At 44.0% G+C, this 48,715-nt stretch carries 44 protein-coding genes (1 of these 44 cut by a window edge); 17 read left to right on the forward strand and 27 right to left on the reverse strand.

Translation table 11 applies throughout. From position 1 onward, the window contains the following. Positions 1–239, forward strand: the 3' portion of a protein-coding gene (locus B7P33_RS18525; RefSeq protein ID WP_097443728.1) for a hypothetical protein. It extends 31 nt beyond the left edge of the window; 239 of the gene's 270 nt are visible here — the last part of the coding sequence; its start codon lies off the left edge, out of view; the stop codon is at positions 237–239. 11 nt (positions 240–250) lie between these two features. On the opposite strand, the gene B7P33_RS18530 is transcribed toward B7P33_RS18525, so the two are convergent. Next, positions 251–742 (reverse strand): hypothetical protein, encoded by a 492-nt coding sequence (locus B7P33_RS18530; RefSeq protein ID WP_097443729.1) that lies wholly within the window; start codon positions 740–742, stop codon positions 251–253. Positions 743–746: 4 nt separating this feature from the next. Continuing rightward, complete coding sequence (locus B7P33_RS18535; RefSeq protein WP_097443730.1) at positions 747–1,325, reverse strand: PhnA domain-containing protein; 579 nt, start codon at positions 1,323–1,325, stop codon at positions 747–749. A gap of 150 nt (positions 1,326–1,475) precedes the next feature. Here B7P33_RS18535 and B7P33_RS18540 point away from each other — a divergent pair, with 150 nt between their 5' ends. Next, complete coding sequence (locus tag B7P33_RS18540) at positions 1,476–1,817, forward strand: pyruvate kinase (RefSeq protein WP_097443731.1); 342 nt, start codon at positions 1,476–1,478, stop codon at positions 1,815–1,817. 116 nt (positions 1,818–1,933) lie between these two features. Here B7P33_RS18540 and B7P33_RS18545 read toward each other — a convergent pair whose 3' ends face one another. From B7P33_RS18545 to B7P33_RS18565, 5 genes are all read right to left on the reverse strand, one after another. Continuing rightward, positions 1,934–2,659, reverse strand: coding sequence for a LytR/AlgR family response regulator transcription factor (locus tag B7P33_RS18545; protein WP_097443732.1), 726 nt, complete (start codon positions 2,657–2,659; stop codon positions 1,934–1,936). Beyond that, positions 2,640–3,686, reverse strand: a complete 1,047-nt coding sequence (locus tag B7P33_RS18550; RefSeq protein ID WP_097443733.1) for a sensor histidine kinase — start codon at positions 3,684–3,686, stop codon at positions 2,640–2,642. The genes B7P33_RS18545 and B7P33_RS18550 overlap by 20 nt, the downstream gene beginning before the upstream one ends. A gap of 76 nt (positions 3,687–3,762) precedes the next feature. Continuing rightward, on the reverse strand, positions 3,763–4,113 hold the full coding sequence (locus tag B7P33_RS18555; protein ID WP_097443734.1) for a DUF4907 domain-containing protein: 351 nt from the start codon (positions 4,111–4,113) through the stop codon (positions 3,763–3,765). Next, positions 4,097–5,083: a Kelch repeat-containing protein gene (locus B7P33_RS18560; protein WP_097443735.1), complete on the reverse strand. Its 987-nt coding sequence runs from the start codon at positions 5,081–5,083 to the stop codon at positions 4,097–4,099. Before B7P33_RS18560 ends, B7P33_RS18555 begins: the two co-directional genes overlap by 17 nt. Next, positions 5,080–5,979, reverse strand: coding sequence for a hypothetical protein (locus tag B7P33_RS18565; protein WP_141402515.1), 900 nt, complete (start codon positions 5,977–5,979; stop codon positions 5,080–5,082). Before B7P33_RS18565 ends, B7P33_RS18560 begins: the two co-directional genes overlap by 4 nt. Positions 5,980–6,181: 202 nt before the next feature. Here B7P33_RS18565 and B7P33_RS18570 point away from each other — a divergent pair, with 202 nt between their 5' ends. Together B7P33_RS18570 and B7P33_RS18575 are read left to right on the forward strand one after the other, a co-directional pair. Continuing rightward, entirely contained in the window at positions 6,182–7,477 is a 1,296-nt protein-coding gene (locus B7P33_RS18570; protein ID WP_097443737.1) for a DUF4270 family protein, read from the forward strand. After that, a complete protein-coding gene (locus tag B7P33_RS18575) occupies positions 7,467–8,702 on the forward strand; it encodes a hypothetical protein (protein WP_141402516.1) in 1,236 nt (411 codons plus the stop codon). The genes B7P33_RS18570 and B7P33_RS18575 overlap by 11 nt, the downstream gene beginning before the upstream one ends. A gap of 15 nt (positions 8,703–8,717) precedes the next feature. Here the strand turns inward: B7P33_RS18575 and B7P33_RS18580 are convergent, their stop codons facing one another. The 4 genes from B7P33_RS18580 to B7P33_RS18595 all read right to left on the reverse strand — a co-directional run bounded on the left by B7P33_RS18580 (position 8,718) and on the right by B7P33_RS18595 (position 14,195). Next, positions 8,718–9,833 (reverse strand): DUF481 domain-containing protein, encoded by a 1,116-nt coding sequence (locus B7P33_RS18580; RefSeq protein ID WP_097443739.1) that lies wholly within the window; start codon positions 9,831–9,833, stop codon positions 8,718–8,720. Between the two features lie 216 nt (positions 9,834–10,049). Continuing rightward, on the reverse strand, positions 10,050–12,779 hold the full coding sequence (gene ppdK, locus B7P33_RS18585) for a pyruvate, phosphate dikinase (protein ID WP_097443740.1): 2,730 nt from the start codon (positions 12,777–12,779) through the stop codon (positions 10,050–10,052). A 113-nt stretch (positions 12,780–12,892) separates the two neighbouring features. Further along, positions 12,893–13,249: a hypothetical protein gene (locus B7P33_RS18590; RefSeq protein ID WP_097443741.1), complete on the reverse strand. Its 357-nt coding sequence runs from the start codon at positions 13,247–13,249 to the stop codon at positions 12,893–12,895. A gap of 4 nt (positions 13,250–13,253) precedes the next feature. Further along, positions 13,254–14,195, reverse strand: coding sequence for a M28 family metallopeptidase (locus tag B7P33_RS18595; protein ID WP_097443742.1), 942 nt, complete (start codon positions 14,193–14,195; stop codon positions 13,254–13,256). A 292-nt stretch (positions 14,196–14,487) separates the two neighbouring features. Here B7P33_RS18595 and B7P33_RS18600 point away from each other — a divergent pair, with 292 nt between their 5' ends. The 3 genes from B7P33_RS18600 to B7P33_RS18610 all read left to right on the forward strand — a co-directional run bounded on the left by B7P33_RS18600 (position 14,488) and on the right by B7P33_RS18610 (position 17,385). Then, positions 14,488–15,750, forward strand: coding sequence for a DUF4249 domain-containing protein (locus tag B7P33_RS18600; protein WP_097443743.1), 1,263 nt, complete (start codon positions 14,488–14,490; stop codon positions 15,748–15,750). A 40-nt stretch (positions 15,751–15,790) separates the two neighbouring features. Next, positions 15,791–16,801 (forward strand): metal-dependent hydrolase, encoded by a 1,011-nt coding sequence (locus B7P33_RS18605; protein ID WP_097443771.1) that lies wholly within the window; start codon positions 15,791–15,793, stop codon positions 16,799–16,801. A gap of 125 nt (positions 16,802–16,926) precedes the next feature. Continuing rightward, positions 16,927–17,385: a COG2426 family protein gene (locus tag B7P33_RS18610; protein WP_097443744.1), complete on the forward strand. Its 459-nt coding sequence runs from the start codon at positions 16,927–16,929 to the stop codon at positions 17,383–17,385. A 9-nt stretch (positions 17,386–17,394) separates the two neighbouring features. Here B7P33_RS18610 and B7P33_RS18615 read toward each other — a convergent pair whose 3' ends face one another. Together B7P33_RS18615 and B7P33_RS18620 are read right to left on the reverse strand one after the other, a co-directional pair. Then, entirely contained in the window at positions 17,395–18,093 is a 699-nt protein-coding gene (locus tag B7P33_RS18615) for an RluA family pseudouridine synthase (protein ID WP_097443745.1), read from the reverse strand. Between the two features lie 15 nt (positions 18,094–18,108). Then, positions 18,109–20,061, reverse strand: coding sequence for a YgiQ family radical SAM protein (locus B7P33_RS18620; protein WP_097443746.1), 1,953 nt, complete (start codon positions 20,059–20,061; stop codon positions 18,109–18,111). A 154-nt stretch (positions 20,062–20,215) separates the two neighbouring features. Here B7P33_RS18620 and B7P33_RS18625 point away from each other — a divergent pair, with 154 nt between their 5' ends. Then, entirely contained in the window at positions 20,216–21,409 is a 1,194-nt protein-coding gene (locus B7P33_RS18625) for a C40 family peptidase (RefSeq protein WP_097443747.1), read from the forward strand. A 26-nt stretch (positions 21,410–21,435) separates the two neighbouring features. Here the strand turns inward: B7P33_RS18625 and B7P33_RS18630 are convergent, their stop codons facing one another. The 4 genes from B7P33_RS18630 to mnmE form a co-directional block, all read right to left on the reverse strand. Beyond that, complete coding sequence (locus tag B7P33_RS18630; protein ID WP_097443748.1) at positions 21,436–21,879, reverse strand: four helix bundle protein; 444 nt, start codon at positions 21,877–21,879, stop codon at positions 21,436–21,438. A 217-nt stretch (positions 21,880–22,096) separates the two neighbouring features. Then, positions 22,097–22,693, reverse strand: coding sequence for a mobile mystery protein B (locus B7P33_RS18635; RefSeq protein ID WP_097443749.1), 597 nt, complete (start codon positions 22,691–22,693; stop codon positions 22,097–22,099). Next, on the reverse strand, positions 22,684–23,142 hold the full coding sequence (locus B7P33_RS18640) for a mobile mystery protein A (RefSeq protein WP_097443750.1): 459 nt from the start codon (positions 23,140–23,142) through the stop codon (positions 22,684–22,686). The genes B7P33_RS18635 and B7P33_RS18640 overlap by 10 nt, the downstream gene beginning before the upstream one ends. Before the next feature lie 196 nt (positions 23,143–23,338). Continuing rightward, positions 23,339–24,733, reverse strand: a complete 1,395-nt coding sequence (gene mnmE, locus B7P33_RS18645; protein ID WP_097443751.1) for a tRNA uridine-5-carboxymethylaminomethyl(34) synthesis GTPase MnmE — start codon at positions 24,731–24,733, stop codon at positions 23,339–23,341. Between the two features lie 257 nt (positions 24,734–24,990). Here mnmE and B7P33_RS18650 point away from each other — a divergent pair, with 257 nt between their 5' ends. Beyond that, positions 24,991–25,353, forward strand: coding sequence for a DUF4870 domain-containing protein (locus B7P33_RS18650; protein WP_097443772.1), 363 nt, complete (start codon positions 24,991–24,993; stop codon positions 25,351–25,353). A 229-nt stretch (positions 25,354–25,582) separates the two neighbouring features. On the opposite strand, the gene dnaN is transcribed toward B7P33_RS18650, so the two are convergent. The 5 genes from dnaN to B7P33_RS18675 form a co-directional block, all read right to left on the reverse strand. Then, a complete protein-coding gene (gene dnaN, locus B7P33_RS18655) occupies positions 25,583–26,701 on the reverse strand; it encodes a DNA polymerase III subunit beta (protein ID WP_097443752.1) in 1,119 nt (372 codons plus the stop codon). Positions 26,702–26,828: 127 nt separating this feature from the next. Further along, positions 26,829–28,496 (reverse strand): gliding motility-associated ABC transporter substrate-binding protein GldG, encoded by a 1,668-nt coding sequence (gene gldG, locus B7P33_RS18660; protein WP_097443753.1) that lies wholly within the window; start codon positions 28,494–28,496, stop codon positions 26,829–26,831. After that, positions 28,493–29,224: a gliding motility-associated ABC transporter permease subunit GldF gene (gene gldF, locus B7P33_RS18665; protein ID WP_097443754.1), complete on the reverse strand. Its 732-nt coding sequence runs from the start codon at positions 29,222–29,224 to the stop codon at positions 28,493–28,495. Before gldF ends, gldG begins: the two co-directional genes overlap by 4 nt. 159 nt (positions 29,225–29,383) lie before the next feature. Beyond that, positions 29,384–29,695 carry a putative quinol monooxygenase gene (locus B7P33_RS18670; protein ID WP_097443755.1) on the reverse strand — a complete coding sequence of 104 codons (312 nt, stop codon included), beginning with the start codon at positions 29,693–29,695 and terminating at the stop codon, positions 29,384–29,386. Continuing rightward, positions 29,695–30,525, reverse strand: coding sequence for an SAM hydrolase/SAM-dependent halogenase family protein (locus B7P33_RS18675; protein WP_097443756.1), 831 nt, complete (start codon positions 30,523–30,525; stop codon positions 29,695–29,697). Before B7P33_RS18675 ends, B7P33_RS18670 begins: the two co-directional genes overlap by 1 nt. A gap of 117 nt (positions 30,526–30,642) precedes the next feature. Here B7P33_RS18675 and B7P33_RS18680 point away from each other — a divergent pair, with 117 nt between their 5' ends. The 3 genes from B7P33_RS18680 to B7P33_RS18690 all read left to right on the forward strand — a co-directional run bounded on the left by B7P33_RS18680 (position 30,643) and on the right by B7P33_RS18690 (position 34,853). Beyond that, positions 30,643–31,599 (forward strand): PhoH family protein, encoded by a 957-nt coding sequence (locus B7P33_RS18680; RefSeq protein WP_097443757.1) that lies wholly within the window; start codon positions 30,643–30,645, stop codon positions 31,597–31,599. Between the two features lie 3 nt (positions 31,600–31,602). After that, positions 31,603–32,553 carry a phosphoribosylaminoimidazolesuccinocarboxamide synthase gene (locus B7P33_RS18685; RefSeq protein ID WP_097443758.1) on the forward strand — a complete coding sequence of 317 codons (951 nt, stop codon included), beginning with the start codon at positions 31,603–31,605 and terminating at the stop codon, positions 32,551–32,553. 353 nt (positions 32,554–32,906) lie between these two features. Continuing rightward, positions 32,907–34,853, forward strand: a complete 1,947-nt coding sequence (locus B7P33_RS18690) for an OmpA family protein (protein ID WP_097443759.1) — start codon at positions 32,907–32,909, stop codon at positions 34,851–34,853. 148 nt (positions 34,854–35,001) lie between these two features. On the opposite strand, the gene B7P33_RS18695 is transcribed toward B7P33_RS18690, so the two are convergent. Continuing rightward, complete coding sequence (locus B7P33_RS18695) at positions 35,002–36,096, reverse strand: glycoside hydrolase family 172 protein (protein ID WP_216359401.1); 1,095 nt, start codon at positions 36,094–36,096, stop codon at positions 35,002–35,004. 4 nt (positions 36,097–36,100) lie between these two features. Further along, positions 36,101–36,979, reverse strand: a complete 879-nt coding sequence (locus B7P33_RS18700) for an alpha/beta hydrolase (RefSeq protein ID WP_172436005.1) — start codon at positions 36,977–36,979, stop codon at positions 36,101–36,103. A gap of 354 nt (positions 36,980–37,333) precedes the next feature. Between B7P33_RS18700 and B7P33_RS18705 the strand changes: the two genes are divergently transcribed. Beyond that, positions 37,334–39,256, forward strand: a complete 1,923-nt coding sequence (locus B7P33_RS18705) for a carboxypeptidase regulatory-like domain-containing protein (RefSeq protein WP_097443761.1) — start codon at positions 37,334–37,336, stop codon at positions 39,254–39,256. Between the two features lie 247 nt (positions 39,257–39,503). Beyond that, positions 39,504–40,616 (forward strand): DUF1214 domain-containing protein, encoded by a 1,113-nt coding sequence (locus tag B7P33_RS18710; RefSeq protein WP_097443762.1) that lies wholly within the window; start codon positions 39,504–39,506, stop codon positions 40,614–40,616. A gap of 70 nt (positions 40,617–40,686) precedes the next feature. On the opposite strand, the gene B7P33_RS18715 is transcribed toward B7P33_RS18710, so the two are convergent. Together B7P33_RS18715 and B7P33_RS18720 are read right to left on the reverse strand one after the other, a co-directional pair. After that, on the reverse strand, positions 40,687–43,854 hold the full coding sequence (locus B7P33_RS18715; RefSeq protein ID WP_141402517.1) for a PVC-type heme-binding CxxCH protein: 3,168 nt from the start codon (positions 43,852–43,854) through the stop codon (positions 40,687–40,689). Positions 43,855–43,936: 82 nt separating this feature from the next. Then, complete coding sequence (locus B7P33_RS18720; protein WP_097443764.1) at positions 43,937–45,061, reverse strand: Gfo/Idh/MocA family oxidoreductase; 1,125 nt, start codon at positions 45,059–45,061, stop codon at positions 43,937–43,939. Between the two features lie 283 nt (positions 45,062–45,344). Here B7P33_RS18720 and B7P33_RS18725 point away from each other — a divergent pair, with 283 nt between their 5' ends. Further along, entirely contained in the window at positions 45,345–46,517 is a 1,173-nt protein-coding gene (locus B7P33_RS18725) for an AraC family transcriptional regulator (protein ID WP_216359402.1), read from the forward strand. Between the two features lie 265 nt (positions 46,518–46,782). Beyond that, positions 46,783–47,991, forward strand: coding sequence for a site-specific integrase (locus tag B7P33_RS18730; protein ID WP_097443765.1), 1,209 nt, complete (start codon positions 46,783–46,785; stop codon positions 47,989–47,991). 18 nt (positions 47,992–48,009) lie between these two features. On the opposite strand, the gene B7P33_RS18735 is transcribed toward B7P33_RS18730, so the two are convergent. After that, the gene (locus B7P33_RS18735; RefSeq protein WP_245871842.1) at positions 48,010–48,255 is read right to left on the reverse strand and encodes a helix-turn-helix domain-containing protein; all 246 of its coding nucleotides are present in this window, start codon (positions 48,253–48,255) and stop codon (positions 48,010–48,012) included. Between the two features lie 63 nt (positions 48,256–48,318). Here B7P33_RS18735 and B7P33_RS18740 point away from each other — a divergent pair. Continuing rightward, on the forward strand, positions 48,319–48,715 hold a 397-nt coding region (locus B7P33_RS18740), incomplete at its 3' end, for a hypothetical protein (protein ID WP_141402518.1).

Here is a 48,715-nt window from a genome sequence, read left to right on the forward strand (position 1 = left end):
AAGCCAATGGCGAAGCCGTACAGGCTATCGTAAAGAAAGTAAAAGCAGGCGACGACCCCTTTCAATTAGACAAAGCGGCACTATTGGCCGAATATAAAAACTCGGGCCATATGAGTGCCGAGGAGTTTAGTTTTAACCATGCTTTTGCTTGGCATGCACTTCACCATAAACTCGACGATACAGAAAGTAAACAAGCCTTGTTTCTTTTGGTGTTGGAATGTGTTCTAGAGAACGGGTAATATGCAGTAGGTCAAGGATTTTCTTTTTGTAATCTCTTAAGGATCTTTAAGGGTCGGTCGTTGGGGTCGGTCAGGTCAATATTAAACCTACGCACCATAAGCTGCAGTACCTTGGTAGGGTTTTTATGCTCGTATTGATAAGAGCGGTAAGACATTTGCATGCGTTCGAAGAGGCTTAAAGGTTTGGCATACGGATTTTTGTACAATGTGGCTTCCATACGCTGGACCATTTCCTTGTTTTTTAACGCGCTTACCTTTAGTTTTTTTTCTACCCGGTGTAGACTGCCTTCTTTTTCTTTTTTTACGATGACCTGGGCCACTAAATCGGCAGCTTTGCCATAAATAATTTGCCAATCGGAATCGGAAATGGAGTCATGTTTTTGAGGGTCGTACTGATCTATGGTGAGTAAAAAAGCGTCGTTATAACTATACCCTTCATAGACCAATCGGGCCATTTTCTTAACCCAGTCTTGATGGCGGTATGTGGCCTCTTTTTTAGACACCCTCTTATAGCTTTTTAACGTACTTGGTCAGGATTACGATCTGTTGTCCGTCTACCTTACCTTCAATATATTCAGCATTCTCATGGTCTAGTGAGATACGCCTAACCGCCGTACCTCGTTTGGCCACCATACTAGAGCCTTTTACCGGAAGGTCTTTTATCAAAACCACACTGTCCCCGGCTGCTAATGTTACCCCATTACTGTCTTTATGAATTACTTTATCGTCCGGATCATCGCCTTCGCCGGTGGCTTGGGCCCATTGCAATTCTTCTTCCTCCAAATAGATCATATCCAATAGATCTTGGGGCCATCCTTCATGTCTTAAACGCGTGAGCATGCGCCATGCCACTACTTTTACAGCGCTGTGTTCGCTCCACATACTGTCGTTTAAGCAGCGCCAATGGTTGGCTTGGGTCTTTTCAGGGTCTTCGATTTGTGAAATACAGTTTTGGCAAGCATGCACGGCTTCATCCAACCCACCGTTTGTTTGGGGTTGAACGAGATAAACCACTAAGTTTTCAGCACTGCCGCAGAGCTCACATAGATTTGTAGATCGTTTCCCCAGTTCCCGTTCCAATGCCATAATACTATATTTAGTTTGACAAAAATGGGGCTAATATCCCGTTTGGGCAACCGGGAAACTTTAGAGGTGGGAAATTGTTGACAAATTTTAGATGGCGATGTACCTACGCATGCCGGCAACATATATTTTTGTTTGCTTTTTAAGTGAGCTATGGAAAAATTACAAGTTGGTGATAAGGTTTATAATGTAAGCCGTGATGGCTTTGAAGACTTCGCACGCTATTCGTTTTCCGAGGTCGAAAGATTGACCAAAACCTTAGCGGTGCTTAAAAATGGTACCCGCTTGTTTAACGAACCTCGGGAATCTTTTATCATGGAATCGGTCGGATATCCCGTAAAAGGGGAGTGGGGCACCCATTGGCATAAAGTTAGTATTCAGGCCATACGTCAGGCACAAATGGAGGCCGAAAAGATCAAAATACACGATTGGTTCGAAAAACGGGAGTTTAGCCTAGAGGAAAAGAAAAAGGTTTTTGAATTGTTCCGATCGTAAAACTTCTTAAAACCCGAAGGAAGCCCGAAGGCTTCCCGATTTTAATGAACATCATGGGTGGCACATGGACTTTCCATGATTTTTTTAACTGTTACCAGTAATTTTTAGATGCTGGCCTATACCCCTAAAGTGTCATAGACCATTTCTTTATACGTCTCTCCAATGGGTATGCGTTCTCCTTCAATGAGTATTTTGTTTTTCTGAACCGCATTAATGTGGTTAATGTTTACGGCATAGGATCTATGGGTGCGTAGGAAAGTGGTGTTGGGTAGTTTCTCTAGCAATTCCTTGAAATTGGATAATGTCAAAACCGACTTATCCTGTCCTTTTATGTAAATCTGTATATAATCGCGAAGCCCCTTGAGGTATAAAATTTCCCCTATTTCCAGTTTTATGTTCTCGTATTCCGATTTCACGAATACAAAACTATGGGCCCCGCTGCGTTCTTCTGTCGGAACCACTTGTGGTTTGGGTTGATTTGATCGTTCCCATTCCAGTTTTTCACGAACCCTCGAAACCGCCTTTAAAAATCGATGGAAACGAATGGGTTTCAATAAATAGTCTACGGCGTTTAACTCGAAGCCTTCCACCGCATATTGCGGATAAGCCGTAGTAAAGACAAAATAAGGCAGATTATCCAAGTTTCTGGCCAATTCCAGTCCACTAAGATTGGGCATTTCAATGTCTATAAAGGCCAGGTCGATTTTACTTTTACTGAGCAAGGGAATGGCCTCGAGCGGATTGTTAAAACTACCCACCAGTTCTAAGGCATCGATTTGATCGATATACGAAGCCACGATATCTACGGCCAAGGGCTCATCGTCAATGATAATACATTTCATCCGATAGGTCTAATTGCAGGTTAACATGAAAGGCATCGGCCTCTTGATGAATATCCAACTGGTAACGGTCGGGATACAGAAAATCTAATCGTTCACGGGTATTGTTCAGTCCTATTCCATGGTTTTGCCCATGTTGTGCACTGCGGCCCAATAGATTGGAACAAGAAAAGTTCAATTGGTCTCCGGCAACCGTAAATACCACCTTTATAAAGGTATTACCCATATAATCGGTACCATATTTAAAGGCATTTTCTATAAATGAGATAAGCAGTAAAGGCCGTATTCGCTGGGTGCTGATGTCGCCATGCACATTAATGGTCACATATTCGGTATTGGCAATACGTAACAACTGAAGCTTAAAATAACTTTGTATATAAGAGATTTCATCGTCGAGTTTTACCCAATCCCTTTCCGATTGATAGAGCATATAGCGCATTAACTCCGATAGGGTCAATACGGCCTCAGGGGCTTGGGTAGACTGTTTTCGGGTTAAAGAATAGATACTGTTCAAAGAGTTGAACAAAAAATGTGGATTTAACTGATGCCTTAACAGTTGCAATTGGGCACCGACTTTTTGGGTTTGTATATCCTTTCTTTTGAGTTCGTTTTTATGCCATTCTTGGTATAAGCGTATGGCCGTACCCAAGCCAATCTGTAACAAAACGGTCATTATAGGAAAACCTCTTAAACCAATGGGTTTTTGTACAAAAGCTCTTAGATGTTCTGGCAATTGGGCGCCCATAAAGCCCGGGAAATGGCGAGAAATATAGATACTGGAGAGTACCAAAAGCCCGCACCCCAAAATATAGGCCCAGATTTTTTTCCGCAGCAGCAGATAGGGCACCATTAAGGCGTAATTGATATAGAACAAACCAATATCTATAGCAAAGCGATACCAAACCATATGTGAGAACGATCTTTGTACAAAATTGAACCGGATCAGAATAATGGCACACAAAATCATCCAGATCAATAAATGATAGTATACGGTATTGTTTTTATTGGTATGTAGCGGTATGGCAGCCATTTGGCGGTAAAAGTAATTCTACGGTTTGCTTTTTAATGCGACTCTATAATTCCCTTAACTTAGGTTTATTAAAAGATTAACGTTTCGGGGCTTTTACCCCCAGAAGGGACAACTCTTCCAAGCTAACCCTAGGGTCGATCCCCAATTCAAGTTTACGAACGACCAATTGTGCGGTCTTTTTTGCCGAGCTTCGATTTGGGAATTTGTTCTTACCCGAAATTACTGGGATGTATTCTTGTTTGATTAGCACCTTATCGTTGTGGTAAATGATATAGCCATAGCCCGATGCTTTTCGAATAACCTCATGGGTAAAGGGGGAGACAGGCCCTTGTTCTTCATGTCTGTTAAAGCCCCTAAAGACAAGTAAGATGGTCAAAAGCAGCAAACCTCCCCCCAAAAACAACTGAACATTAGTCATCTTCATCATAATCTTCAAAAGGAAATACTTCGTGTATGTCGTCTAGATACAGATTTCCGGTACGGCCCAACAGCACATAGCCTTTGTTACCGTTAGAGAACCCAATGGCGTCTTCGCGGGTGGCGCCTTCTAGGCCACTGATTTCTTCCCAAGTATCGCTGGTGGGGTTGTATTCCCAAATCGAGGTTTGGGGCCCAGAGATGTTTCCGGTGGCAACATAACCGTAGCCCCCAATACTTAGCCCTACGGCATTGGCCCGTGTTACGTTATAATCGTCTTCTTCGTCTAAATCTAGTTTTCGGGTCCAGGTTTCGGTATTCAAGTCAAATTCCCAAAAATCGACTTTATACGTACCATTACTTTCACCGGTACCCATATAGGCCTTGTTCCCGATTACGAACGATGTGGCACCACGACGTTTGTCGCCACCAAAGCCGATGACCTCGGTCCAAGAATCGGATGCCGGATCATAACGCCAAAAATCCTTAAGGTCATTGTCTCCATCGTACCCGGTACCTACCCAACCGTATTGTTCACTGGCGAAAGAAACGGCTTCACGACGGAGGCCTCCGGCAAAATCGGCTTTTTGTACCCACATGTTTCCATTAGGGTCGTACTCCCAAAAATCGGACAGTTCAAAATCGCCATCATATCCGGTGCCCAAATAGCCCTTGGAACCAATGGCCAAACCTATGGCAGCACTTCTTGGTGTACCGGGAAAATCGGCTTTCTGAACCCAAAAATCGAGCTCCATATCGTATTCCCAAAAATCGGTACGGTAATCGTCTCCGTCATAACCGGTACCCATATACCCCTTGGTACCTATGGTAAATCCGGCCACATTACTACGGGGAACCCCATCGAAAATAGAACGTTCTTGCCAGTTACCACGGTCGGTACTATCGTCGCTAGAGCACCCCACCACTAAGGTCAGTGCAGCTAGTATAACGCATACTTTTACGTAATACATCTTTTTCATTTTGCAGTTGTTTTTGTTTTATTAAATCGGTATTTAAGGCCCATGGCCCAGGTGGGTCTTGGGTCTATGTTATAATCGAATACAATTTGGTTGCTGTGATCGGCCAATTGATATATGGGGTCTACCGCAAATCCTAAGGTTAGTTGGGCTGACCAATGGGGGCCCAGAGCATAGCCTAAACCCAATGTTGTGTTTATCTGTGAGCTTAAGATCTTTTCGGCCCAGCGCCCATTCACTTCAAATGGATCACTAATATTACTGTAGCTCCCTTGGTGTTCGGCCTTAAGTTGAATGTGGTAACGCCCTGTTCGGAAATCTATCGCAGTTTCCGGGTAGCCCAATAAAACATGCCATTGTTTCGATAACTGATGCCTGTAGGCTAAATAAGGTAGCCATTCGGGTTTTCCTGTTCTAATATCGTAATGGGTGCCAATAACCAGCGAACTGGGCTTTGTTCCGTTTTCAGTGCTCCAGGAATACCCGATACGTAACCCTCCTCCTAGAAAGAAATCGTCGCGAACCAAGTTATGGGTCAGGGTAGCGGATAACTGGGAGATGAATTGGGTGGTAAAATGCCAATTCTTACTTATATCGAAACGAAAACTAGGTTTGTTTACCACATGATATACTTTTTTTAAGGCATCATCATTGATACCGATCTCCGGGTAAAAAGTAAAATTCGAGCTTTCTGTAATTCCTAAAGAAGTAGCTAAAAACATAGTGCTGAATCCGAGATTAAAATGGGCTTGTGCACTAAGTTCGGTTTGGGTGAAATCAGGACCGTTTTGATCACCGACCGACAAAAATCGTTCAAAGGCTACCGTATTGGTCTGGGTTTGTGCCTGAAATGGTATATGTATAATCAAGGTCATAAAAATCAGAAGTCTTCTGAGCATTTTTAAGGCGAAACTAAAAGGGTAATCCGCTGGTGACAAATACATTATGCGAACCCGCTTATTGTCTCTGCGAACACTGCCGACAGTCGACCAAGTCGGTTCGTCGAGGTTTTTTGGGGGTAGAAAGATCTAAACTAAGTGTAGGTAGAAGTTATTTTCGATTGGAAAAGGGCCCCTTTAGTTTCGTCTGTAAAAGAAAACTATGAGATGGGTTTTATTAGGGATAATGGCAGTGTTTTGCATTTTTTCCTGTACTGATATCGACCAGATCGATTTGGAGATCGGAAAAGACTTGGTGAGTAGTAATACCAAAGTATATTATATAGATACCCTGAGTGTGCGATCGAGTACTATACGCCTCGATTCTATGGCGGTAAACTCCAGCTCGCGCTTTGTGGTGGGTAATTATGAAGACCCCATTTTCGGTACATCGGTGGCCGAGACTTTTTTGCAATTAAGGTTAGAGACTTTCTCCATAGATAATGAGGCGACTTACGATTCCATTCAGTTGGTTCTTGATTACGATGGTTACTTTTATAACGATACCTTGGCCGAACAACGGCTTCAGGTGTTTGAGGTGCTCGAAGACATCGAATTCAATGACGACGATGGATTACCGTATAACACCACTTCTTTTAAGGCCAGTTCACAAGATTTGGCAGATCATGTATACAAACCCAGACCTAAATCTGGCGATACTTTGTTTATAAATCTAGACGATGCTTTTGGAGCTCGGCTATTTGAACAGATCCAAGAAAAAGATATTACGGATAATGAAGAATTACAGCGGGCCTTTAAAGGGCTGAAAATACAGGCCGAAAGCCCAGGGCATACCTTGGTGGGTTTTGAGCAATCGAGTTTTGTAAGGTTGTATTATAGTATTGATAAAGAAACCGATGACGATGAGCGGGTTCGCGATTTTACCTTTGGTACGCCACAGTCATTTACAGCTTTTCCTAGCGATTTTACCGGGAGTCTGTTCGAGGGGTTGAGCAGCCAAGAACAGACACTTTCGAGTCTTGAGGCCGATGGACAGAGTTTTATGCAAACAGGTAACGGCCTTTTGACCAAGATCCATGTCCCTTATTTGGAGCGCATATACGATATTCCGGGAACAGGCACCATTTTGTCGGCTACTTTGGTGGTACCCATGTCTTCCGATGCCGACCCAGACCAGCATCCGATACGCGATTCGATACAAGCCTATTACCTAGACCAAAAGTCTGATATAGTGGGCACTTTGGGGTATGGCTCGGTACCGGTCTATGGTTTTTTAACCGAAAAAGAAGATACCGAATTCGCCAAAGATGAATATCGAATGGATATTAAACCTTTTCTCAATTACAAATTGGATGATCGGGTTTACAAAGAATTGTTTCTGGGATTGTTTCCGAGTCAATTGAACGGTGCCTTGGACCGATACATTTTAAACGATGAAAACCAAGAAAACGATAGGAAATTGAAAATTGAGCTGATTTATAGTGTTTATGATGAATAGATTCTGGTTACTGATTTTAGGCGGATTTCTACTGCAAAATGGTTGGGCCCAATCGGGACATTTGACCAATTCGCCTTATTCGTTATACGGACTAGGCCTATCTAACGATCTTAATACAGGCATAACCAACAGCATGGGCCATACCGGAATTGCCATGCCGGCCAAAGGCCAAATCAACGGGTTGAATCCGGCGGCCTTGGCGGGCATGGAGGCCAATCGGTTTTTATATGACATGGGGGTTAAATGGCAACAAGGTTCTTTGGTTGAAGGCAATGACTCCGAACCTCGTTTGGCCTTTAATTTTTCATCGATCGCATTTGCCATGCCCATTGGTCGTGGTGGTGGTTTGGCCTTTTCCATTTTGCCCTATACCAATGTAGGTTATGTAATGCGTGGGGTGCAAACACAGATTATTGGGTCTACCGATTATTTTGAAAGCACCATAACGGGTAATGGGGGGCTTAACGATTTTAATATTTCTTTTGGGCAAACCGTAACCCGACGACTAAGCTTGGGGGTCTCGGCCAAGGTGTTGTTTGGTAAGATTGAAGAAAACGAAACCGACATCATTTATGCAGGTAGTACGGTTTTGAACCTGAATGAGAAGAATTATTATAATGGCCTGGGTTTAGGGCTTGGATTGCAATACCAATTAACAGATAAACTTCGAATAGGGTCTAGTTTTGACCTTTCCACTCAATTAAATGGTTCCCAAACCTATACTGTGGTTGTGAATTCTGAAGAACCTATAGCCGATGAAAATGAGTTGGATGCCTTTGAGCTTCCCATGGAATGGGGTTTCGGATTAAGTTATCAATGGAATCCGAGACTGTTGATCAATGCCGATTATAAAATGGATTTTTGGGGAAGAACCGGCCAAAAGGATGGGGTTGGTACCTATGTAGATCGTACCTTTTTGGGCCTAGGGGTGCAGTATGGTAAAACGGATGAGCAGTTCAAGTTCAAGAACCGGATCAAATACCGATTCGGCATCAATTACGATACCGGAAATTTATCGGTTTTAGATGATCGTGTACCTAAATTTGCTATGAATATCGGTGTTGGACTCCCTTTTTCGCAAAACTCCAATAGCATGATCAATATTGGGTATTCTTACGGTCAACAGGGGGTTGTGAACAACGGTTTAATAAAGGAAAACTATCATTTGATTACCCTTAACCTAAGTCTAGAAGGGGTATGGTTTGTTAAGACCCGAATCAATTAAAGTAGCACGAAGCAGCTAAAGTTCCCAACCGAAGGAGGTCTGAATAACATAATCGCCCTTTGAGGCACCTTGGGCCGCTTGGTTATCGTAATTGTAGGTGATTCCGGTCTTGATATAAAAATCCCAGGGTAAGTCGTATTTCATATTGAATTTAAAATCGAGACGAAGACGGCCTTTTTCGGTTAAACTGGGCGAAAGGGTGGCCGAGGTCAATAAACTGAGGTCTTCTATGGCGTAGTGGTTAAATTCCGACCCAATAAAATATTCCATACTGCTGTTACTATCGGTAATACCATCGGAATATTCTTCACGGTTGTTCGCAATACCCGTCAGGGCCCCAAAATATTGGCGGTTGTTCTTGGTGAAAAAGTATCCGACCCCTAAACGACTGGTGGTACGTAACCGGAGTTTTTGTTCACTGTTCTTTAAAAATTCTAGGGTTCCCTGCATAAACCAGTCGGCCGGCAAAAAACGTTGTAAGCTAGTACTCGATTCTAAACGGTCTACATTTTCGGTATTGTCCTGTTCACTTTTTACCAAGCTAAAGGTACTATTGGTGCTCCATTTTTGGCCCAAATAACCGATGGCGGCATCTGCCGTTAATTGTTTTAGGTTATTGGCTTTGGTAAGGGTAAGCCCGATATCGAAGGAAGCACTCATCTTACTGAGAAAGTTCTTGCCAATGGGATCTAGGTAGATAATGTTATGTAGGTCGGTAGGGTAGGTGGTTTCACCGAAACCTATGGCCACTTCCGATTTTTTTCCGGTTTTCCCCGGATACATGATGGCATTCAAACGGCTTCCGCTGGTGAGTTCTATTATAAAGATGCGGTCGCTGTATAACTCGGCCACCTTTTTCCATTTGATCTTAAAATCACTGTCGCTATAGGCGGTCTTAAAACTCAATACCCCTTGTGCCAATTGTTTTACCTCGCCCACAAGCACTTGTTTGTTGAATAAGATGAGGGAATCGTGGTGTACCACCTTGATCTTCTTCTTTTTTTTCTTGGCCTTACGAATCTCTTTTTTAGACAGGGTTTTCATACTATCCAAGGTCACGATACTATCCGTTTGACCCAAGGCCATTAGGCATAAAAACAAGAAGAAACCAGAGAATAATTTTTGGAGCATAGTTGGCAGATTCCTTTCCGGTTGACCAATTTACGGAATGTTTGTAAAATGAACCTAGGTTTAGACCTTCCATGGGAAAAAAGTAGACTGGGTATTGTTTCCTTAATTTTTGAAGAGCGGCAAAAACAAACGAAAAAAGCGTGGTAGGGTATCCGTAATCATTGCAACGGACATCTACCACGCTCCATCCAATACTTAGGAGGTTTTGGGGTATTTTTATAAAGTCTCCTTTATTGCGGCTTGGGCAGCGGCAATTCGGGCAATAGGCACCCTAAAAGGCGAACAACTTACATAGTTCATTTGGTTCTTATGACAGAATTCAACAGAACTGGGCTCTCCACCGTGCTCGCCACAGATACCTACTTTTAGGTCTGCCTTGGTCTTACGGCCCCTTTCGGTACCCATACTCACTAGCTGACCCACACCATCTTGGTCAATTACCTCGAACGGATCGCTGGGCAAAATGCCTTTTTCAATATAAATCGGTAAGAACTTACTGGCATCGTCCCTAGAATAACCATAGGTCATTTGGGTAAGGTCGTTGGTACCAAAGGAGAAGAACTCGGCTTTTTCAGCGATTTTGTCGGCCATTAAGGCGGCACGTGGAATCTCGATCATAGTACCTACCGAAAAATCGATGCTGTCATTTCTTTCTTCAAAAACCTGTTGGGCCGTACTTCGGATAATATCTTCCTGCATTTCATACTCGGCAAAGGTTCCGATCAAAGGCACCATGATCTCAGGCTTGGCGGTGATGCCTTTTTCCTTCAAATTCAGGGCGGCCTCTATAATGGCGCGGGTTTGCATTTCAGTGATTTCGGGATAGGTATTACCCAATCGACAGCCCCTATGGCCCAACATGGGGTTGAACTCCTGCAATTCGGCTACTTTGTTTTTTACGGCTGATAAAGAAATATGCAGGTCTTCGGCCAGTTCTTTTTGGGTGGCCAATTGGTGGGGCACGAATTCATGCAAAGGCGGATCTAACAAGCGCACGGTTACAGGCAAGCCTTCCATAGCTTCAAAGATGCCCTCGAAATCGGCCCGCTGCATGGGCAATAAGTCTTCCAAAGCCATTCGCCTACCTTTAACGGTATCGGCCAAGATCATTTCGCGCATGGCCTTTATACGGTCTACCTCAAAGAACATATGTTCGGTTCGGGTAAGCCCTATACCTTGTGCCCCGAAACCACGGGCCACCTTGGCATCTTTGGGGCTATCGGCATTGGTGCGCACTTCCATTTTGGTGTATTTCTCCGATAGTTCCATAAGTTCGGCGAATTCGCCGCTCAACTCGGGTTCTATGGTGGCCACCTTACCTTCAATAATATTACCGGTAGAACCGTTCAGGGAGATCCAATCGCCTTCATGATATTCCTTTCCGTCTACACTAAGGGTACGGGTTTTGTAGTTGATTTTTAAAGCCCCGGCACCAGATACACAACATTTACCCATACCACGGGCCACTACGGCGGCGTGAGAGGTCATACCCCCACGTGCGGTAAGAATACCTTTGGCGTGGTTCATACCCTCTACATCTTCTGGAGAGGTTTCGATACGGGTCAGAATGGAATTCTTATATTTTTTGGCCTCATCGGCAAAGAATACCAATTGCCCGGTGGCTGCACCTGGTGAGGCGGGTAAACCTTGGGCGATAACATGGGCCCTTTTTAAGGCGTTAGGGTCAAAAATGGGGTGTAAAAGCTCATCTAATTTATTCGGGTCGAGCATGAGCAGGGCTTCTTGCTCGTTCACCATACCTTCCTTGAGCAAATCCATGGCAATTTTAACCATGGCCGCACCGGTTCGTTTACCATTTCGGGTCTGTAAGATCCAAAGTTTACCGTCTTGTATGGTAAACTCCATATCCTGCATATCGTTATAATGCTTTTCCAAGGTATCTTGGTAACTGTACAATTCTTTGTAGATCGATGGCATCAACTCTTCCAGTGAAGGGAAATCGTTGATTCGGTCATTTTCCTCTACCTGTGCCAGTTCGGCCCATCGTTTAGAACCGATTTGGGTAATCTGCTGGGGGGTACGTACCCCGGCCACGACATCTTCACCTTGGGCATTGATCAAGTACTCGCCATTAAATAGGTTTTCCCCGGTACCGGCATCGCGGGTAAAACAAACCCCTGTTCCGGAGTTGTCGCCCATATTACCATAGACCATGGCCTGTACGTTTACCGCGGTACCCCAATCTCCGGGGTAACCATTCATTTTTCGATAGTACACGGCGCGGTCACCGTTCCAACTATCAAAAACCGCCATAATGGAGCCCCATAGTTGCTCCCACGGGTCGGTTGGGAAAGGAAGTCCTGAACGTTTTTTAACGACATCTTTAAAGTCGTATACCAAGTCTTGAAGGTCTTGTACCGTGAATTCCGTATCCATGGTAATACCCCTTTTTTCCTTCAGGTGCTCTATAATTTCTTCAAAGGGATCGATATCTTGTTTGGTCTCGGGTTTCATACCCAATACTACCCCGGCATACATTTGAATGAACCTACGGTACGAATCCCAAGCGAAACGTTCGTTACGGGTACGCTTGGCCAAGCCTATTACGGCCTCATCGTTCAAACCTAGGTTTAGTACGGTATCCATCATACCTGGCATACTAACCCGGGCACCGGAACGAACCGAAAGTAATAACGGATTATCGTTGTCCCCAAATTGGGTTCCCATGGTCTTTTCTATACCCGATACCGCGGCTTCTACCTCATTTTTCAATAAGCCGACCGTGGCATCCATGCCCAAACTATTGTATTCCGTACAAACTTCGGTGGTAATCGTAAAACCTGGAGGTACGGGAATCCCTATTTTACTCATTTCAGCTAAATTGGCTCCTTTACCCCCTAGAAGGTTACGCATACGGCTATCGCCATCGGCGGTTTTGTTCCCGAAGGTATATACACGGGCCTTATTAGAATCATTCGTCCCCATATTCTTGATGTTTTGATAATTAAACCCCAAAGTTAGGGGAGGGGGGCGCCGATTCCACTGACTTATATCATACCCTAAGTGGTGTGTATTTTGTTTGTTTAAGTAAGCATTTCTTAATTTAAGATGGTATCATCATTTACACGAAATGCCCTTTCGGTACCTAGGTAGTTGGGGTCGCCATGTTTTTCGGACCAGAATCCATCTAAAATATCGGGGGTAAGGCAGCGAAAGACCACCACACCTTTATAAATTTTGTTTGAGGTGCCCTTATAGGCAAAATTGATGACCAAGATATTGTCTTTAAAAAAACCGGTACCGCTCTGTTCTTGATCGGCACCGATTTGCCATTTGGCCCAAATGCAACGGTGCCCGTCCAGACCCAGTTCCAAATGGCCTTTGTAGGTAGTTGCACCTTCGTCTTGGTTAGTACCGATAATGTGGTAGTGACCCACAAGCTGCTCGATTTCCATGGACTTAATCTTGCGGGATAAAATAGATCTCTGGCATATTGGCTACGGCCAAGAGGGTAGCGTAGATATAGTTACATACCATTTTCTGGCCCGGAAAATTGATACGGTCTATGGTGTCTTCGGGTGTGTGGTATTGAGGGTGTCCACCCGTATGCATACCCAATACGGATATGTTTTTCCTGTAGAAGGCCACATGATCAGACCCGCCCACTGAACCGGCATGTACTATGGGGTTAAGCTGGGCTTGTTTACCCAAATCTTTCATCAGTTCTACGCCACCTGGGAAGGTTCCGGCCCCGCCCATATACACATGCTTTTGGTCGTTTAGACGGCCTACCATATCCATATTCAGCATAAACTTTATCCTTTCTTTAGGTAACGTAGGGTTATCGGCAAAGTAGCGGCTGCCCACCAGGCCTTGTTCTTCGGCCCCAAAAGCAATAAAGAGTATGCTGCGTTTAAACTCGGAGCGATGTGCCCCGATTTTTTCGGCGATTTCCAAGAGGGCGGCCACCCCACTGGCATTGTCATCGGCTCCGTGATGTATGGCGATCTTATCGGATTTGGAGGAAGGCCCGCCTCCCATGCCTAAATGGTCGTAATGGGCCCCTAGGATAAGATATTCGTCTTTTAGTTCGGGATCGCTTCCTTCTAGATAGCCAATGATGTTCCAGGTTTTTACAGGGGCTTTCTTGGGTTGGTCTTTTTTGGTCCGTAACGGGGCTTCAAAGCCTTGTTTTTCCGTTTTAAGTCCAGCTGAACGAAAGGCTTTCTTTAGGTAAGCAACCAGCTTTTTATTACTCTTTTCTCCCGGATATCTTCCGGCATTGGTATCGCTCGTCAAGAATTCGATATGTGCGCGTAATTCAGGAGTGGTAATCTCCGTTTGGGCATTACCGACTATTCCGGCCGTAAACAGTACTAAATAAAAAAGAATCCTTCGCATTTGATGGGGCTTTAGGTAAGGGTCAAAGATAAACGGAATACGATTATTGAATACCTTAATTCGCTATTGGGGGAGTATCGCTAGTCCAGTATGTATTTTGGCCAGTCAAATGTTCAATTTTACTTTGCTTAAATGTATTGGGCCTTGTTTTTTAAGGTTTTCAATTACATGGTTTATAGGGGTAACAAAAAAGTGGATGCGGTTAACCTTGTTAACGAAAGGAATGGTGTATCTTTAGAAGGTCTTATGTGTTGACAACCAGTTACAAAAAACCAACCAACAATAATTAACTATGCGAGTCCTTCGATTTCGTGTCCTATTCCTGCTATTTTTTCTTTTCCTTAGTTGTATAGAGGAATATGATTTTAAAGATGGTTCCGAAGGTATTGGGGCCGGAATATTGGTCATAGAGGCCTTTATTACTGATCAAGAAGGTTTCCAGCAAATCCGTTTATCAAGAACCGTAGCCTTGGGTGAAGCGGTTGATTCGCAACCCGAAACCAATGCCAAGGTTCGCATTCTGGCCGGAGATGATACAGTTTATACTTTTATCTCGGCCAGTAATGGCACCTATGTTTCCGAGTTTGCCTTTGGAGCACAAATGGGGGTAGACTATGTGCTTGAAATTGAATCCCAGGGGCAGTCTTATGTATCTACGACAATGCAGTTACAAGGACCTTCAGTGATTGAGGACATTTATGTGGAGCGTGGAGAGAACGAACAGGGAGAAGATGGCATGACTGTTTATGTCGATAGCTCGAGCCCGGAAGACACGGGGCGAAATTATCGCTATACCTATGAAGAGACCTTTAAGATTATTGCACCGCGCTGGAATTCAAAAGAGTTTGAGATTACCGATGACCTCGATAGAGACGACCCGTTTGATAATACGGCCGACGTACGCTTGATCGACCGAACCCAGGAAGAGCGAATTTGCTACAATACTACCGAATCTAGTGAGATTTTATTGAATACGGCCTCTGGTCTTAATACGCCTAGACGCGATAGGAACCTGATCCGCTTTATGGGGGGGCAAGATCCCAGGATTATGCACCGGTATAGTATTTTGGTAAAGCAGTATGTGCACTCGTTGTCCGCCTATACCTATTTGCAGACCTTGGGTAGTTTTGCCGTTTCCGATAACCTTTTATCGCAAGTACAACCCGGATTTATCGGGGGTAATATTAGAAATCCCAATAATCTGGAAGAAAAAGTATTGGGCTTTTTCGATGTGGTCGGGTATACCGAAAAAAGGTTGTTTTTTAATTATTTGGATTATTATGACGAGCCGCAGGACACCTCTGTGTATTTTGGGGTGAATTGTACCAATTTATTTGCCCCGAGGATTCCTAACCGCGAACGTGACGGTCCTTATGTTCTCGGTTGTCCGACAAAGGTATTGATCGATTGGATAAAGGAAGATGCCATCGTTTTTCAAGATTTTAATACCGATCCCCCTCCGATTTGTGAAGGCCCGTACTTTATCTTATTGCGCCCATGTGGCGACTGTACCGCTTTGGGCAGTAACCAACGACCTGATTTTTGGGTAGATTAAACCCTTGTATTTTGGTTATTTTTGTCCGGAAGAAATTGTAATGGATTCACTTACGCAAATCGTTCTTGGGGCATCTGTAGCCGAAATAAGTTTAGGTCGCAAAATTGGGAATAAAGCCATTTTATGGGGAGCTATCGCCGGAACCATTCCCGATTTAGATGTGCTGGCACGACAGTTTACCGACACCCTCGGTGCGGTAGAATTCCACCGGGGTATTACGCATTCCTTGGTTTTTTGTTTGGTATTGGCACCTATATTGGGTTGGTTGGTTTCTAGAATATACCGCAAAAAAGAGGCTACCGTAAAGGAATGGAGCCTATTATTCTTCTGGGCCTTGGTTACCCACCCTTTGCTCGATGCCCATACCACTTGGGGGACCCAGTTCTTTTGGCCTATGGACCTTCGATTGGCCTACAAGAACATATTTGTGATCGATCCGCTTTATACACTCCCCTTTTTAACCTGCCTATTGTTGGCCATGCGCTTAAAAAGAACCCATCCGAAGCGGCAATTTTATGCCCGATTGGGACTATGGCTTAGTACCGCTTATTTGTTGGTTACGTTAGTAATCAAGCTTTCTATGCTACAGGTTTTTAAGGCCCAACTAGAGGCGCAGCAACTAACCTATACCGACATATCGGTAAAACCTACCCCTTTTAATAGCATATTATGGTCGGCGAACGTGGCCACTGAAGACCATTATTTAATTGGGTATTACTCTTTTTTCGATGCCGATGAACAGATACGGTTTTCGAGTTACCCCAAGAACCATGATTTGGGTCAAAAGCTTCCCGAAACGATAGAGCTAAATCGACTGATAAATATTTCTGAGGGCTGGTATATTTTGGAGCAAGGTCCCCAGGAGAGCTTACGTTTCCACGATTTACGATTTGGTATGTTATCGTCCGATCCAGCCGAAAAGAAATTTGCCTTTACCTATGCACTGCAACCCAAAGGCGATGCCGTTTTAGTTACCGAAATCCCACGGAACCGTGAAGATGCCCCAAGAATCCTATCCTCACTTTGGCATAGGATTTGGGGAAATCATTGATGTTAACCAGATTCGTTTTTTAGTAAACTCGCATTTTATCAGATTTAACAATATTTAAAAAGAAGTTTTTGCGTTATATCGCCTAGTTGCTCTTATTTTTGTCTTTTGAAATACACTAACCACATATGATTCTTGATTTTATCATAGCTTTTTTATGGAGTATCTCCCCCTTTGGTGAGGCCAAAGTGGGTATTCCCTATGGTTTGCTCAAGGGCTTGGATATCTATGGGGTATTCATAGTTTGCCTAATTGCCAATATTCTTGTTTTTCCTTTGATGATGTTTTTTCTCGACCGCTTGAATGGCTATTTCTTTAAATGGAGGCCCTATAAAAAGAGTGCGGTATTTGTGGCGAAAAGGGCTAAAAAAGGATCGGGCGATAAAATTGGGAAATACGGTTTTTGGGGTTTGTTGTTCTTCGTAATGTTACCCGTTCCCGGTACAGGGGTATATGCCGGAAGCATTGCTACCTATCTTTTTAAACTGGATCGCGATAAGGCCTTTATCGCCAATGCCATTGGTATTTTTATTTCCTCGGCCATTATCTGGACTACCACTTTGGTAAGTAGTGATATTTCGTTTTAAACAACTTCTTTAACCACCGCTAAGTCTCTCAAACACCCAATACTTGTTTTTAGGCAATGGGGCCTCAAATAGCAGGGTATCTTGCCCGCCGGCTGGTGTCAATTTCAGTTTCCAGGCATGTAGGCAAATCGATTGATTAAGGTATTTTTTTGTAGACCCATATTTAACATCGCCGACTATGGGTAGTCCAATATGCGCCAATTGGGCCCGGATTTGGTGAAACCGACCGGTTCTTGGGCGTACCTCCAACAAATAACCTTGGGCATTTTTCCCAATCAACCTATAACTCAGCTGGGCCAGTTGGGCTTCCTTGGTTTTAGTAGCAACGATCTGCGCCTTTTTTTCTTTACCCAGTTTTACTAAATAGTTTTCTAAACGCGCTTGTTTTTTTTCCGGTTTTGCCGAGACCAGGGCCAAATAGGTCTTTTGAACCTTACGACTACTAAATAGTTGGTTGTAGGCCACTAATACCGATTTTTTTTTGGCGAATAACAATACCCCACTGGTTACACGATCTAAACGGTGTACTACCCCTAGATAGGGTTTTTTACCGCCTGCCGAGCGGGCAGGCTTATGTTTTGACAGATGTACCCCTACCTGGTCTTGCACGGTTAGCGATTCGTACGGACTACTTTCGGTTATGAGTCCGCTGGTTTTATTGACCACGATAAAATCGTTGTTCTCGGTTATAATATCGAGTTTGGACATAAAGCTATTCAGTTATTAACGTCTTTTTTTACGTCCTTTAGGTTTCGATTTACCCATACGTTTACCAGAGGGGATGGCATCGTCAAAAGTGTTTTTTACTTTACGGGTAGGCACCCTTTGCCAGTTTTTATTTTGGGTAGAGGGTACCAATTTTTCGGCCAAATCTTTACGCCCCAGGTTAAAGAGGGTGTTTTTGATCCAGTTTTGGTTCTCCTTTTTATACCAAAAGAAAAAACGGTGTTGTTGATCTTTCTCTTTTTTACTTTTTGGGGTTCGGGTGGGTTTTAAGGTATACGGATGATACCCGCTATAATAGATAACCGTAGCCACCGTCATAGGGGTAGGGGTAAAGCCTTGTACCTGCTCCAATTGAAAGCCCATATCTTTGGTCTCGGCCGCGAGATTGGCCATATCTTCCAATTCACAGGCCGGATGGTTACTGATAAAATAAGGGATCAATTGTTGTTTAAGCCCATGCTTTAAGTTGATCTTATCGAACCGCTCCTTAAACTTATGGAAATATTTAAAAGATGGTTTTCGCATTAGTTTAAGCACGGGGTCAGAAGTGTGTTCGGGCGCCACTTTCAATCGGCCAGAAACGTGTTTGGTCATCACCTCTTCGGTATAGGCATCCAATTCTTTTGGGTCGGCATTTTTATTGAATTCAGGTACTAACATATCATGCCGAATTCCACTGCCTATAAAAGATTTCTTCACCTTTGGGTGCTTGTCCACCTCTTGGTATAAAGTAGTTAAAGGTTTGTGCGAAGTATCCAGATTACTGCAAATAACCGGCGAGATACAAGAAGGGGCCACACATTTGTCGCAGATAGACTGGATCTTGCCCTTCATCTGGTACATATTGGCCGAAGGCCCTCCGATATCGGATAAATAGCCCTTGAAATCGGGCATATTGGCCACCTTGTCCACCTCTTTTAAAATGGATTCCTGACTACGGCTGGCGATAAATTTTCCTTGGTGGGCCGAAATGGTGCAAAAACTACAGCCTCCAAAACAACCTCTATGTATGTTGATCGAGAACTTGATCATCTCAAAGGCCGGTATGGGCCCTCGTTTGTTGTATTTGGGGTGGGGTAGGCGGGTGTACGGCAAATCGAAAGAGGCATCGATCTCGTCTTCGGTCATGGTGGGGTAGGGCGGATTGATCACCAAAGTCTTTTGGTTCACCCCTTGAAAAATACGCTTGGCCTGGATCTTGTTCGATTCTTGCTCTACCACCTTAAAATTGGCGGCAAACTTTTTCTTGTTGCGCAAGCATACCTCATGCGGGTAGATCTCTACATCTTCCCAGTTTTTGTTTTTGGGTATGCGTTCGTCTCCATGTACCAAAAAGGCGGTCTGGGGTATGGTGCGAAGGCTAGAAAAGGGCACCCCTTTTTGCAACAGTTTTACCACTTCCCGTAAGGGTTGCTCGCCCATACCGTATACCAGCATATCGGCTTTGGAGGTTTCCAGAATGGTTGGCATTAGTTTATCGCTCCAATAATCGTAATGGGTCACCCGGCGTAATGAGGCTTCGATCCCGCCGATCAAAACGGGTACATCAGGGAATTTTTCCTTTAGTATTTTGGAGTAGACCGAGGTGGCGTAATCCGGCCGGAAGCCTTTGTCGCCATTGGGCGTATAGGCATCTTTATCGCGACGTTTCTTACTAGCGGTATAATTGCTCACCATGGGATCCATACAGCCTCCGGTAACCCCAAAGAACAGTTTCGGGCGACCTAGTTTGGTAAAGTCCTGCAAATCGTCGTGTACACTGGGTTGGGGCACTATGGCCACACGTAGTCCGTAACTTTCTAAAATACGACCGATTACGGCCGGGCCAAAAGACGGATGGTCTACATAGGCATCGCCACTGAAGAGGATGACATCCAATGCATCCCAACCACGAATCTTTACTTCTTTATTCGTAGTAGGTAACCAATCTGATAACCGTTGTTTTTCCATGCCCTGCAAAAATACGGTTTATCCGTACATTTCCGTTTTTTGTTCCCTTGGGTTTAAGACTATAACCTTATTTCCGTCCTCAAACTAGGTTTATCCTGAAAAAAATGATGTAATTTCAGCCCTTGGGTATATCCCGATATTTATCTAGTTGACTATGCAGTATTTTCGGTTTCTTTCGATGGGCCTTTTTATCCTGATGCTTGGGTGTAATCCTTCAAATCCTACTACGGATTTAGATGATTTAGAGCATTTGGTAAGTCGTATAAAACAGCGCTATGCCCCGGACAAACGTGTAAAACTATTTGCAATCGAAGGGGTTCAAAATCCAGATAAAACCTTGGTTTTACAAGGTAAGACCACCGAAAAAGAAGCCCTGTCGGCCCTGCTTGATAGTTTACAAGCACGAGACATACTTTTTGATAACCAGGTACGGGTATTGCCCGATACGGCAGTTGGAAATTTACAATACGCTGTTGGCCGCAATTCGGTTCTGAATATTCGTTCCAAACCCAAACATTCGGCCGAACTGGGCACCCAAGGCTTGCTGGGCATGCCCTTGCGCGTATTGGATAAACAAGGCGATTTTTATCAGGTACAGACCCCAGACCAATATATTTCTTGGGTAGACAAAGGGGGCATTACCCGTATGGATGAGGCCAGTTTTAACCAATGGGAAAAGCAGACCAAAGTACTATTTACCCAAATTACAGGTTGGGTGTACGAAAGTACCGCGCCTAAACAGGCGGTCTCCGATATTGTTTTCGGCGGAAAATTGGTTTATCTCGATGAAAACGAGGACTTTTTTAAGGTGAAATATCCGGACAACCGCATCGGCTATCTGAAGAAAAGTGAAAGTGTATTGTACGCCGATTGGCAAGCCCAGTTAAGCGTTTCCCCGGAGAATATGCTAGCAGCCGGTAACGGACTTATGGGGGTTCCTTATCTCTGGGGAGGTACCTCTACCAAGGGAATGGACTGTAGTGGTTTTACCAAAACCGTCTATTTAATGAATGGGTTCATTATTCCGCGCGATGCCTCACAGCAGGTACTGGTGGGCGATATCATAGACGAAAACCTACAGTTTGAAGGCCTGGAAGTGGGTGATTTGCTCTTTTTCGGAAAAAAAGCCACGTCCGATAGCAAACAAAAGGTGACCCATGTGGGCATGTGGATCGGTGATAAGCGGTTTATACATGCTTCGGGTAATGTACATATAAGCAGTATAGATCCGAACGATACTTTATATGATGAATTTAATGTTAATCGCTATTTGGGCAGTAAACGTTACCTAAACAGTAACGATCCCGGAATTATTGATTTGAAGAAACCACGGAAGATAAAGGGGTAGCCTCTTTTTTCCTAAATGGTTCAGTTTTAACTGTCATCATCGCTAGTAGGAATATCATCGTCCGGGTCGTGATCATGGGCCGAAACTCCGGGTGGGTTGAATAGACCCCAACGGTCTATTTGGTAGTTCCATGGGTCGAACTGGGCCACCCAATCTACAAAGAGCAGGCGAAATTCTTCGAGGGCCTCACGCAATAATTGGGTATATTGAGTGTCTTGGTATCCCAACATTTTTAATCCTGAGGTGTGGGTGAGCAAGTCGCGGGCACTTTTTCTAATGATTGCCGCATTTTCCATTTTTAGATCATATAGATCTGTCGCCACAGCCCCTGATATTTTTGCCGGTATGTTATATGCGCTTTCCTGCATTTGGGTACTATAGGCTTCAAAAAGTATATCATCGTTTGGAATGGTAGTTATGATAGATTGGGTCAAGGCTACAATTTCCTTTGCTTTTTTATACAACGGCATATGGGCTAATCGCTCACGGTTTTCTTCGGGGTCTATCGGGTCTTCGTTAAGAATATTTGGTTGGGTTTAGGGGTAGCGGGTTGATAATCATATCGTTGTGTTGTTTTTATTTATTCACAAGGCTTTTAGAAAAATGAGGTATTCATATGAGACGATATCGAAAAGAAAAATACGAATAAGTCAATTAATGAATGGCCTTTATAGGGAAAGTCGAACGCTAAGATCTGGCAAAGTCTAGCAATGGTGCAAAGTCTTCATTGTCGGCAGCCTTTACCGCTTGCAAATAGGTAGTTCTGGTGTCACCTTCTTCGGATAAATTGGTTGCTCCCCATGAGAATGGTTCTTCGCCAAATAACTTTTCAATAATGATATCACCCATTAACCGACTATGTCTCCCGTTTCCATTCGGAAAACAGTGTATACTTACCAATTTATGCTTAAAGCGCACTGCTATTTCTTCTGGGGGGTAGGTCTTATGAGCTATCCAATAAAGGGCATCATCACAGAGTACTTTCAGTTCAACTGGTATTTTATAGGTATCAACGCCTAAGTTCTTGTTTGTTTTCCTAAACGTACCTGCCCATGTCCAAACATTACTGTACATACGTTTATGCAAATTGCAAATGAACTTTTCCGTAAAGACATTTTTGGCTTTGAACTTTCTGCCAAAAACCCATTGCATGGCTTCTTCTATATTCTGTTGTTCAAACTCGTCCAATTCGCCCTTTGTGGTAATGGTTTCAATGCGTAAGCCTTCCTTTTCATCTTCATCTATAGGGGTTTGACCTGCAATGTATTCAAGGTCTAATCCCATAACATCTTTGGTAGCTCATTCTTAATAGCCGCTGTTCGCTCTTCAATGGCTTTTTTAAGGCGCTGTTTTGTATTTTCCTGATCTTCTAATTTCATAGTATTAGAGGTCCGGGAAACTATACGGGTCGCCAACTCCCGCGCTTTGCGATCAATTAGATTCTCAATGGTGCCATCTTTTGGCACCAAACCGTACACGAGTTGCATATCCAATGCATCCGCACTATCCCTTAAGCTTTTTAAGGTAATGTTGCCTTCCTTCTCACGAATTTCAATTTCCTGAACACTTTGTTTGGTAATGGAAAGTTTATCTGCAAGTTGCTGTAATGACATGCCTAGGGATACCCGCACTGCTTTAAGCCAACCTGTGGGCGGCTTGGGCACTTTTTGAGCCAAGGTAAACCCTTCGAGTTTACGTTCTAATTGGTCTATTTGTAGTTTCTTTTTGTTCATTGTGTAAGGGTATAGCCTGACAAAATGTATATAAAAGTAAGGTTATAACCTGATATGTGCAAATAAAAAGTAAGGTTATATCCTGATAAATTAGTAAACTATGTCAGGTTTTAGCCTGATGAATTGTTGGCCCATAAATGGCTGATGCTTGTATAAGTATCAGTAAAAGAAGGTTTTGTGAGGGTAGGATTACTTTCTATTTCCCAATACAAAAATTAGCGAAAATATTCCCCAGCAGATCATCGGAACTGATCTCGCCGGTTATCTCGCCAAAGTGGTATAGGGCCTGGCGGATGTCAATAGCCAAAAGGTCGCCACTTAGGCCCATGTCCATACCTTCTTTAACTTTTACGATTTCTTCCAAGGCTTTTAGCAAGGCGTCGTAATGGCGGGTATTGGTTACTATGGTCTCGTTGTTACGCAGGGCCCCGGTGTTTACGAAGGAGACCAGTTTTTGTTTCAGATCGTCGACCCCGGTACCGGTCTTGGCGGCCAAGGGTTGCAGGTGCTCAAAGGGGAATTGAGTTGTGATAAAATCGGGTTGGGCGGCATCCATTTTGTTGGGTACCACTACCAAAGGGGTCTGGGGGAATTGGTTTTGGATCTTTCGGATCTCGGTACCAATGGCTTCCGCTTTTTGGGTGTCTTTACCCAAGGCCTTGGCATCGAAGAGGTACACGATTACTTGGGCCTGACCAATTTTTTCAAAGGTTTTTTTAATGCCTATGCTTTCTACCACATCGGCAGTTTCGCGAATACCGGCTGTATCTATAAACCGGAACCCGATACCATCTATGGTGAGTTCGTCTTCTATGGTGTCACGGGTGGTACCGGCAATATCACTTACAATAGCCCGCTCTTCGTTCAATAAGGCGTTCAACAGGGTCGATTTTCCCACATTGGGTTCGCCTACTATGGCTACGGGGATACCGTTTTTAATGACATTACCTACGGCAAAACTGTCGATCAACGCTTTTAAAACGGATTGTATACGGTCTAACAGGGCATTGAACTGACTGCGGTCGGCGAATTCTACGTCTTCTTCCGAGAAATCGAGTTCCAATTCGATCAAAGAGGCGAAGTCCATCAATTCTTCGCGCAATTTTTTGATCTCGTTGCTAAAACCGCCCCGCATTTGTTGCATGGCCACTTGGTGACTGGCCGCATTGTCGCTGGCAATAAGATCGGCCACGGCCTCGGCCTGGCTTAGGTCCATTTTACCATTTAAAAAGGCGCGTAGGGTAAATTCCCCCGCCTGGGCCATACGACAGCCCTGCCTTAGGCAAAGCTGAATGATCTGTTGTTGTATATAGGCACTACCGTGGCAAGAGAATTCTACCACATCTTCGCCCGTATAGGAATTCGGGTTTTTAAAGATGGTGGCCAAGACTTGATCCAAGGGGTTGCCATCGTCTACGATATGGCCCAAATGTACCGTATGTGTCCCTTGTTCGTGCAAAAGTTTTCCGGATACGGAAACAAAAAGTTGCGAAGCTATGGCCAAAGTCTCGGGCCCTGAAATACGGATAACGGCTATGGCCCCGGCCCCCGATGGGGTGGCCAATGCCACAATGGTGTCTTGGGTAAGCATGGGGCAAAAATACGAATTCCTAAAAGTGTGGCATTATAGCTCGGCCCTCGAATGATTATACGGAATAACAGAAGTTGGTCGCTACGGCAATACGCAGCCCAATAGTTTCATTTTCAGCACTGCTATACGTAATTGTGTTAGGTTTGTTCCAATTCAAGGTGTTTTCATCAAGACTCGGGGAAATTTTTCATTTTAGCTGTAACAATTTCGTAATTTTGACTACCTATAGGTACATTCATCATCAAAATCAATCAAAAATGGAATTAGTAAATCAACAAGTAGCGATGCGGGAAGACAGGCAGCTGCTGGTCATTACCCATCTGTCTCAATATTTAGATATCATTACAGGTTTTGGCGGACTCGTAGTTCCCCTGATTCTGTGGCTTACCCAAAAGGAAAGCGTAGTCGGAATGAACGAACATGGTCGTTCCGTGATTAACCTGCAATTGTCCTTGATCCTTTACATAATTATGGGCTTCCCCTTATTGATTTTACTCGGAGCCGGTATCTTCCTGTGGATCTTTGCCGGAATCGTAGGTATGGTTATGCCGATAGTAAATGCGGTAAGGGCCAACAATGGCGAATCGCCCAGTTATTTCGGTACCATCCGGTTTTTCTAAGGTAGGGCCGTACAACAAAAATTATACGAATTAAATAGTATAGGTGAAGGCCGTAATCGGGTTTTTACCCAAAATCCCCCGGAACCATAACCGGTCTTAAATATGGAACTTAAAATTAGTTTAGTTGGTTAATCCGCTCGTAGCCCGAGCGGATTTTTTTTGGCAAAAAAAAGACCTGACAGGTTTCAGAAACCTGTCAGGTCTTAGCAATTGTGTCTTTTGTCGTGCTTTATGCGTTAAGCATCACCGGCATAACCAGCATGGTCACTTTTTCGCCTTCGTCCAAACCATCTACCGGGGTCAAGATTCCGGCACGGTTGGGTAGACTCATTTCCAGACTTACTTCCTCAGAACCTAAATTGTTCAACATTTCGCTTAAAAAACGCGAGTTGAAACCGATCTGCATATCGTCGCCTTGGTAGGCACAGGTCAAGCGTTCCTCGGCCTTGTTGCTATAATCGAGATCTTCGGCAGAGATATTCAGTTCGGCCCCAGCGATCTTTAATCGTATCTGATGGGTGGTCTTGTTCGAGAAGATAGATACCCTACGTACCGAACTTAAAAATTGGTTGCGGGCTATAGAGAGCTTGTTAGGGTTCTCTTTCGGAATTACCGCTTCATAGTTGGGGTATTTTCCATCGATAAGCCTACAAACCAATTCGGTATTCTCAAAACTGAATTTGGCGTTACTTTCGTTATAATCAATGGTTACTTCGGCCTCGCTTCCGGCCAAGATGCCTTTCAACAGGGTCAATGGTTTTTTGGGCATGATAAACTCAGCCACCTCGGAAGCCGAAACATCGGCCCTTTGGTATTTTACCAATTTGTGGGCATCGGTGGCCACAAAGGTCAACTCCTCCGGAGAGAACTGAAAGAATACCCCACTCATAACCGGCCTAAGGTCGTCGTTACCGGCCGCAAAAATGGTCTTGGTAATGGCCGTAGCCAAAATATCGCCCATAAGGGTGGTAGAGCTAGGCTCTGACAATTCAACGGCTTTCGGGAACTCGTTACCATCGGCATAGGCCAAGGCGTACTTACCATGGTTAGAGTTGATCTCTACGGTGTGGTTATCGCCAACGGTAAATGTCAAGGGCTGCTCCGGAAAGGTTTTCAAGGTTTCTAGCAGTAGCTTGGCCGGTACGGCTATGGTGCCTTCGCTATCGGAATCTACCTCCAATACCGAACTCATAGTGGTCTCGAGGTCGGAAGCCGAAACGGTAAGGCTGTTCTGCTTTAGATCGAACAGAAAATTATCCAATATGGGAAGGGTGTTACTGTTGTTGATTACCCCTCCAAGTACCTGAAGCTGTTTCAATAAATAGGTACTGGAAACAATGAATTTCATACAAGTTTACTTTAGAAAGTTGCGCGCCGCTGTTATAATCGGCTTCGAAGCACCGCAATTACAGGGCAAGCGCTGAAAAACAAATATATTTTAAATGTTGTTGTTCTGCCAACAAACTTATCAACACTTAGGCGCTGAAACGTCTTTTGCGATACCATGTGAAACCTAGTGCAAGTAGGATCAATAGTACCAACGGAACCCCTATGTTCAGTAGTTGCCAATAGCTTCGGTCTTGTGCCACTTTTTCACGATCCAAAAACGGAATGCTCACTTGCTTGTTCCGGATGTTTATAAGTCCGCTATCGTCTAACATATAATTCAGGCAATTGATCAAGAATTCCTTGTTGCCATAGAAGTTATTGGTCCATTTATCATACCCTAATTCCAAAGGCCTACCTTGGCGGGTTTGGTTGCGGATAAGATCGCCATCGGCGATTACGATTATCTGGTTTTCTGGGCCATCGTCTTTGAATGCGGATAATTCTATAGGTTTTACCCGGTTTTTGTAGGCCGAACTAAAGGCACCCTCTATCAAGACGCCCATGGGTAGGTTGCCCGGGGTATATTGTTCTTTGGCAGGCGGATTTTTGATTATACCAAGGTCAATGGTACGCGGAATGCCATCGGCTTTGGAGAGGGACGAACTCTGTAACAAAACCGATTGGGTGTAGTCGTTGTCCAATAGGTCTATGCTACTACCAAATTGTATCCTAAGGGCTTCCAGATTGTTGGTAATGGCGTGGCTGTTTTTCGAGAAGACCATGGGGTGGTATACCCAAGGTACGGGGTCGTATTGCGATTGGTTGCCGCTACCACTGGCCAAAACGATCTGGGTAAAGTACATATCGTTGACCAAATCGTTGTTTAGGCGCACCCCATATGGGAAAAAGAAATCGTTGAGGTTCAAATCTCTGGGGAAAGCCAGGTTTTTGCCTTGGTTGTTCAACAAACTGTCGAGCTCCATGACCACGGGGTCTAACAACCACATGGTTTTACCTCCGTTTACGATGTATTGGTCCATAACCAATTTTTCGGCATCGCTAAAGGCTTCGGTGGGTTTGGCTATTAGGGCGAGGTCGAATTTTTGCAGCTCGGACAAGGTTTTTTCGGCATTGTTGGCGACCGAATCCAGGGTGATTACCCCAATATTGTAATAGTCGCGTATGCTGGTCAGGAAATCGGCCATTTCCAAATCAGGTAATTCCCCGTTACCCCTCATAATGGCCACACTTTTCTTTTTGATCCGTGAGGCTTTGGCAAAGGCATCGGCAAAGGCATATTCGAGATGCTGCACCGAATTGTTCACCATTTCTTCGGTACTGGCGCCTAGTTTGTTCTTTAATAAAGGCACTTTAATGGTGCGGTCTTGATAGTTGACCATGGCCCATGGAAATACCATTTCTTGCGATACCTTGGCCGATTCGGTCGTGGTAAGCTGGGTAGGGGTAAGGCCTAAGGCTTGAAGCTCGCCTATAATACGGTTTTGGTCTTGGGCCCCTTGCAAAGGATCTACAAAATCGAACTTTACATTGGGGTTCTCCTGAGCAAAGGATTCGAGGATCAATGCGGTTTCCGTTTTTAACTTGGCAAATTCGGGCGGTAGGTTACCATCCAAGAGCACATCTACGATAACCGGGCTTTCAAAAGGGGCTATTGCATCTACGGCACTTTCCGATAGAGAATAACGTTGGTCTTCGGTAAGGTCGAAACGTATAGGTACCCATTGGGCCAAGATATTGATCGCAACCAAGGCCAATAGGGCTTTTACCCCATGCATAAGATCGCTTTTGGTCATCGGTTCAGTTTTTTAAGTTGTCCTACGGTTAGGAAAAGGAAAAAGGCACACAGGGCAACGAAATAGATCAGATCTCGTATATCTAGGATACCTCGGGCGATATTTTCGAAACGGGCTTTCATGCCCCATTGCGCAAGGTTTAATGCCGAACTACCGTCGGATATCAAAGTAGATAGGGCTTCGAATCCGTAAAAGCAGCAAAACGAAAGCAACATCCCCAATATAAAGGCCACGACTTGGTTTTGGGTGAGGCTAGAGGTAAATAGACTGATGGCGGCATAGGTGGCCAATAGAAATACTAAGCCAAAATACGAACCCATGACTACCCCGGAATCAAAATTATTGGTCTCCATGCCCAATTGGCCAATCGTATAGGAGTACAATAGGGTGGGTAATAAGGCGATCAAAACCAATACCACTATGGCCAAGAATTTGCCCAAAACGATCTGTAGGTGTGATAGGGGTTTGATGAACAATAATTCTAAAGTGCCCATTTTTCGCTCTTCGGCAAAAGAACGCATGCCCAAGGCGGGTACGATCAACAGAAAGATCCAGGGTACCAATAGAAAGAAACTGCTCAATTCGGCAAAGCCACTGTCGAGAATGTTGAACGGGCCTTTAAAGACCCAAAGGAATAGTCCGGTAAGTACCAAAAGCAAACCCATGACCAAATAGGCAATGGGCGATGCGAAATAGGCACGGAGTTCTTTTTTAAATAGGGCTAACATAAATGGGGTTTGCGTTCTATTTTATCTAGGGGTTTTAATCCAACTTCGAAATCGCTCTGTCTAGTTTAGCGCCATGTCTTTCGATAGGCAGGCAGTCGAAGTCATTACTTGTTTCAACTAAAAAAACATGAAAAACACCTTGTTCTTGTCAAATATATTCTAAGCGATTGGTTTATGGGGCATGCCAACCATTTTTTTAACGCTCCAAGCTTGGGGTGGGGCCGAAAAATAGGTTTTGGTGTGGCTCCAAACGCCTCGAAAAAATTCCGATTGCCTGTAATTTTCCAGATCTTGTTCGGTATTCCAATGGCTATAGGTGAAAAATACTTGGGAATCTTTTTGGTCTTGGAACAGTTCGAGATGGGTACAACCTTTAAAGCCGGCAATGGTTTGCCAATGGGTGTTGAATACCGACCGGAACCTCTCTATATGTTCCGGGGCAAAGGTCATGCGTACGATGCGTATAAGCATTAGTTAAAAATTATGGTTACGGGGTCGCGGTGCTTGAGTCCGATCAAAGTTCGGGCACCCCCCACGGTTTTGGCATTACTTTTATATATGGCAAACTCCAATACTCCGGCAGAATTGAATAGGGCCAAAAAATCGCCCGGACCCTTACGTTTGCTTTTTTCCAATTCGAAATTCACAAAACCACTATACGATTCGTAAACCTCCGTAATTTTTTTATCGCGGATCAAAATCTCGAAATCCCTACCGTTCCGATACGCTTCGAACAGATGCCGGTCTATATTGGTGATTATGTTGCCATAATTATCGATATATTCTATGCTACCCTGTATTTTTTTGCCATTATCGGTGATATGGGCCTCAAAGTCTTTGGTGCCTTTTAGACCTTCAAAGGGTTTTCCGATAACCTCCAAGGTACCTCCACGGGCCAAATGGCAGGCTACCTTGGCCAGTACATGGATTTCGGGAAAAGATAAGGAGGCGGCATTGGGCAGGGCGACACTGTATACTTTTTCGGGTTGTTGATCGCCCATCAACAATTCGATAATGCCGTTATTGGCCACAATAAAATAATGGCCTTGCAGTAAAACCACCAAATGTTGGTTTTCGGGCGTGGCCTCGGCGTCTACCCCGATCAAATGGATACTGCCTTCCGGAAAGTAATGAAAGGCGTTTTTAACGATATAGGCACATTCTTGGGTATCGAAAGGGGTTACCTGATGCGAGATATCAACCAAAAGGGCCTGGTCAAGCTCGCTATAAATACTTCCCTTAAGGGCACTTACATAGGGATCCTTGTAACCAAAATCAGTAGTTAAGGTAATAATGGCCATGTAGTGCTGTTAATATGTTTTTAACCTGAAAATCGGGTTTTTTACTAAATTTGTCCTACAAAATTACGTAAAATCAACAAGAAGATTTAGTATAACCCACCTAATGTATATGCGCCTTTGAACGAGTTGAGCATTGAATTGACCGAAATGAACCCCAGAGAGTTTTTTGGTCAGCAAAACATACACATCGATCTTATTAAAAAATACTTTCCCAAACTAAAGATCGTAGCCCGCGGAAATAAGGTGAAAGCCTATGGCGATGAAGCCCTTTTAGAGGAATTCGACAAGCGTTTTACTATGCTTGTAGCCCATTTTGCCAAATACAATACATTGGATGAAAATAGTATAGAAACCTTACTTACCTCGGATAGTGAAGCCATTAAAACCTCTGGTAAGGCCGATCAGGTCATTGTGCATGGGGTAAATGGAAGGTTTATCAAGGCCCAAACGGTAAACCAGCGCCGTTTGGTAGATGCCGTTGCCGGAAACGATATGGTATTTGCCATTGGTCCGGCCGGAACCGGTAAAACCTATACCGGGGTGGCCTTGGCGGTCAAGGCCCTGAAGGAAAAAAAGGTAAAGCGTATCATTTTAACGCGCCCGGCGGTAGAGGCGGGAGAGAACCTTGGTTTTTTACCGGGTGACCTTAAAGAGAAGCTAGATCCGTATATGCAACCCTTATACGATGCACTTCGCGATATGATTCCGGCTGAAAAATTGGAGAAGTTGATCGAGGAGGGCATCATACAGATCGCTCCTATGGCCTTTATGCGGGGTAGGACCCTCGATAATGCCTTCGTGATTTTAGACGAGGCCCAGAATACCACCCATGCCCAAATGAAAATGTTCCTGACACGTATGGGGCGCAGTGCCAAATTCATGATTACCGGTGATCCCGGGCAGATCGATTTGCCGCGTAGGGTTATTTCCGGACTCAAAGAGGCCCTTTTGGTACTCAAAGACATTAAGGGAATAGAGATTATTTACTTAGACGATAAAGACGTGATCCGCCATAAACTGGTCAAAAAAGTGATCGACGCATATAAGAATATAGAACACCAAAATCAATTTTAAAGCATGGGCAATACCATTGTCGATACCCAATTCCGGTTCCCGGGCCAACTAGATGTATATAAAGGTAAGGTACGCGAAGTATATCGCTTAGAGAACGATCTGTTGGTCATGGTGGCTACCGACAGACTTTCGGCCTTTGATGTGATCATGCCCAAAGGGATACCGTATAAAGGACAGATCTTGAACCAGATAGCCACCAAAATGATGCGCGATACCGAAGATATCGTTCCCAATTGGCTTATCGCTACCCCCGATCCTAACGTGGCCGTAGGCCATGCCTGTGAACCCTTTAAGGTAGAAATGGTGATCAGAGGCTATATGTCGGGCCATGCCGCCCGAGAATACAAGGCGGGCAAACGAATGCTTTGTGGGGTACCCATGCCCGAAGGGATGCAAGAAAACGACGCCTTTCCCGAACCGATTATAACCCCGGCTACCAAGGCCGAACAAGGCGATCATGACGAAGATATCAGTCGAGAGGATATTTTGGCCAAGGGTATCGTTAGTGAAGCCGATTACGAGGTGTTGGAAAAATATACCCGGGCCCTTTTTAAACGCGGTACCGAAATCGCAGCCGAAAAAGGGTTGATTCTTGTCGACACTAAATATGAGTTCGGAAAAACCAAAGACGGAAAAATCGTATTGATCGATGAGATTCATACGCCCGATTCTTCCCGTTACTTTTATGCCGAGGGCTATGCCGAGCGCCAAGCCAAGGGAGACCCTCAAAAGCAATTGTCAAAAGAGTTCGTAAGGCAATGGCTCATCCAAAACGGATTCCAAGGTTTAGAAGGACAAAAAGTGCCTGAAATGACCGATGCCTATGTGAACAGTGTTTCGGATAGGTATATTGAATTGTACGAACATATTACGGGTTCGGATTTTGAACGGGCCGATCTTTCCGATATACAGACCAGGATCGAAAAAAACGTAAATTCGTTTTTATCGGCTTAGATTTTCTTACAATTGCGTAAGAATAATAGTATAATCCTTGTTTTTGAGGTTTTTATACTATTTGTTTTTGTAATACATCTGATTGTAAGTGTATTATAAAATATGTTTTCATTAACGTTTGTGAATGAAAATAAGAAAATATTTTCATGTTATAGTGTAGTTCGTCTAAAAATGTAGGAAAATTATAATAATTAGGTAACTTTGTCGCTTGGATAGTGTAATCCGACTACTGGGTCAGAAAATGTTTATTACCACCTAGTCGGTTTGGATTTCAACTGTTTGGAACCATTGAAGATGAAAAGGAGATAAAGCAAGTCTTTATCAAATGTTAGTGTGAACCAAATCTTTTATCCATGAGACAACCTTACCAGCTGCTCATAATTGTATTATTGGCTAGTTCATTTAGCCTAATGGCCCAAAATGGCCGACTTAAAAAGGCCAATAAGGCCTACGAAACCTTTAGGTACCAAGATGCCCTTAACGGTTATTCTAAACTGTTGGGGACTTCGGCCGAAAATGCCTTTTTATATAACCGTTTGGCACATTGCTATTACGCTAATTCCCAGTATTTAGAGGCCACCAAATGGTATTCTAACCAATACGAATTGGAAGGCAATGCCATGGATTGGGAGTCATTATTACGGTATTCCCAGAGTCTGCAGGCAACCGGTAATGCCGATAAAGCCGCCAAGATCTTTGATTATTTTAAGTTGAACCACGATGTTCTGGGCTCTGATCTAGCCTCTTCGGAAGCCTATTTGCAGATCATTTCGCAAGAAGCCGAACGCTACCAGGTAATTACTACAGGGATCAATACCCATGCCGCCGATTTTGGCGGATTTTATAAAAACGGTATCTTTTATTTTACCTCTTCCCGTAAACGCGAACTCGGCAGCCAGGCCAAGGATCCCTGGACCGATCAGCCCACCACCGATATCTATCAAGTGCCTTTTAATACCGAGACCGGTGTTTTCGATCAGGTGGCCAAATTACCCATGGATACCAATGTTAAACTGCACGAATCGTCTTTCGTGACCGATTCAACGGGTACCGTGGCTTATTTTACCCAATCGGCGACCTCCAAGAATAAAAAGAACACCTATGTGTTAAAAATATTCAGGGCCCATTTAAAGGAGGGGGTCTGGACTGATTTCGAAGAGCTTCCGTTCAACTCCAATAATTACTCCTCGGCCCATCCGGCACTTTCGCCCGACGGACGTAAACTGTACTTCGTTTCAGACCGGCCTGGTACTTACGGGCATACCGATATTTATGTCAGTGAAATCTTGGCAGATGGCAGCTTCGGCGAACCCGAGAATATGGGTAATAAAATCAATTCCAAAGGCCGGGAGTCCTTTCCATTTATTAGTAGTGATAATGAACTGTATTTTGCCTCTGATGGGCATTATGGCCTAGGTGGTTACGATGTGTACTATATGGATCTCTCCGAACCAGAAATGCCTTATTTATTAAATGTGGGCCAACCTGTAAATGGTCCGCACGACGATTTCGCCTTTTCCATAGATGTGGCATCAAAGAAGGGTTTTTTTAGTTCAGATAGAAGCGGTAATGACAATATTTACCAACTGACTGAAAAAGTGTGTATCCAAGACTATATCAAGAAAAAAATCAAAGGCTTCGTTACCGACGATTTCAAAGGCATTCCGCTTTCGGGTGTTCAAGTTGAGGTAATCGATGCCGAAGGGCAAGTTGTGGCCACGACCCAAACCGATTCTAAAGGGTATTACGAATTGAATCTCGACGATCTAGGCACCAACTATAAGGTAAAGGTTGGGGTAGATGGGTTTCAAGGAGCCCATAAATACGTTGATGCCGGAAATAAAGTAAACCATATCGATTTCGGATTGGAGGCCCTCGGATTACAACAGTTCGATACTAGTAGATTGGCCAGTTTACCCGGAACCCAAGATATAGATCTAGACAAGGTGTTTTTTGAGCGTAACAGTTCCTATCTTACTGAAGAAACCAAGCTGGAACTTACCAAAATCTCCCAGGTTTTAAAGGCAAACCCTAAAATACGTATAGATATTAAGGCCCATGCCGATATGCGGGGTACCGAGATGTACAACGATTGGTTGACCGAAAGGCGGGCCAAACGCATAAAAGATTATTTATCGGCCAATGGGGTGAACGGGAATCGATTGAGCTATACGGCCATGGGCGAAAAAGAACTGGCCCAGCCTTGCCCCGACCCCTCAGATTGTAATGAAAATATACATAGGGAGAACAGGCGTACCGTATTTACCATTTCCGATGATTGGGACGAGGAGTTGGAGTAAATGTCGGAATGAGTTGCTGTTTGGCCTTATGGCATTACGGGAATTACGAAATACATTGATCAAGTTTTAACGGTTGTCGAATTGGGTGTGGTCCAAATGATTGGGATTACTACGCAGACCATGCCCAAGGAGACATTTTTTATGTTTCTTACTTGGTTTTATTCTCGAACAACATGCTTGTACGTACTTCCAATTTGGGCAGTTTGGGCAATGGGGCACTTGGGATGGCCTCATACCAAAAGGTTGTTGCACTCCAATCATCTTCCCGTTCATAGAGCTGGTTAAAATAATCGGCAGGGTCTTTACTTTCGCCTTTATGACCGATTTGCTGAATGGTTACCCGTATATCCTCCTTCCAAAAAACAGGGTCTTTTACATGCCAACGATACATACTGGTAAAGCCGTTTTGGTTGAGGTTGGCCCCGTGATATTGAAAAGGGGTTTCTTGCATGCCCCAAGAGAGCCCCACATAATCTTCGGCACCCGTACCACAGATGGTCGGGAATTCGGTGTCGCCATCCAAATACATTTTTACCTCGCCTTCGCCCCACCATTTATCGTCAGTAACCCGAATGCCCAATACCGTACCCAAATAGCGCCCTTGGCCCATACGTTTCGGCAAAATCTCAAAATCTACCCCTTTGGTCGTCTTCAAGCTCCGCTTGAACAACACATGCATGCGCCCCACGTTTTTGGGATGGTCATCGCCTAGGGTATAATCGATTTGATAGAATAGGGGCACGGCCACTTGGGCTTGGTTTACATAAACGAATTTTGCCCTTTGGGTAAAGGGCATGGGTAGGTAAAGGTTCATGCCCGCCCTTTTCCCTACCGAATGGGCATAGGATTCAAACGGTGGTGTAAACCCATGGGCAAAACCGAAAAAATCGCCCCATAGTACTTCAATACTCGGGTGTTCTTGGTTGTCCCAGTACACACGAATCAAACCCGATCTCAATACCAAAGGATTTTCAAAAGTGGTCATCCAAATATGCCTTATGGTTCCGTTTCCTTTTATATCGGCCAAAAGTACTTCTTCGCCCGGAGCTATCATTTTGGCTGGTAATCCTTTTCTGCCTACCCCTAGCGGACTAGCGGCTTTTCCACCGGCACCTTTGGCCCCGGTCGGGTTCTCAAAAGAAATGGAATGAGAGGTTAGTGGGCTGTCAACGGTATACAATTCTTGGGCGGGTAGCATACAGGCCCATAAGAACGCGGCAATGCCAAGGAGGGTGTTTTTCATCAGATTATTTTAGTTGACTAAGGAAATAGAATATTTCAGATTGGATGGTTTGAAACTGGGTATTCGTAAAACCCATATGTTTTCCCCCTTTTTGAGGGAGTAGCTGATTGGTAACCCCCAAATCCTCTAGTTTTTGGTGTAACAACTCGGCCTGATCAAAAGGTACCACCGTATCTTCAGTACCATGAATGCTTAGTACCGGGGGAACTTTTTGATGCAAAACGGTCGTAACACTCAAAGCCTCGCATTTTTCTTTGGCAGCAGTTTCGGAGCCGGTCCATAATCGTAAATAATTCATGGGGTTGTCGCCATAATATGTATCCAAGGCGCAAAGATCTACCGCTCCGAACCAATTGATAATACCTTTTATATGAAGTGGCGCATTTTCTTGTTTGGTGTATTCAAAACCGGTGTAGAGGGCCAAATGTCCCCCGGCCGATTCCCCGGAAAGAATAATTTGCTCAAAATCTACATTGAATTTTTTTCCATGAGTGCCTAACCATTCCAAAACTGCTTTGGCATCGGTTACGGCATTAGGGGCGGTGTTCTTTCCTAGGCGGTATTCTACATTGACTACTTGCCATCCGCGTTCTAGATAATGCATAAACAGACCTAGTCGGGTTTCTTTTTCGCCCGAGATCCAACCACCCCCATGAAAGTATACCACGGTAGGCCGTGGAGTAGGGGCTGGTTTAAAGTATTGGGGTTCGCCTATGAATTCGCCCTGCAAATACAAATCTAGGCGTTGGGCGGGGTCTTCACCATAGGGTGTATTGCTGACCACAGAAAATTTATGGGACCAAAACGGATCTTGTGTTTGTTGCCCTTTCACCCATTGCGAACACAGGATTACGGTTAATAGGAGGTAAACTGTTGGTTTCATTTTAGTTTGGTTTGCTAAACAAGGTACGCATTTTACAATTGGGCCAGGGACCATGGGTAGCATTTCGATGTTTTTATACGCATAAGTTATATGTGGATATTTACTTGAATTTTTAATATTTGTAGGAAAATAAAACCAAAAAATTAAGATTATAGAAAAATAACAATATCTGTTACGTATAAAAGTTATTTAAGTAAGATAACCACCCATCCGAAAGCGCCAGTCCTATGCGTTGTTCAATGAATTAGCCGGTTATCCATCAAAAAAAACAGTAGAGAGTTGGTATCAAATCCTAGTATTCCGCACAGGGGGTACTGGTTATGATCGTAGCGACAAAATCACATTGAAGTAACTATGGGAAAGCACAGCCTAACCTTCATTGTCCTATTTCTAGTCAATCTGTTCGCCTTGAACGGACAAGGGCCTATGGTCCCTGAAAATTCGGGCCAGCAAATGTATAAGGACGCTATTGCCCAGAGCAAGCAATTGATCCAATACGGATTCGATTCGCCCGAGCTTTATGGCAAACTGGCCAACTCCTACTTTTTTGTATCCGATTATAGCCAGGCCGCCGATTGGTACCATAAGTATGACCAACACCCCGAAAGCCAATTAGATTGGGAGTTTATGATCCGCTTTGCCACCAGTTTAAAAAAGTTGGGTAGGGCCGAAGAGGCCAATGTTCTTTTCGATCGCTTTAAAGCGGAACATCGTCTTATGGAAGACGATTTGGCCAAGTCGGTAGATTATTTACAAATCGTTAGCGAGAATGCCGTACGGTACACGGTTGCCGATGCTGGCATAAATTCGGATGCTCCTGAATTTAATGGTTTTTATACGGATGAGTGGTATTATTATGCCTCCGCGAAAAAAGGGGGAAGAAAACATACCAAAGACCCCGTGGCCGGTACCCGAACCATGGATATTTATAAAATGCCCGTAGCCGTACGGGGCAGACCGGCCGGAAGGCCCATAAAATTGAATAACGAAATAAATTCGGATCAACACGAAAGCTCTTGGGTTATAGCACCCCAAGGAAAAGAGGCCTATTTTACCAGGGCCAGCATAGATCCGAACGCTAACCGACCTTACCACCTTAAGATCTTTATGGCCGAACTGGATCCGCAATCCGGGGAATGGGGTAACGTAACCGAAGTGGCATTAAATGCGCCGTTACACTCTAACGCCTATCCAACACTTAGCCCCGACGGAACGCAATTGTATTTTGCTTCCGACAGACCGGGTGGGTTCGGTCAGATGGATCTGTATATGGCCGAACGTGATGCCGATGGGCAATGGACCAAGATTAAAAACTTGGGGCCTAAGATCAATACCAGTGAACGTGAGGCCTTTCCATTCATATCGGCCAAAAAAGAATTGTATTTCGCTTCCGACGGCCACCACGGGTTTGGGGGGTACGATGTATATTATGTTGATCTGACCGACGAGAAAGAGCTTTTGCTTAATGTGGGTATGCCCGTGAACAGCCCGTCCGACGATTTCGCCTTTTCGGTAGATACCGAATCCCAAAAAGGACTTTTTACCTCCAATCGTAATGGTAACGAAGACCTGTTCGTACATACTGAAACAATTACCATTCGCGATTATTTAAGACAAGAGGTAAAAGGGTTTGTTAGCAACCAGTTTACTGGGGTTCCCATGAAAGGGGTAGACGTACTGGTATATGATAAGGAAAATGAACTAGTGGCCAGCACCACTACCGATGAATATGGTAATTACGATATGTCTTTTAACCTTAGGGGTGGGTATACCCTTAAATTGGAACAAGATGGCATGGCCCTGGCCGATTATACGGTATCGTCGCGCCATGAGGCTTATGTGGCCAATTTCGATATACCGGCCCAAAACGGCATGGATGGTTTTGGGGAAACCGACCGTTTGGCCGAAGTGTCCCTCCCGGAAGGGGTAGACTTGGAACAACTTTTCTTTGGTGAAGTGAATTCGAGTTTGGATGATAAGAGTAAAGAAGCGCTAATTAAAGTAGGTAAGATGCTGAAGGAACATCCTGGATTGGTAATCAATGTGGGGTCTACCGGAAACTCTGTAGAAAAAGGAAGCTATGAAGAATGGGTTCTTGAAAAACGGGGCAAAAAGATCCAGGAGTTCCTAGAGGCACAAGGCGTAGATGGTAATAGACTGTCTTTTGTAAAGAAAGATATCATTCCATGTGAAGGGGCCGATTGCCCTGAACAACCCGGTCAAGATATTCGTAATGTGTTCTTGGAATTCGAAGACGAAGAAGAAGATCCTGAGTAAGAAATTGCTATAAAAAATATGCAGAGAGTAGGTATGCGTTAGTGGGATAACGCATGGTTTTGTAAGTGACATAAATAAGTTAGTAAGTGTTTGAATAGTTAGTTTAGTTGAATTTCTTTGCATCTGCCAAGCTGGGAAGGCTGTACCCTTTCTCGGTTTAGCAACACGAAAAGCCCAAGTTTTTACTTGGGTTTTGTGTTTTCTTGGTCTTGCTTGTTATTTTTAACGTTTTAAGAAAAGGTATCCTATGAATAAAATAGCTTTAAGGGTTGTTATCGTGGCGCTAGTACTAACAGGCTGTACCGAGAAACAACCTAATCAGAACACCAAGACCCATACCCAAAGCGAGACCGCTTCAAAAACAGTTAAAAGACCCTATGATTATTCGCCCCGCATAGCATACGACCAAAATGGGAAGGCCATTGTGACCATTCAAAACTATCAAAGGGCCGAAACCCATTATTTTATTAAGGGTAGGGTAGATGCGGGTATGTTCGGCAAGGTGTTTATTATGGACAAACCCACCACGGCCGACAACCAAAAAGTAGTAAGGGCCAATCCCGATGTGCTCTTTTGTTATGCCGTGCTGGATCTGACCGAACCGGCCACTATTACCTTACCGGAAAATAAGGGTAGGTTTATGGAAATCCGGATTTTTAATGAAGACCACTATCTAAAAGTATTGGATTATGAACCAGGGGCCTATACCCTTACCCGAGAGAACATGAATACCCGCTATGCCCATGTGGCCGTGCGTATTCTCGCCGACCCCAATAATCCGGAAGACATGAAAATAGCCAACCAATTGCAGCGCGATGTAAAACTAGATCAAAACTCGCCCGGTACGTTCGAAATTCCCGATTGGGATATGGCCAGTTTGGAAAAGGTTAGAAAGGGGCTTCAAATTGCTTCTTCTACCCTGACCACTAGCGAAGGGGCCTTTGGCGATCTGGGCGAGGCCGAAGACCGGGTACATTTGGCAGGTACGGCCCTGGGTTGGGGTGGTGCGCCAGAGCGTGCCGCTAAATATTTAATGGTTACCCCTGAAAAAAACGATGGACAAACCCCTTATACCTTGCGGGTTAAAGACGATGTTCCCGTAGATGGGTTTTGGTCGGTAACCGTGTATAATAAGGAAGGGTATTTCGAAAAAAATGAGCTCGATGCTTATTCCATTAACAATGTTATCGCCAAAAGGGATGCCGATGGCTTTATCACTATCCGGTTTGGGGGAGATCCCAAAGCCGATAATTATTTGCCTATTGTAGACGGTTGGAACTATTCGGTACGCTTATATAGGGCCAGGAAAGAACTTTTGGATGGTACATATGTTTTTCCGGAAGCTAGAGTGGTTCCATAACCAACAAAGCATTTATTGAATTAATTACAAAACCCAGGCAAAGACCTGGGTTTTGTAGTTTTCAAAAGGCTTACTTTTTCTTTTTCTGTTCTTCGTGGGTCTTTTGGCCAAAGTTTTGCATATAGGCCACAAGTTGTTCGTAAACTTCAGCGTCAAGTGAAGCGAATGGGGGCATAGATGGGTATTGGTCCCTCTTTTTCCCCGGTTTTTTAATCCACTGTATCAGGTCGGTTTTCAACTTTAGGTTGTTTTTATGTTTTGGATCGGGGTGGGAATACAATAGCGAAATCTCTTTAAGTGACGGGCCGGCTCCTGCGGAATTGGGTTGGTGGCAAGTGGCACACATGGCAAAGGCTTGTTTCCCTTTGTTTATACGCATTTGACGTATGTCCCCAACATTCGTGAGGCCGTTGTTATCCGATAAGATAATCAAATCTTGTAGTTTACTTTGGGCATTTTCATCGAGAAGGGTCACATCTGTCTGCTTCAATTTTTGCCACCAATCGGCGTTTACAAATTCCCGGTCCTGGCCTTCACTGAGATCATTCCAAAGTTGTTTGATGATCAAAGACTTTAGCTGCCCATGATTACTGTTGTTTACGATATCATACAGTTTTTCGGGTGATTCCTTAGAAAGGGTATGTACAATACTAGAATTGAAAATCTGCGGTTGGGCCGACTCCATGATTTCTTTTAATTCTTTACTGCTTTTCTGTGCTACAAATTGGGCATAGCCATACCAAAGCATTTTTGGTATAAAGCGATCTTGGGTGTTCCTAGGATCTTGGATCATGGTAGAGATAATCTCCTCACTCAGGGCTTTATCCAAACGATTTTGGGTCAGAGAGGCGATCATAAGCCTAACATCGGCAGCCGGGTCGTTGGCGGCCATATCCAAAAATTCCCCATTGAATTGTTTGCTAAAACCAATAGCCTGTTCGGTAATAAATTGGATAGCTTGTCTTCGGATCACGGCCTGTTCGTCGCGTAGCAGTTTTTTGTATGACCCAACCGAAATACCATCTACGGCATAGAGGGCCACCAAATAACGAAAACGCTGGGCAAGTTCCAGTTTTTTATCAAGTACCTTGGGTTCTAATTTATCGGCAAAGGCTTCCTTGTTCTTAAACTCGTTTTTCGCCAGGCGTTGCCGTATTTCATGTTGTGAGTGCCTAGAGAACCATTCATTGCTGTCTGAGAGATAATCGAATAGTTCGGCTTCCGTAGCCGCTCCCATATCGGCTTTTCTGGGTTTGTAATTGGGTTGGTAACTCAAGCGATAGATTCGGCCGTTAGAACGGTTCCAAATCTCAGTATCCCTATTGTGACAGTGTTGGGTATCGTACCAGTCGTTGATATAAACAGCCCCATCGGGACCATATTTTAGGTCTACGGCCACATAATTTTCATCATCCATATACAGGGGTTCGTTACCCTGGCTTGAAGAGCGGTAACCGGAATCGAACTCTTCCAAAATCTCACGATTTATTTGAGCCCCATGAAGGTTGTTTGTATACAGTTGGTTACGGTATTCATCAGGCCAGTTATCGCCCAAATAAACCATGGTGCCCACATGTGAATGTCCTCCCCACATATTCGGGGTGCTGTGCATACCTCCTTTTCCTACGCCGCCGACACCATGGCCGTAGGCGGCAATGGATTTCATATAATTAGGCTCGTCTGTATTATTTTGGTCGTTGTTGGTTTGATAGAAAAAAGCCCCTGTGCCGTAACTATAGATAAAATCATTGGTATGCCTGTTGTTTTGGGTCCAATAATTGGCATCCCTAAATACTTGGGTAACCGGTCCACCACCATAGGCACTACGGCAGTGTGTCATGAACATTTCACCATAGGCATTATAATCTAACCCCCATTGGTTGGAACCGCCATAGGCATAGATTTCAAAATCGTCGGTTAGCGGATGATAGCGCCAAATGGCAGAGGCTACGTCGATACGTTCTTCATCAGGAGTACCGGGCTTACCTACCTTAGACGGATTAAAAACACCGTGTACCCCGTAGAGCCAGCCGTCGTGCCCCCACATAAAGGAGTTTTGGGTCTCATGGGTGTCGCGAATACTCCAGCCATCCAATAAAACTTGGGGCTCCCCATCGGGTACATCGTCCCCGTCGGCATCCGGAATAAAGATAAAATCAGGAGCCGTGGAAGCATATACGCCCCCATATCCCACTTCGAATCCGCTGATGAGGTTGAGGTCGTCCGCAAATACCTTCCCGGTCTCAAACGTACCATCGTTATCGGTATCTTCCCAGATTACCAATCGATCCTTACCTTCTCCTTCCGGTTGTTTTTGGGGATAGGCAAAGGCCTCGGCCACCCATAGACGGCCCTTACCATCGAAGGTAAAGGCAATGGGTTGCCTAACGTCGGGTTCCTGGAGTACCGTGGTCATTTCAAAACCAGGGGGTACATAGGCATACTCGGTAGCGCCGTCATGTTCGGGGTTATGGGCCAGGTTGGAAAAGAGGGGGTTGTTTTTTATACGATAGGCCACATTTTTAGTGGTATCGGTGGCGATTTTCGCCTTGGGCTCAACCGTTTTTAGGTACATGTTCTTGAACTGTACTTTGGCCGGTCCGTTTCCGCTATGGAGCTGCAGGGCCAAGGCACCTGAAAGATCGTGCTTGTCTTTTTCGTAATCTTCTATAATATTATACAAGCTACCATTGATCCTGATTTCTATACGGTTTCCAATGGCTTTGATATGGTATTGGTTCCAGTCGTTTGGTTTTAGATTTCGATTAAGAAGGGCCATATTTTCTTGAAAAGGAATGGTTTCCCTATCCCCGTTGGCCATGATTTTGGTAAGTCCACCTCGTTCGGCGATCTTACCCCGGTCGTGTTCATCATAGAGTACACCCAACCATTCATCCCCGGCATCTAGATCACATTGGTAGCCGGTAACCGTATTATAATCGGTCTTCTGGGAACGGATCTGTATACCCGAATTGGTGCCTTGGGTAATTTTAAAATCTAGGGTAAGCTCAAAGTCGTTCACCTCATTTTCCCAATAGATAAATTCGTTCTTGGCCAGTTTTTCACCTGCGGGAATCTCGGCGGTTAGGGCTCCATCTTCCACTTTCCATATATCGGGGTTCCCATCCCATCCTTTTAGGGACTTACCATTAAAAATGGCTTGCGGGGCATCTTTTGGGTTCGAACAACCCAAAACGAATACCAACAGCATCAGGTTGGCAAATAATATCTTGTTCATAATAGGCGGTATTTGATAGGCTTTTTTTGAATTATGATGAACGGCATGCCAAACACATGCCAAAAGGGGTTAGCATTCGGGGTTAGATACTTAGGGTAAAATCAGGTAAACGCATAAGTTTTCCGCCTTGTAGGGCCGATTCGTGGGCCAAGATACCTACACAGGTAATGTTGGCCGATTGTTGTGCATTGGGGTAGGGATCGGTTTTCTGTAGCAAAGCATTGATAAATTCGTGTACGAGATGCGGATGCGACCCCCCATGACCGGCGCCTTGGGTAAAAGACAAATGCTGGTTGTCGTCCGAGTCATATACCCCATGCGTGGTAAAGCGTTGTATTTCCTCTGGCAATAGGTGGGCAAAATCGGGGCTTTCCACTTCTTCCGGAATTTCGGGTTCTGGTTTTTTGGCGGTATGTACCACTAGCGAATTCCCTTCGATAAGCGGCCATTCCACCGATTTTTTAGAGCCATATACTTCAATACTCTCACGATATTGACGGGCCACATCAAATAAAGAACGGTGCACCTGGGCACTAAGGTCGGAATCCTTGAATTTTATATGCGTGGTCTCTACCGCAAAAGGCGAGTTGTAATGTGCGATCAATTCTTCCCGAATGGTACCCGACCCAAAACAAGAAACATACTCGGCCTCACTGCGTGTCAGCCCTAACACCGGGCCAACACAATGCGTGGCGTAATGCATAGGGGGCAGGCCGGGCCAGTAGTTGGGCCATCCGTCCATATCTTGTTGGTGGCTGGCCTTTAAAAACTGTATTTTACCCAACTCACCTTTTTCGTAAAGATCTTTCATGAATAAGAACTCCCGGGCATAGAGCACGGTTTCCATCATCATATAGGTGAGGCCCGTTTCTTGGGTCAAACGCACTATTTCCTCACATTCTTCCATAGTCGTCGCCATGGGCACGGTACAGGCCACATGCTTACCGGCTTTTAAGGCCTTAATGGATTGTTGGCCATGGTCGGGAATGGGGGTGTTTATATGTACGGCATCAATCTCGGGGTCTTGTAACAGGGCGTCATAAGAAGTATAGCGTTTGGCTATACCATGGGCATCCCCGATCTTATCTAAACTGGTTTGGCTGCGTTGGCAAATGGCTACTAACTCGGCATTGGGGTGTTTCAAATATATAGGAATAAACTCCGCACCGAAACCCAAACCAACCAGGGCTATTTTAATTTTTTCCATCTTTTTAGGTAGTGAAAAGGATTGATGATAAAATTACGGGCTAAAGCCATTATTGACAATACGATTTTTGGGTATTCGATTTAGAAATATTACCGATAGGATTTGTGAGTGGAAAAGTGTTATAACCCTTATTTTTATTGGCATTAAAGGCATTTTTTGTTATTGTAACTGGAATAAATGGCCCTTTTCAATGGTGTTCGGATTAAGTTTATTGTCCAACTAATTATATATTTAACCTTTAGAAGTGAAGTAGAAAGGATATGTAGTGCCATCTGCATTCGATATGAACAAAAAAATATCCAAAAGACGTTTTAAAGTCGCCCTTTTAATGGAGACCTCCAATGCGTATTCGCGCGGGGTTATCAAGGGTATTTACGGGTATATAATGGAACACGATCAATGGGATGTGTACTTAGGTGAATATAGTAGGGGCGAACCTAACCCAGACTGGCTTTTGTCTTGGGATGGTGATGGTATTATCGCACGGATCGAGAATGAAACCATAGCCGAATTGATCAAGCGTTGCCAGCTGCCTACCATAGATGTGAGTTCGGCCAATCTAATTCCAGGGATCCCTTGGGTAGAAACGGACGATAGAAAGATCGCCCAACTGGCTTTTGAACATCTAAAAGACTGTGGACTAAAACATTTTGCCTTTGCCGGTTCCCAGTTCAATTGGTCTAAATGGCGGGCTGATCACTTTAAGGAAGTATTGGAGGGGCAAGGGGTACGCTGTGACTACTATAGTCTGCCCATGCATTTGGATTACCATGTGGTTGACGAACAAAAGAAAATAGAGTCATGGTTGGCCACCCTGCCCAAGCCTATCGGCATTTTTGCCGCCTACGATCAATTGGGTCGTTTGATAATAGACTGTAGCCAAAAAATGGGGTTTATGGTACCTGAGGAAATTGCGGTAATCGGGGTCGATAACGATCCCTTGATTTGCGAATTATGTTCACCACCCCTTACCAGTGTGATCCCCGATACGTTTAAAACGGGCTATTTGGCGGCTGAATTATTGGCGGCTTTAATGCAAGGAAAAACCGAGGTGAACATTACCAATCTAATGGCCCCCATAGGGGTTAAAAAAAGGCGGTCTACCGACTCATTGGCCATTGAAGACCCCCATATCTCCAAGGCCTTGCACTATATTTATGAAAATGCAAGCATAGGTAGCTTTAGCATTAACGATATTTTGGCGATTGTACCCATGACCCGACGGGTATTTGAAAAGAGATTCTTGGAAATGGTGGGACATACCCCATATAAGGAAGCCCAACGTATCCGGGTGGCCCGTATTCAGGAATTATTGACCGAAAGTGATCTAGGGTTATTGGAGATTGCCGAAAAAATGGGCTTTGAACATGTGTCGTATATGAGCTTTTTGTTCAAACGGGAAACCGGGATATCGCCAATAGCGTATCGACATAAGATGCGGAAGGAATTTGGGTAAGATTCTTGCCAGCTTGGACCGAAAAACAAAAAACCCAAGACTTTCATCTTGGGTTTTTCTTTGTAGCGAGAGAGGGACTTGAACCCTCGGCCTCCGGGTTATGAAAATTTACCATTATTTTTAAATAAAACACAAAAACTCTTAAAATCAATTAGATATGTGAGGATTTGTTAAGTTTGATTTCAAAAAATACCTTTTTATATCAATAAATGTTGTACCTATGTTGTACCCAAAAATTTGTATCTTACAAATCAGGATATAAATTATGGCAACAGTTCAAGCAGTTTTACGAAAAAAGAGGAATGCCCAAAACCTATTCCCCATAGCTATTCGAATTACGAAGGATAGAAAGGCTTCTTTTATATCTATCGGTCAGTACATAGACCAAAAGTATTGGGATACTACTAATAGAAAAGTAAAGCGATCCCACCCAAATGCTTCTCGTATTAACCATTTAATTCTTAAAAAACTCACGAAAGCAAATGAGAAGTTGCTTGAAGCAGAGATAAACGAAGCCAATGTTTCGGCATCCCGTATAAGGGAAGACATTAAAGGAACCAATCAATTGGATTTTTTCGGAGTAGCAGAACTTCATTTGGATAACCTTCAAAAGGCAGAAAAATATCGCCAATACCATACTCAAAAAGGGCGGATTGAGAAGTTCCGGAGGTTTACCGGTCAGCAAACACTTGCCTTTAAAGATATCTCGGTTTTCTTACTTAAAAACTTTGAAAGCTACATTCTTAACCAAGAAAAGAGGAAGCCTAGAACAGCAGTAAACTACATGATACTAATCCGTAAAATTTTTAACCTTGCTATTTCTGAGGGTATAGCCGAACGTAGTATTTATCCATTCGGAAAAGGGAAGGTTCAAATCAAAATACCGGAATCGGAAAAAATCGGATTGTCCATTGAGGAAGTAAAGAAATTAGAAAATGCGGATGGTTTAACTCCAGCACAGCAACAGGCCGTTAATGTTTGGTTGACGAGTTTTTATTTTGCCGGGATAAGAGTGAGTGATGTTTTGCAATTACGATGGTCAGATTTTCATGATAATCGTTTGCATTATAGAATGAATAAAAATCAAAAATTGGTTTCACTTAAAGTACCGGAAAAGGCTTTGCGCATTCTTCAGCAGTATAAGGAAACTCCTTCGGATAAAAACGATTTGATTTTTCCATATTTGAAAGGAACTAACTTCGACGATGCGAAAGAGAAATTAATTCGCATAAGGACGGTTACTAGAACCTTGAATAGAAGATTGCAATTGGCGGGTAATTATTTAGGGATTGACAAAAAAATAAGCATGCATATAGCACGTCATACCTTTGGGAATATCTCGGGCGATAAAATACCTATACAAATGTTGCAAAAGCTGTATCGGCATTCATCAATAACGACTACGGTTGCCTATCAGGCCAGTTTTATGAAAAAGGATGCGGATAGTGCTTTAGATAAAGTGATTAATTTTTAATTAGAAGATATTTCGGGGTTAATCGAAAAACATCTTTACTTCAACGCCTATAGCATTTGCAATTCTTAATAGTGTAAGGGAGGTAACATTTTGGCGGCCATTCTCTATAGCGGAAAGATTCGATTTTTCCATTTTTATGATAGAGCAAAGGTCTAGCTGACTCAACCCCTTTGAGCGTCTTTCCTTTGCTATATTCCTGCCTATTTTCTTTAGGAAGTACTCTTCTCGTTTAGTCATATAAAGACCAAGTTCTATAAAATACATACAACAAAGGTTATGATATATCATAATCTTTGTTTATATTTAAACACTTTAATGCTTAGTGTTATGGAATTAACAGGGACAGAATTAGCGGTAGAAGTATGCACTGATAAGGTACTGGGGATTATATGCCAGCTCGTCGACGTTCTTGATGTGGAGCGCATCTTTTTTAACAAAGGGCAACAGCATAATTCCTTTAAGTACTGTTTAATCCTAATCGCCAAGATTGAAGTGAAACAGATAGTGGATCAGGTTTGGCCCGTAATCCATAATATTATGGCCCAATATCCCGATTTTACATGTAAGGTCTTCACTCTTGGTTATACAAACGCCCAACTCCAACAGGCCAACCTATTCTTTTTGAACCATTGCCATGCAGATAAATTGGTTTATATCTCTGATAAAAAAGATTGCACATGGGCCTACCCCGAACAAAACATTCAGGCGGTTTGTGAAAAGGCCA

Source organism: Sediminicola luteus (genome assembly GCF_002514735.1).
Lineage (GTDB): Bacteria > Bacteroidota > Bacteroidia > Flavobacteriales > Flavobacteriaceae > HQA918.

Excerpts from the sequence above, each read along its gene's own strand:
- B7P33_RS18720 (WP_097443764.1), bottom strand. The coding sequence starts at position 45,061 with ATGGAAAAAATTAAAATAGCCCTGGTTGGTTTGGGTTTCGGTGCGGAG.
- B7P33_RS18555 (WP_097443734.1), bottom strand. The coding sequence starts at position 4,113 with ATGATGAAGATGACTAATGTTCAGTTGTTTTTGGGGGGAGGTTTGCTG.
- B7P33_RS18605 (WP_097443771.1), top strand. The coding sequence starts at position 15,791 with ATGGATTCACTTACGCAAATCGTTCTTGGGGCATCTGTAGCCGAAATA.
- B7P33_RS18560 (WP_097443735.1), bottom strand. The coding sequence starts at position 5,083 with ATGAAAAAGATGTATTACGTAAAAGTATGCGTTATACTAGCTGCACTG.
- B7P33_RS18575 (WP_141402516.1), top strand. The coding sequence starts at position 7,467 with ATGATGAATAGATTCTGGTTACTGATTTTAGGCGGATTTCTACTGCAA.
- B7P33_RS18735 (WP_245871842.1), bottom strand. The coding sequence starts at position 48,255 with ATGTATTTTATAGAACTTGGTCTTTATATGACTAAACGAGAAGAGTAC.
- B7P33_RS18580 (WP_097443739.1), bottom strand. The coding sequence starts at position 9,833 with ATGCTCCAAAAATTATTCTCTGGTTTCTTCTTGTTTTTATGCCTAATG.
- B7P33_RS18650 (WP_097443772.1), top strand. The coding sequence starts at position 24,991 with ATGGAATTAGTAAATCAACAAGTAGCGATGCGGGAAGACAGGCAGCTG.
- dnaN (WP_097443752.1), bottom strand. The coding sequence starts at position 26,701 with ATGAAATTCATTGTTTCCAGTACCTATTTATTGAAACAGCTTCAGGTA.
- B7P33_RS18640 (WP_097443750.1), bottom strand. The coding sequence starts at position 23,142 with ATGAACAAAAAGAAACTACAAATAGACCAATTAGAACGTAAACTCGAA.
- B7P33_RS18615 (WP_097443745.1), bottom strand. The coding sequence starts at position 18,093 with ATGTCCAAACTCGATATTATAACCGAGAACAACGATTTTATCGTGGTC.
- mnmE (WP_097443751.1), bottom strand. The coding sequence starts at position 24,733 with ATGCTTACCCAAGACACCATTGTGGCATTGGCCACCCCATCGGGGGCC.
- B7P33_RS18725 (WP_216359402.1), top strand. The coding sequence starts at position 45,345 with ATGAACAAAAAAATATCCAAAAGACGTTTTAAAGTCGCCCTTTTAATG.
- gldG (WP_097443753.1), bottom strand. The coding sequence starts at position 28,496 with ATGACCAAAAGCGATCTTATGCATGGGGTAAAAGCCCTATTGGCCTTG.
- ppdK (WP_097443740.1), bottom strand. The coding sequence starts at position 12,779 with ATGGGGACGAATGATTCTAATAAGGCCCGTGTATATACCTTCGGGAAC.
- B7P33_RS18690 (WP_097443759.1), top strand. The coding sequence starts at position 32,907 with ATGAGACAACCTTACCAGCTGCTCATAATTGTATTATTGGCTAGTTCA.
- B7P33_RS18570 (WP_097443737.1), top strand. The coding sequence starts at position 6,182 with ATGAGATGGGTTTTATTAGGGATAATGGCAGTGTTTTGCATTTTTTCC.
- B7P33_RS18600 (WP_097443743.1), top strand. The coding sequence starts at position 14,488 with ATGCGAGTCCTTCGATTTCGTGTCCTATTCCTGCTATTTTTTCTTTTC.
- B7P33_RS18590 (WP_097443741.1), bottom strand. The coding sequence starts at position 13,249 with ATGGAAATCGAGCAGCTTGTGGGTCACTACCACATTATCGGTACTAAC.
- B7P33_RS18595 (WP_097443742.1), bottom strand. The coding sequence starts at position 14,195 with ATGCGAAGGATTCTTTTTTATTTAGTACTGTTTACGGCCGGAATAGTC.
- B7P33_RS18535 (WP_097443730.1), bottom strand. The coding sequence starts at position 1,325 with ATGGCATTGGAACGGGAACTGGGGAAACGATCTACAAATCTATGTGAG.
- B7P33_RS18730 (WP_097443765.1), top strand. The coding sequence starts at position 46,783 with ATGGCAACAGTTCAAGCAGTTTTACGAAAAAAGAGGAATGCCCAAAAC.
- B7P33_RS18620 (WP_097443746.1), bottom strand. The coding sequence starts at position 20,061 with ATGGAAAAACAACGGTTATCAGATTGGTTACCTACTACGAATAAAGAA.
- B7P33_RS18710 (WP_097443762.1), top strand. The coding sequence starts at position 39,504 with ATGAATAAAATAGCTTTAAGGGTTGTTATCGTGGCGCTAGTACTAACA.
- B7P33_RS18630 (WP_097443748.1), bottom strand. The coding sequence starts at position 21,879 with ATGCCGTTGTATAAAAAAGCAAAGGAAATTGTAGCCTTGACCCAATCT.
- B7P33_RS18670 (WP_097443755.1), bottom strand. The coding sequence starts at position 29,695 with ATGCTTATACGCATCGTACGCATGACCTTTGCCCCGGAACATATAGAG.
- gldF (WP_097443754.1), bottom strand. The coding sequence starts at position 29,224 with ATGTTAGCCCTATTTAAAAAAGAACTCCGTGCCTATTTCGCATCGCCC.
- B7P33_RS18550 (WP_097443733.1), bottom strand. The coding sequence starts at position 3,686 with ATGGCTGCCATACCGCTACATACCAATAAAAACAATACCGTATACTAT.
- B7P33_RS18675 (WP_097443756.1), bottom strand. The coding sequence starts at position 30,525 with ATGGCCATTATTACCTTAACTACTGATTTTGGTTACAAGGATCCCTAT.
- B7P33_RS18540 (WP_097443731.1), top strand. The coding sequence starts at position 1,476 with ATGGAAAAATTACAAGTTGGTGATAAGGTTTATAATGTAAGCCGTGAT.
- B7P33_RS18705 (WP_097443761.1), top strand. The coding sequence starts at position 37,334 with ATGGGAAAGCACAGCCTAACCTTCATTGTCCTATTTCTAGTCAATCTG.
- B7P33_RS18610 (WP_097443744.1), top strand. The coding sequence starts at position 16,927 with ATGATTCTTGATTTTATCATAGCTTTTTTATGGAGTATCTCCCCCTTT.
- B7P33_RS18685 (WP_097443758.1), top strand. The coding sequence starts at position 31,603 with ATGGGCAATACCATTGTCGATACCCAATTCCGGTTCCCGGGCCAACTA.
- B7P33_RS18625 (WP_097443747.1), top strand. The coding sequence starts at position 20,216 with ATGCAGTATTTTCGGTTTCTTTCGATGGGCCTTTTTATCCTGATGCTT.
- B7P33_RS18565 (WP_141402515.1), bottom strand. The coding sequence starts at position 5,979 with ATGCTCAGAAGACTTCTGATTTTTATGACCTTGATTATACATATACCA.
- B7P33_RS18635 (WP_097443749.1), bottom strand. The coding sequence starts at position 22,693 with ATGGGATTAGACCTTGAATACATTGCAGGTCAAACCCCTATAGATGAA.
- B7P33_RS18695 (WP_216359401.1), bottom strand. The coding sequence starts at position 36,096 with ATGAAAAACACCCTCCTTGGCATTGCCGCGTTCTTATGGGCCTGTATG.
- B7P33_RS18700 (WP_172436005.1), bottom strand. The coding sequence starts at position 36,979 with ATGAAACCAACAGTTTACCTCCTATTAACCGTAATCCTGTGTTCGCAA.
- B7P33_RS18715 (WP_141402517.1), bottom strand. The coding sequence starts at position 43,854 with ATGAACAAGATATTATTTGCCAACCTGATGCTGTTGGTATTCGTTTTG.
- B7P33_RS18545 (WP_097443732.1), bottom strand. The coding sequence starts at position 2,659 with ATGAAATGTATTATCATTGACGATGAGCCCTTGGCCGTAGATATCGTG.